This window comes from Hyella patelloides LEGE 07179, from assembly GCF_900659865.1.
GTDB lineage: Bacteria > Cyanobacteriota > Cyanobacteriia > Cyanobacteriales > Xenococcaceae > Hyella > Hyella patelloides.
This window is the reverse complement of the sequence record NZ_LR213783.1, coordinates 1-52,196: the sequence shown is the minus strand read 5'-3', so window position 1 is coordinate 52,196 and position 52,196 is coordinate 1. Positions and strand designations below refer to the sequence as shown.

54 protein-coding genes, 1 tRNA gene and 2 pseudogenes are annotated in these 52,196 nt (G+C 36.9%); 33 read left to right on the top strand and 24 right to left on the bottom strand.

Annotated features, from left to right (window positions below; all coding sequences use genetic code 11):
• Positions 1–306 precede the first annotated feature (306 nt).
• The 5 genes from H1P_RS04920 to H1P_RS04900 form a co-directional block, all read right to left on the bottom strand.
• A complete protein-coding gene (locus tag H1P_RS04920; RefSeq protein WP_144864722.1) occupies positions 307–2,016 on the bottom strand; it encodes a hypothetical protein in 1,710 nt (569 codons plus the stop codon).
• Positions 2,017–2,732: 716 nt separating this feature from the next.
• Positions 2,733–3,161, bottom strand: a complete 429-nt coding sequence (gene ccmS, locus H1P_RS04915; protein ID WP_144864719.1) for a beta-carboxysome assembly chaperone CcmS — start codon at positions 3,159–3,161, stop codon at positions 2,733–2,735.
• A gap of 337 nt (positions 3,162–3,498) precedes the next feature.
• Positions 3,499–3,819, bottom strand: a complete 321-nt coding sequence (locus tag H1P_RS04910) for a slr1957 family protein (RefSeq protein ID WP_144864717.1) — start codon at positions 3,817–3,819, stop codon at positions 3,499–3,501.
• A 356-nt stretch (positions 3,820–4,175) separates the two neighbouring features.
• On the bottom strand, positions 4,176–4,727 hold the full coding sequence (locus H1P_RS04905) for a 5-formyltetrahydrofolate cyclo-ligase (RefSeq protein WP_144864715.1): 552 nt from the start codon (positions 4,725–4,727) through the stop codon (positions 4,176–4,178).
• A gap of 158 nt (positions 4,728–4,885) precedes the next feature.
• Positions 4,886–5,698, bottom strand: a complete 813-nt coding sequence (locus tag H1P_RS04900; protein WP_246141473.1) for an ABC transporter ATP-binding protein — start codon at positions 5,696–5,698, stop codon at positions 4,886–4,888.
• 22 nt (positions 5,699–5,720) lie between these two features.
• Between H1P_RS04900 and H1P_RS04895 the strand changes: the two genes are divergently transcribed.
• Positions 5,721–7,046 carry a PhoH family protein gene (locus H1P_RS04895; protein WP_144864728.1) on the top strand — a complete coding sequence of 442 codons (1,326 nt, stop codon included), beginning with the start codon at positions 5,721–5,723 and terminating at the stop codon, positions 7,044–7,046.
• 26 nt (positions 7,047–7,072) lie between these two features.
• Here H1P_RS04895 and H1P_RS04890 read toward each other — a convergent pair whose 3' ends face one another.
• Entirely contained in the window at positions 7,073–7,357 is a 285-nt protein-coding gene (locus H1P_RS04890; RefSeq protein ID WP_186375840.1) for a (2Fe-2S) ferredoxin domain-containing protein, read from the bottom strand.
• A 297-nt stretch (positions 7,358–7,654) separates the two neighbouring features.
• Here H1P_RS04890 and H1P_RS04885 point away from each other — a divergent pair, with 297 nt between their 5' ends.
• From H1P_RS04885 to H1P_RS35775, 7 genes are all read left to right on the top strand, one after another.
• A complete protein-coding gene (locus H1P_RS04885) occupies positions 7,655–8,611 on the top strand; it encodes a glycosyltransferase family 10 domain-containing protein (RefSeq protein WP_144864713.1) in 957 nt (318 codons plus the stop codon).
• Positions 8,612–8,659: 48 nt separating this feature from the next.
• Positions 8,660–9,643: an Npun_R2821/Npun_R2822 family protein gene (locus tag H1P_RS04880; protein ID WP_144864711.1), complete on the top strand. Its 984-nt coding sequence runs from the start codon at positions 8,660–8,662 to the stop codon at positions 9,641–9,643.
• Positions 9,644–9,737: 94 nt separating this feature from the next.
• The gene (locus H1P_RS04875) at positions 9,738–10,673 is read left to right on the top strand and encodes an Npun_R2821/Npun_R2822 family protein (RefSeq protein ID WP_144864709.1); all 936 of its coding nucleotides are present in this window, start codon (positions 9,738–9,740) and stop codon (positions 10,671–10,673) included.
• Positions 10,674–10,737: 64 nt separating this feature from the next.
• A complete protein-coding gene (locus tag H1P_RS04870; RefSeq protein ID WP_144864707.1) occupies positions 10,738–11,106 on the top strand; it encodes a single-stranded DNA-binding protein in 369 nt (122 codons plus the stop codon).
• Positions 11,107–11,176: 70 nt separating this feature from the next.
• Positions 11,177–11,854 (top strand): ArnT family glycosyltransferase, encoded by a 678-nt coding sequence (locus H1P_RS04865; RefSeq protein WP_144864705.1) that lies wholly within the window; start codon positions 11,177–11,179, stop codon positions 11,852–11,854.
• Positions 11,827–12,765, top strand: a complete 939-nt coding sequence (locus H1P_RS04860; RefSeq protein WP_144864703.1) for a hypothetical protein — start codon at positions 11,827–11,829, stop codon at positions 12,763–12,765. The genes H1P_RS04865 and H1P_RS04860 overlap by 28 nt, the downstream gene beginning before the upstream one ends.
• A gap of 238 nt (positions 12,766–13,003) precedes the next feature.
• Entirely contained in the window at positions 13,004–13,147 is a 144-nt protein-coding gene (locus tag H1P_RS35775; RefSeq protein WP_186375839.1) for a hypothetical protein, read from the top strand.
• A 147-nt stretch (positions 13,148–13,294) separates the two neighbouring features.
• Here H1P_RS35775 and H1P_RS04855 read toward each other — a convergent pair whose 3' ends face one another.
• Together H1P_RS04855 and H1P_RS04850 are read right to left on the bottom strand one after the other, a co-directional pair.
• Positions 13,295–13,759 carry a thiol-disulfide oxidoreductase DCC family protein gene (locus tag H1P_RS04855; RefSeq protein WP_144864701.1) on the bottom strand — a complete coding sequence of 155 codons (465 nt, stop codon included), beginning with the start codon at positions 13,757–13,759 and terminating at the stop codon, positions 13,295–13,297.
• 307 nt (positions 13,760–14,066) lie between these two features.
• Positions 14,067–14,600 carry a pentapeptide repeat-containing protein gene (locus tag H1P_RS04850; protein WP_144864700.1) on the bottom strand — a complete coding sequence of 178 codons (534 nt, stop codon included), beginning with the start codon at positions 14,598–14,600 and terminating at the stop codon, positions 14,067–14,069.
• Between the two features lie 325 nt (positions 14,601–14,925).
• Here H1P_RS04850 and H1P_RS04845 point away from each other — a divergent pair, with 325 nt between their 5' ends.
• The 3 genes from H1P_RS04845 (at position 14,926) to H1P_RS04835 (ending at position 17,020) form a co-directional block, all read left to right on the top strand.
• A complete protein-coding gene (locus H1P_RS04845) occupies positions 14,926–15,312 on the top strand; it encodes an alpha/beta hydrolase (RefSeq protein WP_144864698.1) in 387 nt (128 codons plus the stop codon).
• Positions 15,313–15,590: 278 nt separating this feature from the next.
• Entirely contained in the window at positions 15,591–15,971 is a 381-nt protein-coding gene (locus H1P_RS04840; RefSeq protein WP_144864696.1) for a hypothetical protein, read from the top strand.
• 311 nt (positions 15,972–16,282) lie between these two features.
• A complete protein-coding gene (locus tag H1P_RS04835) occupies positions 16,283–17,020 on the top strand; it encodes a succinate dehydrogenase/fumarate reductase iron-sulfur subunit (RefSeq protein ID WP_144864694.1) in 738 nt (245 codons plus the stop codon).
• On the opposite strand, the gene H1P_RS35770 is transcribed toward H1P_RS04835, so the two are convergent.
• The 4 genes and pseudogenes from H1P_RS35770 to H1P_RS04830 form a co-directional block, all read right to left on the bottom strand.
• Positions 17,017–17,154, bottom strand: a complete 138-nt coding sequence (locus tag H1P_RS35770) for a hypothetical protein (RefSeq protein WP_186375837.1) — start codon at positions 17,152–17,154, stop codon at positions 17,017–17,019. The genes H1P_RS04835 and H1P_RS35770 overlap by 4 nt on opposite strands.
• An 18-nt stretch (positions 17,155–17,172) precedes the next feature.
• Positions 17,173–17,244: pseudogene (locus H1P_RS40100) on the bottom strand (hypothetical protein); the annotation flags it as partial.
• A 12-nt stretch (positions 17,245–17,256) separates the two neighbouring features.
• The gene (locus tag H1P_RS40095; protein WP_484133484.1) at positions 17,257–17,358 is read right to left on the bottom strand and encodes a helix-turn-helix domain-containing protein; all 102 of its coding nucleotides are present in this window, start codon (positions 17,356–17,358) and stop codon (positions 17,257–17,259) included.
• 104 nt (positions 17,359–17,462) lie between these two features.
• Positions 17,463–18,026 (bottom strand): transposase, encoded by a 564-nt coding sequence (locus H1P_RS04830; protein ID WP_144864692.1) that lies wholly within the window; start codon positions 18,024–18,026, stop codon positions 17,463–17,465.
• Between the two features lie 163 nt (positions 18,027–18,189).
• Here H1P_RS04830 and H1P_RS04825 point away from each other — a divergent pair, with 163 nt between their 5' ends.
• The 3 genes from H1P_RS04825 to H1P_RS35765 all read left to right on the top strand — a co-directional run bounded on the left by H1P_RS04825 (position 18,190) and on the right by H1P_RS35765 (position 19,204).
• Positions 18,190–18,390, top strand: coding sequence for a type II toxin-antitoxin system VapB family antitoxin (locus H1P_RS04825; RefSeq protein ID WP_144864690.1), 201 nt, complete (start codon positions 18,190–18,192; stop codon positions 18,388–18,390).
• On the top strand, positions 18,387–18,785 hold the full coding sequence (locus H1P_RS04820; RefSeq protein WP_144864688.1) for a PIN domain-containing protein: 399 nt from the start codon (positions 18,387–18,389) through the stop codon (positions 18,783–18,785). Before H1P_RS04825 ends, H1P_RS04820 begins: the two co-directional genes overlap by 4 nt.
• Positions 18,786–19,039: 254 nt before the next feature.
• Complete coding sequence (locus tag H1P_RS35765) at positions 19,040–19,204, top strand: hypothetical protein (RefSeq protein ID WP_186375836.1); 165 nt, start codon at positions 19,040–19,042, stop codon at positions 19,202–19,204.
• Positions 19,205–19,251: 47 nt separating this feature from the next.
• On the opposite strand, the gene H1P_RS04815 is transcribed toward H1P_RS35765, so the two are convergent.
• Positions 19,252–20,217: a hypothetical protein gene (locus tag H1P_RS04815; protein ID WP_144864686.1), complete on the bottom strand. Its 966-nt coding sequence runs from the start codon at positions 20,215–20,217 to the stop codon at positions 19,252–19,254.
• A 326-nt stretch (positions 20,218–20,543) separates the two neighbouring features.
• Between H1P_RS04815 and H1P_RS04810 the strand changes: the two genes are divergently transcribed.
• From H1P_RS04810 to metK, 12 genes are all read left to right on the top strand, one after another.
• Positions 20,544–20,747 (top strand): hypothetical protein, encoded by a 204-nt coding sequence (locus H1P_RS04810; protein ID WP_144864684.1) that lies wholly within the window; start codon positions 20,544–20,546, stop codon positions 20,745–20,747.
• A gap of 15 nt (positions 20,748–20,762) precedes the next feature.
• Positions 20,763–21,401, top strand: coding sequence for an ATP phosphoribosyltransferase (hisG, locus tag H1P_RS04805; RefSeq protein WP_144864682.1), 639 nt, complete (start codon positions 20,763–20,765; stop codon positions 21,399–21,401).
• Between the two features lie 131 nt (positions 21,402–21,532).
• Complete coding sequence (locus tag H1P_RS04800) at positions 21,533–22,528, top strand: DNA-methyltransferase (protein ID WP_144864680.1); 996 nt, start codon at positions 21,533–21,535, stop codon at positions 22,526–22,528.
• Positions 22,525–22,986, top strand: a complete 462-nt coding sequence (locus tag H1P_RS04795; protein ID WP_222426934.1) for a BglII/BstYI family type II restriction endonuclease — start codon at positions 22,525–22,527, stop codon at positions 22,984–22,986. Before H1P_RS04800 ends, H1P_RS04795 begins: the two co-directional genes overlap by 4 nt.
• 170 nt (positions 22,987–23,156) lie before the next feature.
• A complete protein-coding gene (locus tag H1P_RS04790) occupies positions 23,157–24,116 on the top strand; it encodes an aldo/keto reductase (protein ID WP_144864678.1) in 960 nt (319 codons plus the stop codon).
• 95 nt (positions 24,117–24,211) lie between these two features.
• Positions 24,212–24,517 carry a hypothetical protein gene (locus H1P_RS04785; RefSeq protein WP_144864676.1) on the top strand — a complete coding sequence of 102 codons (306 nt, stop codon included), beginning with the start codon at positions 24,212–24,214 and terminating at the stop codon, positions 24,515–24,517.
• Between the two features lie 405 nt (positions 24,518–24,922).
• Positions 24,923–26,455 carry a photosystem II chlorophyll-binding protein CP47 gene (gene psbB / locus H1P_RS04780; RefSeq protein WP_144864674.1) on the top strand — a complete coding sequence of 511 codons (1,533 nt, stop codon included), beginning with the start codon at positions 24,923–24,925 and terminating at the stop codon, positions 26,453–26,455.
• Positions 26,456–26,588: 133 nt separating this feature from the next.
• On the top strand, positions 26,589–26,684 hold the full coding sequence (locus tag H1P_RS04775; RefSeq protein ID WP_144864672.1) for a photosystem II reaction center protein T: 96 nt from the start codon (positions 26,589–26,591) through the stop codon (positions 26,682–26,684).
• 211 nt (positions 26,685–26,895) lie between these two features.
• Positions 26,896–27,426, top strand: coding sequence for a transcriptional regulator NrdR (gene nrdR, locus H1P_RS04770; protein WP_144864670.1), 531 nt, complete (start codon positions 26,896–26,898; stop codon positions 27,424–27,426).
• 533 nt (positions 27,427–27,959) lie between these two features.
• Positions 27,960–29,099, top strand: a complete 1,140-nt coding sequence (locus tag H1P_RS04765; RefSeq protein WP_144864668.1) for a 30S ribosomal protein S1 — start codon at positions 27,960–27,962, stop codon at positions 29,097–29,099.
• Positions 29,100–29,619: 520 nt separating this feature from the next.
• Positions 29,620–30,357 (top strand): HAD family hydrolase, encoded by a 738-nt coding sequence (locus tag H1P_RS04760; protein WP_144864666.1) that lies wholly within the window; start codon positions 29,620–29,622, stop codon positions 30,355–30,357.
• Positions 30,358–30,594: 237 nt separating this feature from the next.
• The gene (metK, locus tag H1P_RS04755) at positions 30,595–31,848 is read left to right on the top strand and encodes a methionine adenosyltransferase (RefSeq protein WP_144864664.1); all 1,254 of its coding nucleotides are present in this window, start codon (positions 30,595–30,597) and stop codon (positions 31,846–31,848) included.
• Between the two features lie 524 nt (positions 31,849–32,372).
• On the opposite strand, the gene H1P_RS04750 is transcribed toward metK, so the two are convergent.
• The 4 genes from H1P_RS04750 to H1P_RS04735 all read right to left on the bottom strand — a co-directional run bounded on the left by H1P_RS04750 (position 32,373) and on the right by H1P_RS04735 (position 35,120).
• On the bottom strand, positions 32,373–33,005 hold the full coding sequence (locus tag H1P_RS04750; protein ID WP_144864662.1) for a LysE family translocator: 633 nt from the start codon (positions 33,003–33,005) through the stop codon (positions 32,373–32,375).
• Positions 33,006–33,513: 508 nt separating this feature from the next.
• Positions 33,514–33,987 (bottom strand): host attachment protein, encoded by a 474-nt coding sequence (locus H1P_RS04745; RefSeq protein ID WP_144864660.1) that lies wholly within the window; start codon positions 33,985–33,987, stop codon positions 33,514–33,516.
• Positions 33,988–34,189: 202 nt separating this feature from the next.
• On the bottom strand, positions 34,190–34,987 hold the full coding sequence (locus H1P_RS04740; RefSeq protein WP_222426933.1) for a TrmH family RNA methyltransferase: 798 nt from the start codon (positions 34,985–34,987) through the stop codon (positions 34,190–34,192).
• 48 nt (positions 34,988–35,035) lie between these two features.
• Positions 35,036–35,120, bottom strand: a tRNA-Leu gene (locus tag H1P_RS04735).
• Between the two features lie 225 nt (positions 35,121–35,345).
• Between H1P_RS04735 and murA the strand changes: the two genes are divergently transcribed.
• Positions 35,346–36,680 (top strand): UDP-N-acetylglucosamine 1-carboxyvinyltransferase, encoded by a 1,335-nt coding sequence (gene murA / locus H1P_RS04730; protein ID WP_186375842.1) that lies wholly within the window; start codon positions 35,346–35,348, stop codon positions 36,678–36,680.
• On the opposite strand, the gene H1P_RS04725 is transcribed toward murA, so the two are convergent.
• Positions 36,681–37,073 carry an SMI1/KNR4 family protein gene (locus H1P_RS04725; protein WP_144864656.1) on the bottom strand — a complete coding sequence of 131 codons (393 nt, stop codon included), beginning with the start codon at positions 37,071–37,073 and terminating at the stop codon, positions 36,681–36,683.
• A gap of 13 nt (positions 37,074–37,086) precedes the next feature.
• Positions 37,087–37,239, bottom strand: a complete 153-nt coding sequence (locus H1P_RS35760; protein WP_186375835.1) for a hypothetical protein — start codon at positions 37,237–37,239, stop codon at positions 37,087–37,089.
• Positions 37,240–37,341: 102 nt separating this feature from the next.
• Here H1P_RS35760 and H1P_RS04720 point away from each other — a divergent pair, with 102 nt between their 5' ends.
• On the top strand, positions 37,342–38,832 hold the full coding sequence (locus H1P_RS04720) for an AAA family ATPase (protein WP_144864655.1): 1,491 nt from the start codon (positions 37,342–37,344) through the stop codon (positions 38,830–38,832).
• Positions 38,833–39,038: 206 nt separating this feature from the next.
• A complete protein-coding gene (locus H1P_RS04715) occupies positions 39,039–39,602 on the top strand; it encodes an SH3 domain-containing protein (protein WP_144864653.1) in 564 nt (187 codons plus the stop codon).
• 63 nt (positions 39,603–39,665) lie between these two features.
• On the opposite strand, the gene H1P_RS04710 is transcribed toward H1P_RS04715, so the two are convergent.
• A complete protein-coding gene (locus H1P_RS04710) occupies positions 39,666–43,358 on the bottom strand; it encodes a serine hydrolase (protein WP_144864651.1) in 3,693 nt (1,230 codons plus the stop codon).
• Positions 43,359–43,538: 180 nt separating this feature from the next.
• Between H1P_RS04710 and H1P_RS04705 the strand changes: the two genes are divergently transcribed.
• On the top strand, positions 43,539–44,756 hold the full coding sequence (locus H1P_RS04705) for a sensor histidine kinase (RefSeq protein ID WP_186375834.1): 1,218 nt from the start codon (positions 43,539–43,541) through the stop codon (positions 44,754–44,756).
• Positions 44,757–44,809: 53 nt separating this feature from the next.
• A complete protein-coding gene (locus H1P_RS04700; protein ID WP_144864646.1) occupies positions 44,810–45,442 on the top strand; it encodes a response regulator in 633 nt (210 codons plus the stop codon).
• A 332-nt stretch (positions 45,443–45,774) separates the two neighbouring features.
• Here the strand turns inward: H1P_RS04700 and H1P_RS04695 are convergent, their stop codons facing one another.
• Positions 45,775–46,689, bottom strand: coding sequence for an ion channel (locus tag H1P_RS04695; RefSeq protein WP_144864644.1), 915 nt, complete (start codon positions 46,687–46,689; stop codon positions 45,775–45,777).
• A gap of 88 nt (positions 46,690–46,777) precedes the next feature.
• Positions 46,778–47,842 (bottom strand): 3-deoxy-7-phosphoheptulonate synthase, encoded by a 1,065-nt coding sequence (gene aroF / locus H1P_RS04690; protein WP_144864641.1) that lies wholly within the window; start codon positions 47,840–47,842, stop codon positions 46,778–46,780.
• 253 nt (positions 47,843–48,095) lie between these two features.
• Between aroF and trxA the strand changes: the two are divergent.
• Positions 48,096–48,412 (top strand): annotated as a pseudogene (gene trxA / locus H1P_RS04685) (thioredoxin).
• Between the two features lie 277 nt (positions 48,413–48,689).
• On the opposite strand, the gene H1P_RS04680 reads toward trxA, so the two are convergent.
• Entirely contained in the window at positions 48,690–49,334 is a 645-nt protein-coding gene (locus H1P_RS04680; RefSeq protein ID WP_144864639.1) for a cofactor assembly of complex C subunit B, read from the bottom strand.
• 197 nt (positions 49,335–49,531) lie between these two features.
• The gene (rpaB, locus tag H1P_RS04675; RefSeq protein ID WP_144864637.1) at positions 49,532–50,260 is read right to left on the bottom strand and encodes a response regulator transcription factor RpaB; all 729 of its coding nucleotides are present in this window, start codon (positions 50,258–50,260) and stop codon (positions 49,532–49,534) included.
• A 241-nt stretch (positions 50,261–50,501) separates the two neighbouring features.
• Here rpaB and radA point away from each other — a divergent pair, with 241 nt between their 5' ends.
• Entirely contained in the window at positions 50,502–52,010 is a 1,509-nt protein-coding gene (radA, locus tag H1P_RS04670) for a DNA repair protein RadA (RefSeq protein WP_144864635.1), read from the top strand.
• Positions 52,011–52,196: the final 186 nt, after the last annotated feature.

The following is a 52,196-nucleotide window of genomic DNA, read 5'->3' as shown; positions in this document are numbered from 1 at the left end:
CTGTGTCAGCTATCGATGTATACGTCAGTCCTATGATGCATAGTGTCGCAGACTGTATGTGTCACTCTGTATGTACTGCAATCCCCTTAGTTCCTGTCCTTGGCATCTGGCACGCCTCCCTTCTACTGGTCGTCAGGGCGGCAGTTCATTGAACGTTTCTCAAAAGTTTTCGTCTTCCGGATATTTTGTTGCGTTACGTTGTTGTACGTAGCTCATGAATCAAATGTTCAGTTATTCCTGACGGATCGTCAGTTATTTAGAAATGACGGAAAATACTGAAGTTTCAGCTAGATTAATCATACGTAGTCAGGTTCGGGTTCGGTTCTGGATCGGATTCAGGTTAGGTTCGGGTTCGGGTTCGGGTTCGGGTTCGGGTTCGGGTTCGGGTTCGGGTTCGGGTTCGGGTTCGGGTTCAGGCTCTTCTCCTGAATTATCAGTAGCAAAACTTAAATCACTATCGCCAAATAAAATAGCAGCACTAGAAATGGTGTTATCTTCTTCATTGGGAGTGGCGTTAAAAATAATTTCATCTGCACCATCACCATTCATATCAAATAGTCCAAATCCCACACCATTATCTGTTCCTAATATTTCAAGAGCGTTGGTATTGGGGTCATTAAGGTCTACAGTTGCAGGAAATGCTTCTTGACTACCTAACAGAATGTAATAATCAACTTCTTCGTTATCAGCTCCAGTACTGTTGTTCAAAAATAAATCATCAATGCCATCCCCATTAATATCTCCTCCCTCAGTAGCATTTAAATTGCTGTCATCAAAGACAAAGCCATTCGTTCCATCAAGGCTATTAAGATCGAGATTGGTAGGAATGCTATCGCTACCAAAAATGACATAGGTTGAGTTATCAACAAAACTTTGAACTATTAAATCTTGTCGGCTATCTCCATTAAGATCGATAGTTGAGCTAAACTGTACCGCAGAATCTATAGTAAAGCCATTGCTTCCATCGATATTAGCTACATCAAAAGTAGTAGCTGTATTGTCGCTACTACCATAGATGACAAAAAGTTCCCCTGACTGCTCATTTTCCGAGTTAGAATCGGGTATTTTGTCAAAAATAATATCTCCAATACCGTCCCCATTAATGTCTTCTACAAGAGTTCCCGTCACTAACTCATTGACATCATCATCGGTATTAGCTGCTTGTTGAGTAATAGTGAAACCTTCGTCACTAGCTAAAGAGTCTAAGTCTAATTCCGCAGGAAATTCGCTACGACCAAAAACAACATAGTTAGTAAAATTTTCATCATAAGAACTAAAAATTAAGTCATCTAAATCATCTCCGTTAACATCAACTGTCCCTATTCCAGCAGTAAGGAATGTATTATTTGTATTGCTAGTAGTAACATCAAAGCCATTGCTACCATCTATATTGGAGATGTCCAACTCAGCAGGATAATCACTCCGACCAAAGATAACTGTGTTGACAGGAGGAGAATTGTTCTCTGGAGTTGCAGTAGTCAGTAAGAGAAAGTCGTTAATATTATCATTATTGATATCGCCGTCAATAGAAGGGAAAGCGACGACAGGATTTCCACCATCAGAAATAGTAAAACCATTACTGCCATCTAGAGTAGTGGCATCGACTGTTGCGGGAAATTCACTTCTACCAAATAAAACTCTTGTGATGCTGATTGTATCTTGATCTGTTCCCTCAAACCTAATAGATGTGGCATCGGGAAAACCGTCTCCATTAATGTCAGACAAATCAAATACAGAAGATAATCCATTAATAGAAAAACCGTTACTACCATCAAGATCGGCTAAATTTAAAGTATCAGGAAGCGATTCATTGCCTAAAACAAAAAAAGTTGTTTCATCAACAAAGGGTGATAGTGAAGGGTGTATATAAATATCGTCATTACCATCTCCATTTAAATCTCCTAGACTCAAAAGAATTAATTCTCTGTCTAGTGGATTTTCTGCAACGGGAATACCTTCAATTATTAAGCTATTTTCACTATTAAGCTCGTCAGAGTTAAAAGAATACCTTGCCATATTAAAACTCCCCTAGGCTAATAGCAAATAGCCTTTTAAGAATGTTCTATTCTAAATATAGCCTTACCTTTAGAAAATTCTAGATAAGATAAAAAATTTGTTATAAAAAATAAAAAGAAGTTTAGTTCTACAGGTACAAACTAAAGTAGTTGATAGAAGAGCCGAAAGGAAAACGGGGAAACGCACCAAGACAAGAAAAAGGTCTATTTTTCGAGATTGCTTATTGTAGGCTTTATTTTTTTATTGACTTCAGGACAATCTTTTGTCGAAGTCACGGAAAAAATAGGAATCAAATTAAGAGTTAATAATTAGAAGTATTCAAAATTTTAAGCTGCTCAATTGATTTTTTTTGGCGTTGCCGATCGAGTAATTTTAGTAAATAGTTGTCATAGCTTTTTAGCAATACTAAACTCTTACTTATTCATTATTTTTGATAAATAATTGAATTTAAATCATTATGGATTTAGAAATGCTGATTTTTTTAACTACTAAACTATACGTACTAGCTCTCAATGTTTCGTTAAAGAAAAAACCAAACTTAAAAAAAATATTCTTAAATTGTAGAATTAGTAATTTAAGGGATCAAATCATTAACATCTTTTATTTTGATCACTTTACCAATAATGAAGAACCTAAACAAAATTATTGACAGATAATGATCTTTATCTCTCAGAGGCTTTGAGCTTTTTTATGAGTAATTTGTTTTGTATACTTGCTTATTGAAAATATTGTTTAAGTTTAGCTTCTAATATTTCTATTAGTTGTTCAGCATTGTTCTCTTCTGATTTTGCACAGTCAGGAGGAGGTGTTTGGGGTTGATAATGAATCAATTTGACTTGACCTTCCCCAATAACTAGATTTAATACTTCTATTTCTGATTTATAACCATCTATTAAACCAAGAATTTCTTGGAGATGTCCTTTTGTACTTTGGCTTAGCTTTTCAATTTGCTCTCTACTACAAGCTACAAAATGAGGTTGCGGTTTAAGATCGATACCTAAAATTGTATTATTATTGTCGTTCCATTCTTGCTGTAAATTCCAAGTTAAAGCTGCTAGTTGAGTTTCATTGTCATCGACAAAGTTATCAATTTGCCATCGCCATTTTTCTTGGGTTTGATTATTTTTGCTACTACCAAATTGCATTCTGATTTTTTTATCAACTAACCAGATTGATTATAAGATAAACTTCGTCCAGATAGAGAAATGGAATTTTTTATGTAGAAATAGTTGATGGCTTATGTCCAGTTTTGATGTGAGTTTCCATTTCCTAATTACCAGCAGTGCGCGTTCGGTGACTCCACGTATGCACCAGGTTTCCTCAAAAGTTTGTCCTAAAGGATACATCTTCGCATCGCGCGACCGAAGGAAGTCCTTTAGGGCATATGACAGACGTTTACTGGGAAAATCTTAGATCGCACCGCAATAACTAATCCCCCAAAATATTGTCTTAAAACATTCCTGATTTTCCGATAGATGCAGTTTAAACTTCTTCAACTTCTAGTTGGGCGACAGTAATGGCATCAAATGCAAAAGCCAACACTACTGGCATAGGATTGGCTAAAAAGTAACATAAAATAGCTGAAGTTGCACTAATAGCAATAGCAATAGTCAACCATGATTGTTCTTCAGAGCTAAATCCTTTTTCTGATTTAATAACTCTTAATACTTTATGAGGAATAGGTTCGGGCATAACTGCATTAGGAGGGAAAGCCCAATAGTGATTGTAGCGTTCTTTAACAAGGTCAGTCCAACCATTATTATCACACCATTCTTGTATCCAAGAGTCTTGAAAATGATTCATATTCTTTGTGATTATAAAACTTGCGAAAATTTAATAAAAATAAAGATTCTAAACAACAGTAGAGATCTGTTTTTGCTTTGGTTGAATCAATCTAACAAATTTGCTCAGTTTTTTAAATATGAATTGCTGCTTACTTAATAAAGCTTAAATGAAATTGCCGATTTACTAAGTAATATGAGTATTTTTACTCATCATTAATAATAGTTTGCTTAATTTATCTTTAAGTAGCTAGTTTTTTGATTATTAAATAAATATAAAGAGTTTCTGGTTATTAAAATTAAATACAAATTTTTATTTTGAGTCTATTTTAGAGAAACTTACTTAAATAAGAGCTTTAGCTATCAGTATTTGAAATTTCAATGCTCAACGAGCGATGATTCAGTACAGATATAATTCAATTTTATATCCCAAGGCTCGATTGGTAACTGAATTAAATAAGCAAAGTTAAAGACGATGCCAATAGTTGGAATATTTTGCCATAAAGAATTATTTAAGAAGCGATCGTAGTAGCCTCCACCATAACCCAAACGATACCCAGAATTATCACAAGCAAGTGTGGGAACAAGGATTAAATCAACTTGCTGAGGTTGAATTTTAGGGGAGGTTGTGAGGGGTTCTAAGATATTGTACTGATTAGCCTCTAAAAGCTGTGGCGGTTGCCAGAAATGCCAATTTAAAGAATTATTAAGACATCGGGGAAACCCCCATTGTTTTTCTTTAAATAAAGAACTTAAATCTGGTTCTTGACGATAGCTAAAATAAGCTAATATTGTTTTCGCTTCAATGAATAAAGGATGTTTTTTGAGGTTGTAACAAATTTGACTATTTTTAGTTTGCCACTCAGTAACAGATAAGGCTTGTCTTTGTTTTAGTATTTGTTTGCGTAGTTTTATTTTGTGATTTTTCAAGATCTTTTAAAATTTCCAATGTAAAATAAAAAAATATATTGTTTTTTAGATAAAAAAGCACAGTCTAAGATTTATTTTTTAAGTTGTTATTGATTGATGATTTACTAAAAAAAATACTAAGGAGCTTGACTCTTTTTTCCTTAATCCTTAATTGCCAATTACCATTCTTGTGCTAAAGTTTGATTCTCTTGTATTAGTAGCTGGTTGACTTGATGCCAATTTTCTGGAGAAGATTTTACATCTTTCAAGATTTTTCCTGAGTTTAAATATAAAATACGATCGCTGATTTTTTGAACTATTTCTAATTGATGATTTACCATTAAAATAGTTGTTTGACGGCTAATATTAAGCTGATTGAGAACGGCTAAAAGGCGATCGCTAGCTCCACGATCTAATGCCGAAGTAGGCTCATCTAGCAGTAGTATTTTGGGTTCTAACATCAAAGCACGGGCAATTGTAATTAACTGTCTTTGACCTAGAGAAAGCTGTAATTCGTTGCGTTCTAGCCATGCTTGGGGTATCTGTAGAGTATCACACCATTGAGAAAGGCGATCGCTTATTTCGGTAGAAGGTAATTGTTGTAATTGCAACGGATAAGTTAAAGCATCTTTTCCTGTCATTCCCAATAACTTTGGTTCTTGAGGAACTAACATAATCTGTTGTCTTAAGGTAATAATATTATGAGCTTGATAAGGCTTTTCTAGAAAATATATTTCTCCTTCTACGGGACTACTTAGGCGGTTTAAAAGACGTAATAAAGAAGTTTTACCACTACCTGAAGCACCTATAATCGCTATTTTTTCTCCTTCATTAACAGTAAAAGAAATATCTCGCAACAGATAATCTACACCCACAGAAGCAGCTAAACTAACTTGTGATAATCGTAAAATAGGGGAATTCATAGGCTGATTTTCATGGCACTTAACTAATAAAGTACCCCAAACAGGATAGACTCCAGTAAAGTAGAACACAACCACTGATTGCTTTTAAATGATGAAAAAAACTTTTGTCCTCGATACTAATGTCTTGCTCCATGATGCTCAAGCAATTTTTCGTTTTGAGGACAATGATATCGTTTTACCTATTGCTATTATCGAGGAGTTAGACCGTTTTAAAAAGCAATCAGATAGTATTGGTCGTAACGCAAGGGAAGTATCCCGAACTCTCGATAAATTAAGGAAATTAGGCAATATAACCAAAGGGATTACTCTGGATAGTGGTGGTACATTATCAGTGGATTTTTGCGATCGCCAAACCTTAACAACCTTACCCCAAGAGTTGGGAGTACATTTAGCAGACAATGTAATTTTGGCAATTGCTCTGGAGTATCAGCAACAGTGTCAATGTCCTGTAGTGGTAGTGAGTAAAGATACTAACCTGAGAATTAAAGCGGACGTTTTAGGACTCAAAGCTGAAGATTACACCACCGATAAAGTCAATGTGGATAAACTCTACAGCGACATTTCTGAGATGGTCGTCAGTCGCAACGAAATCGATCGCTTTTTTAATGAAGGATTTCTCGATTTAGAGCAACCATTACTAGCTAATCAAGCAGTTACCTTAATTGATTCGGCTAATTCTTCCCACACGGCTTTAGCAATGGTACAGGGTAAAAATAATCGCCTAGTACCTTTAATTAAAGTACCCCCTTCAGGTATTTCTCGCATTAAACCCCGCAACCGCGAACAACATTTTGCTTTTAACTTACTCTTAGAAGATGCAATTCCTTTTGTAACTTTAATGGGTAAAGCAGGAACAGGAAAAACTCTTTTGGCGATCTCTGCTGGCTTGCAAAAAGTCGCTGATGAAAAGCTTTACAGCAGACTGTTAATCTCTCGCCCAATCATTCCTATGGGGAGAGATATCGGCTATCTACCAGGAGATGTGGATGAAAAGTTAACCCCTTGGATGCAGCCCATTTACGACAACTTTGATCTCATTTTCGGTACAGAAAATCCCGAAGGAAAACCCGCACATTGGCGACGGGGACACGAAGAACTTTTAGAACAGGGTATCCTACAAATTGAACCACTTACTTATATTCGTGGTCGTACCATTCCCAGACAATTCTTAATTGTTGATGAAGCGCAAAACTTGACTCCCCATGAAGTTAAAACCATTCTTACCCGCGCAGGAGAAGGAACAAAAATTGTTTTAACAGGGGATCCCGAACAAATTGATAATCCCTATGTAGATGCAGCTAGTAACGGTTTAACTTATGCAGCCGAACGTTTGAAAAATGAACCTTTAGCGGGTCATATTACCCTATACAAAGGAGAGCGTTCACCTTTATCTGAGAAAGCAGCAGCTTTGCTTTAGAGTAGCTCAAAATCAATGTTTATTATTTACTGTAAGTTAGGATGCTTCACTCGATAAAGCATTGATTTTACTGGTTGTCCTTTAAGTAAATGTTGTTCGACTAAAATTTTGACTTCATCAGGAGAAACTTTGTTATACCAAATTTCTTGGGGAAGAATTAACACCATTGGGCCATTACCACATTGACCCAAACAGCCAGAACCAACTATTGTTGTATCAGAAATTGAGTAGGCTTGAAAAGCTTTTAAAACCTGTGCCGAACCACAAGACTGACAGCTAAGATTCTGACACACTAAAACTGTATTATTCAAAGTTGAGAATCTCTCTATAAAATTTTTTGTAGTGTTTAATTTTGACGGGACGAATGGGGACTCCTGTGTTGACCATAACAAAATCTACCTTGTTGTTTAAGCTTATTTCTGATGAACAAAGGTTTATTGTCAATTAATGCTTGTGACGACTAAAAGATTACGTACAGTGATACTTGTCACAAAGAGAATCAGCCAGGTAAAAGAGATGAGCTTTCTCAGTTATTTCTACATCAGAAAACAAAATGTTAACTTGGAGTGGATAAAAACCGACCGCAGATGTAAAGGGAAAGGGAAAGCGTGAGTCAAAAAGTTGTGGCAATGCTTAGTAGCTATAAAGGTCTAGATCGCCGAGATTGGTTATGGAAGCAAACGCCGAATCATTTTGGAATTTGGGAAAATGTTCAAATGTTAGCCACGGCGCAGCAACCAGATTATTTATTGTTATATCAGTATGACTTTCCGAAACCGCAATCACCTCAACCTTGGTGGAAAAAGTTAGGCAAAAAAGCTACTACGACACCGCAAAAGACTGATTTAATCCAAAATTACCGTATACCCAAAGAGAAAATAATTTTTCTGTTGCGTGAACCTCCTTTAGAGGAAGTGGTAGAACGTAATAAATTAAACTATCAAGCAGCTAGTCATTATTGTAGCTATATATCGGGTCCCGATAATGATGCACCTACTCCTGATTATATGCCAGCGATTTGGTATGTGGGTCATTCTTTTGATGAGTTAGCATCGGGTAAGATTCCTGAAAAGGTCAAGCCCTGTAGTTGGATTACTTCTGGTATCTCGCGGACAGAAAATCATCGACGCAGGCTAGCTTTTTTAGAGATGTTACAAGAAAGTACTGTGGAATTCGACCTTTATGGTCGTCGTTTACCTCAATGGGCGGATAGTTGTGGAGTGGTGGAGAATAAATGGAATGCGATGGCACCTTATTACTATAACTTGGCGATCGAAAACTACGCCGATAACAATCTTTATGTGAGTGAGAAGTTATGGGATTCTATTTTAAGTTGGTGTCTCCCTATTTATTATGGCGGTTCGGCTGCGGATAAGTTATTGCCAGAGGGGAGTTTTTTGCGTTTACCTAGTATGGATGAGAAGGGGATTGCTTATATTCAAGAGGTGACATCTAGTCTTGACGCTTGGCATGAAGCAAAGGATAAGATTGCAGAGGCTAGACAAATTATTTTACATGAGTTGAATTTATTAAACTGGCTTTCGGATTTTGTAACTCAATACTAAAAAATAATTGGATGAGGGCGCAAGCCTTGCGCCCCTACAGGAAAAAACATGAATGGAATTTGTACGTTAGGAAACGATCGCGTTTACGATCAGATTATTGCGTTACTTAATAGTATTGAAGTGATGATGGGTGATATTCCTGTTTGTATTTATCCCTATGATGATAATACAGCTAAGTTAGCCCAAGAGGTCGCAACTAGACCTAATGTTCAGTTATACAGCAATACTGAGTCGATAGCAAAATGGGATAAGTTTGTACGTCGAGTTTGGGATACTCATCCCACTGCTAAGGAAAGATGGCAATCGGCTGGAAGTACTGGTTATCATCGGGTGGGTACTCATCGTCGCTACGGTGCTTTTGACGCGCCTTTCGATCGTTATCTCTACATGGATGCGGATACTTTATTAATGAGTCGGGTGGATCGTATTTTTGATTTACTGGATAGTCATGATTGTATTGTTTATGATTTTCAGTATAAAGACCCTACCCATGTTTATGAGGTGGATTCGCCAAAGTTGGCTCAGGTTTTTGATGCTGATAGGGTAGCTAACGAAATTTTTTGTTCGGGTTTTTATGCTTCTAAAAAGGATTTATTTTCGGATACTGATTTGGAACAGTTAATTGGTCATCTAAAAGAGGGTGATGCAGAGATTCTTTATCCAATGGCACCAGACCAAACTATTGTTAATTATATGATGATGCGTTCTGGTAAATCGGTTTATAATTTAGCGTTAAATCTAGAGCAAAGTGATAAGACGGGGTGTTGTATTACTTCTCCTCATTTTGAAGAACAAGACCATGTTTTATATGATAAAGGTCAGCGTTTAACTTATTTGCATTATATTGGTTTATCTTCTTCTGTAATTGCTAAGGTGTGTCAGGGAGAAAATATTGATTTTCCTTATCGAGATTTGTTTTTATATTATCGGTTTTTAAAAAATCCAGAAGCAAAACCAAAGTTTACTGGGAAACCACAACCTTTAAAGCCAAAAGTTACTTTATGGCAAAAAATAGTTAGTAAGATTAGGTAATAGAGACGTTCCTTTGGAACGTTTGTAAAATTGACGAAATCTCTGTATACATTAGGGAATGTCTGTACAGTAATAATTTTTATTTTTTAATATTATGAATGATAAGAAACAAGGTGTTTATATTGTTGCTAATGATAAGGTTATAGAACAAGCGATCGCTCTTCTAAATAGCATTCGTAAATACGATCCCGATATTCCTGTGGTGTTAATTCCGTTTGATGATAACTATCAGCAAGTAGCGCAAGTTTTAGGAGATAAGCACGGGGTAACTTTATATAAGGATTTAGATTTTATAAAAGATTTATCACAGCAGCTTTTTGCTATTTTTGGCGAAAACTTTTTTGATAAACCGAATAAATTAAGTAAGCAAGCTTGTTGGTTTGGTGAGTTTGATGAATTTATTTACATTGATACTGATATTGTGGTTTTTGAGCCTTTAAGCAATAACTTTAAATACTTTGATAACTATGATTTTATCTGTTGTGATTATCAGCATAAATCGCAGCTAAAAAATATCTTTACTCCCAAAATTTTAGAAGCAGGAGTTATTAAAGAAGCCGATATACAGGATACCTTTAATAGTGGCTTTTGGGGTTCAAAAAAAAGCATGATTTCTAAGACTGAATTAGCTAAAATATTTACCGAATGCGCTCATAATCCTGAATACTTTGATTTCTCCCAAAAAGTATCCGATCAGCCTATTTTCAACTATATGGTACTAACTCGTATCGATCGCCGATTTAATATGATTCGTCGTGAAGGAGGTGCGCCAGGAAATTGGGGAGGAAGCACCCATTTTGAAAGACAAGGAGATATTTTAGTCGATACGAAAATTAATCAACCGCTACAGTTTATCCATTGGGCAGGGATTAAAATTAAACCAGGTTGTCCTTATTGGGATATTTGGAAACACTATCGCTATTTAGACGATCCTAACCCTCCCGCCGATCCTCCACTTGAAACACCACCTACTATAGTTCAACGCGCGCTAAATAAATTTAAAAATAAACTAAAAACTCTTAATAATTAGCGATCAGTTTAAACACAATCTGCTAAACTAAGGTGATTAATTGGGTACTAGAGTACTAAAAAATATGAAAAGTCTTAATGTAGTTAATTTAGTTGGTCGTGCTGGCGCAAATCCTGATGTGGTACATTTTCCTTCGGGAAGTGTGGTTTGTAAACTACCCCTAGCGGTTAACCGTCGCAGTCGTGATAGTCAACCAGATTGGTTTAATTTAGAAATGTGGGGAAAAACTGCGGATGTAGCAGGAAATTATGTTACCAAAGGTAGTTTAATTGGTATTAAAGGTTCTTTAAAAATAGAAACTTGGACAGATAGAAATACAGGGAAAGAACGTTCTAAGCCAGTCATTAAAGTGGATCGTTTAGATTTATTAGGTTCAAAAAGAGATGTCGATCCTGGTGCTGTTAGCGGTTATGGTGGAGATAGTGAATTTTAATTATTAGTAGAGACGTTTCGGTGAAACGTCTCTACAATAAATTTCTGTACGATAAATCATTTACACAATAATGAAAAATATTTGGTGGCTGTGGATATTATTTCTGACAGCTATTTTTTTGTATACATTTAATTTAGGAGAATTTCCCTTACGAGATTGGGATGAGGGAATTGTTGCAACAGTAGCTAGAGAAATTTATCGTGCAAATCCAGGGGGTTATACTTGGTTATATCCACAAAATATTGATGGTTCTCCCTATTGGAATAAACCTCCTTTAATTCATGGTTTAATTGCGTTGAATTACAAGCTTTTTAGTGTTAGCGAATTAACGACTAGATGTCTTCCTGCAATTATTTCGGCATTATGTGTTCCTTCACTTTATTTTATAGGTAGAGAAATTTTTATTACTCAGAAAGTGGCGTTGTTTTCTGCAATAGTTTATCTAACATTGATTCCTGTGGTTCGCCACAATCGATTAGCGATGTTAGACGGTGTGATTACTTTTGAGTTTTGTTTGGTTATTTGGTGCTTATTAAGATTACGTACTTGTTTTCTAAACAAATCCAATAATCTTATTTATCGGCGATTATATTTATTTATTATTGGTATTAGTTTAGGGTTATTGTGTTTAACAAAAGGAATAGCGATCGCTATTCTTTTATTTCTGATTACTCTATTATTTATTATCTCAGAAATTAAGACTTTTTTACCTTTATTTTCTTGGCAAACTATTTTTATTTTTTTTTAGGTATTAGCCCTGCAATTATTTGGTACATTTTACAGTATATTCATTACGGACAAGAATTTATTAATTATAATCTGGGTACACAAACTTTTAATCGTGTTATTAATCCCGTTGAAAATAACTCACAGCCTGTTTGGTATTATTTTCTAGAATTAATTGAATATAGTTTACCTTGGCTAATATTTCTCCCTGGAGGAATTAAATTAGCTGTTAAGCAATGGGATAAAACTTGGGCAAAGTTAGCATTAATTTGGTTTAGTGGTTATCTATTAGCAATTTCTTTAATGACTACCAAATTACCTTGGTATATTATGCCAATTTATCCAGCTTTTGCTTTGCTGGTAGGAGCAAACTTAAATCAGATAGTTGAGTTACAAAAAAGAAGAAAATTTAAGAAAAATATTTATCAGCTATGGTTACTATTGCTATCTATCATCTTTTGCTTAGCAGCTATTTATTACGCCTTCTTTAATAATCCACGAGATGTTGATTTACTGCTCATTGCTATAACTTTAGCTGTAGCTTTTATCCTCACAACAATCCTAATTAATCAACAATCATCTCATTTCATTATTTCTCTTGCTGTAGGCTTATATTTAGCATTATTAATTCTTTTTAATACTTCTCATAGTATTTGGGAATTAGCAGAAGCTTATCCCGTAAAACCAGTAGCAAAATTAATTAGAGAAACAACATCACCAGAAACCACTATTTACACATCATATCCCTATCATCGTCCTTCATTAAATTTTTACAGCGATCGCTTAGTGATTCCTGTATCTGAAGCAAAATTACAGGAAATGTTATTAAAGCCCAAAAAAATTTACTTACTGTTATCAAATGACACTCCACTCATACCCGATAGTAGAGTAATTGGTGCAACAGAAGAATGGCGTATTGTAGTGAAAGATTAATTTCGCTGAAAATTTCAGGTAATTTTTTAGACAAAATACTGAATTAATATTTGTTGTATTTAGTTTTGTCTGAGTACTTATTCTTAGGGAAATTTGATAACTCAGATTTAAAATTCATATCTATCTAAAAATGTCAAATAATATATTGCGGTTAGTTACATAAATTGTTAATCTTTATTAAAAGAAGCATCTTTGGCTCTCCCAAAGCATCAATATAGTAAAGCTATAGCTCAATATTATGAATGTAAAGTGGCGTAAACTATTATTCAAAGGAAGTCTCTGGTTAACACTGGAACTCACTCTTAACTACATCGGTATAGATGATATTGCAGATTACAGCGAATACGTTTTTGAACGCAACCAAACCGCTTTATTAGGTTAGTACCAGAGACTATTAAGTAGCTCCACGCTTTTTAAACAGAAAACATCTTGTAGGTTGGGTGTAAGAATAGAACCCAACAGCTATAAGTAATAGATGGGTTTCGCACTACCAATCCTACGAAATAATTTAGGTTTACTTATTTACCAGTTACTTATCTAGGCGACATCTAGCAGTTTCAGTCTTAGCATTTTGCTCTCGCTTCGCTACGATTACAGCTAAATCTGGTCTTCCTGTAAGTTTTAAACGCCAGTCTGCCCAAATATCATACAGCCAATCGGCAATCGCTCCCAATATGGGCAATTTGGTAACCGCATAAATCCACCCCATACCCAACTCTTCGTATACGCGACGAAACACTGCTACATCCTGAATAACAGTACCGTCATTAGTAATAGCATGAATGCGACCCATTGCCGTTTCAAAGTCGATACCAGCATTATCTTCAGGATTATAATTGCGATCGGCTATATCGATAAAGTTAATTATTCCACGACCAGCATCTTTTTTTTGTAAAAAATTAACTTCTCGCACACACAAAGGACATTCCCCGTCGTATAGTAGTTTAGTTTTCCAAGCAGGTTTTATATTTGATTTCGTTTCAGCAGCAGTCATGAACAGTTTTTAATTAATTATCTGTTTATTATTGTATCTTTATTACAGTTTAGTAATTAAAGCTCTCATGGCAAAACTATCTTATTGAAGATAATACTTAAGGTTGATTGACTCAAAAATATTAAATGCTAATCTACCCAATGTATAAACGCATCGATTCTGTTGTTAAAAAGGGGTTTCTTGGTAAATACTGAGTCGATTAATTAAATTTCAAACCCTAACAAAGTGTAGATTTATATCATTAAAGAAAAAAGTGAAGTCAATTAAAGAAAAACTCCACTAATATTAATAATTATTTAATTTTAATCTATTGACCAGACCAACTGACCCAATGATGAGAAGTATTACTTTGAGTTCTCACGCCTTTATCTAAAGAAGTTTTGCTGATTTTTGCTCCTTTGGTGTCAGCGACAGTAATGTCTGTTCCTGCTAATTTAGCATTGGTAAGATCGGCATTAGTTAAATCAGCACCACTAAGATCGACATCTGTTAAGTCAGCGTTACTTAGATTAGCTTGGTGTAAGTTAGCACAACGTAAATCAGCACCACTAAGATTAGCACCACTTAAGTCAATCCCGATTAATTCTGCACCTATTAAATTAATTTCTGTGAGATTTGCGCCGACAAGACTAGCATGATTGAGATCGGCATTGGTTAAATTTGCTTGTTTCAGACAAGCACCGCTAAGATCGGCATTGTTTAAATCAGCATCACTTAAATCGGCTCTGGTTAAGTTAATACGGGTTAAATTAGCCTTTTTCAGATTAGCAGAATGCAAGTTGATACCAGAAAAGTCCAATTCTTGCTTTTTATAACGTCTCAAAAGTTCTTGAGTTTTCATAACGCCTTTTCCTCTAACGAATAGCATTGATGGTTAATTTGGACAAAAGGCAGAATACTCAGTCATAATTAACGATTGGTTGTTACGAAAAAATTACTTCAATAATGCCTAAAACATATCCGCCTTTTGCACTGCATATTTTAATTGTGCCAAAACTATCTGTTAACTAAGCTACAAAAGTAGTAAAAATTAATGAAGTTAGAGGAGGCGTTGTAATTTTACGACAAAGTCTCTTTAACTAAAATAAGCTTCTTAGTGTTAATTAAGTTTTGTAATGTTGTTTTTGTGCCAAAAGTTGTTATTTAGACTACGTAAAAGCAGTTTATTGATTGCAATTACTACTTTAATTAGTGTTTTAATTCTTCAAAGTTCCACCTATCCCGCAGAAAGAATTAAGTTTAACTATAGCTTGTTGGGGTTTATAGACTTTGACTTAGAAAATTGGGGTCTTTTTGGTTATTCTATTAGAGGAACAACGTCTCTTTCTTTAGCAGTTGCAGAACTTAATTACTCTCAGTTACAACAAGATTACAATGAGACTCTTAATTTAACTAATATCTCTATTTTGGATCGATGTCGAGCTTTAGAAATAGAAGAAAGAAATCTATCTTTGCAGGAGGAACGTATCGCAGCAGCTTTTTTATTTGTGCCTTTTGGTAAAAGTTTATTTGGAGAGACAGAATTAAATAAAGTTACAATTCCTATACTATGACAAGTTGTAGATCGAGACTTTTTAACCTCTTTAACTGAAAAATAATTTCCTCGGCTTAATACTTTAGCAAATAGCGATCGCTATTTGTTAGTATCAGAAAATTTACCTCATTCTACTGCTACTTTATCAAAACAGAGATCGGCTTCGCAACATAATAAATCGCTTATTGCCAGAAAGTAGCAAAATATTCTTTCATTGGTATTTTTTAAAAAGTACTGAACTAAAAATAAAAAAATTAATCACTTAGTAGCTAAAAAAACTAAAAAAATTAACAATCAATGAATAAGATGACTATTTGTATTGTGTGTGAATCCATCTTAAAAAGTATAGCCCAAAAACTTAAAAAAAAATTAGAGATAAAATACCAGATTACAATTTATACTAAAGCTTATTTTCCTACAGGAGATGCAATGCTTCCTTTTTTATATACTTTATCCGAAAAATTTGATATCGCATTTATTTTAATTTCTAACAGTGTAAATTCTTCTGTTTGGATATCTAAAGAACTTAAAGTACAGCACCACTCTTTAAACAGCTGTAAAAATATTTATCCTGTATTTTTAACTAAGGCTGATGTTCCTTCTTGGTGGAATGATGATAGGCTAAATTTTTTTACTTTTGATTCCTGGGAAAAAGATGATATTGAGCAATTACTATAATTACATACATTTGGTTAAAAAAATTACATCAGTAAACAGTAGAAAGTCCATAGATGATAATTTTAAGTGTGAGATTATTAAAAAACAAGAAAAAATTTTTATTTTAGCTTGACCCCAGAATACTTATTAGCAAGAAATTGGTTAGTCTCTAGCTCCTGGCAAAACATCGTCAAAAACGCTATCAATAAATTAAGTACAGAAACTTCTTTTGTTTTACTCCCATCGATCGAAACCTGCTCCGTTGTCTCTACACAGCGAGCAGATTTATTAGATACTAAATGTATTAGCAATCAATCTTAACTATCCCCACTATGCAAATTACTCTCAAAATATGGCGACAAGCTGACGCTCAAAGCACTGGTAACTTCGTTGAATATCAACTGGAAAATCTCAACCCTGAAATGTCCTTTCTAGAAATGCTAGATGTTTTAAACGAGCAACTATGCAAAAGCGATCGAGAACCAGTAGAATTTGATAGCGACTGTCGCGAAGGTATTTGTGGCTCTTGTGGCATGATGGTTAATGGTATTGCTCACGGAAATCAAAAGCTTACCGCCGTTTGTCAACTACATCTACGCTCCTTTAAAGATGGTGACACCATTGTAGTAGAGCCTTGGCGTGCTAAAGCCTTTCCTGTAATCAAAGATTTAGTAGTAGATCGTTCGGCACTCGATCGCATTATCGCAGCAGGGGGATATATCTCTGTGAATACGGGTGCTGCTCCCGATGCTAACACGTTACCCGTATCTCAAGAAAATAGCGATCGCTCATTTGACTATGCAGCCTGTATTGGTTGTGGTGCTTGTGTTGCAGCTTGTCCTAACGCCTCCGTTTCTCTGTTTACAGCAGCTAAAATATCCCATTTAGCACTGCTTCCTCAAGGACATCCTGAAAGAAAACTACGAGTTGCTAAAATGACCGAACAAATGAGCGCAGAAGGCTTTGGAGATTGCTCTAACCACGGAGAATGTGAAGCAGTTTGTCCCAAAGGAATCTCTATCGATGCAATTAGTATGATGCGTCGTGAATATATCAAAGCACAGTTTTAGTCAGTAACAGTAATTAGTTTCGAGGATAAACGATAGCCTTCTGCTTTATTTTTGGGCTTAACTGCATCTTGTTCTTGTTGCCATTTTCTAGCTAAAGCAGCTTGCAAACTCTTTTTACTAACGGGTTCTCCCAAAGCCTGACTGAGAATTTTTCACAGTTTGGGGCCAATATCCCGCCTCAAATAGCTATCGGAATATCCCGAAACCTCTGCGATCTTATCGTAGGTTTGATTTTCCTAAGACCCTTTTACAATCGCCGTTTCTACATCGCTTAATCCGCGATCAAATTGAGCTAACATAGCTTGATTGGCAACTGTCAAAGCTTGAGATAAATCCATATTGAGATCAATTTTAGCTAAGGTTAGGAGATTGGGTTGCTTGCGATCGCTCTGATTTGAAACATTCTTTTGATTCTTTATTCTTTGAAAATTTCAATGTATCGCTATTCTAAACTCACATAATTTTGATCTTCTATCCATTTTGCAGGATTATTAATAATGTATTTACGAATATTATTTAACGCTATTTCATCGCGAATAATATTTTCATAAAACCTTGGTTGCCAGCGAAAAATATCATCATCATTTTGACGACACCACCTAGTAACAGATGATTTGTATGAACGAATAATTGCCCCCAATGAACCAGGTTTTGGGGATAATTTTGACATTGTTTGGTTTATATCATCATTGTCGGTAGAGACGTAGCATGCTACGTCTCTACGGGGTTTATCGGGTTTGTTAATTACAATAATTCCGTGAACGTGATTTGGCATAATGATATATTCATCAATATCAACATCATTAAAATGATTTGGTATGTCTTGCCCATGTTTTTGGGCGATTTTTCCTACCTGAGATAACTGCATTTGGGCATTAACAATCTTGCCGAAATAACAATGTTTTTTGTGGGTGCAAATGGTCACAAAATAGTAACCATTGGCGGAATAATCGTAATTAGGCAATCGTATTGATTCGATACGATATTTGTTTTTATACAATGTCATAATGTTTTACCCACAAATACGGGTGACACTATTAATTTGCCCAGATTACTCCAAACATCAATCGATACTAGGCATTGAGAATGCGATCGCCCAAAACTATAAACTCAATTAATTTTGTGCGTTATATTGTAGAAAAACTCGCACAAAGCCAAAATAAACACAGATGGCGACTAATTTAGAAATTGACAATGAATTAATCCAAGAAGCCTTAAAACTAGGCGGGCATCGCACCAAACGTGCTGTGGTAGAAGCAGCTTTACAAGAATACGTTCAACGGCGCAAGCAACTCAAAATTACTGAATTATTTGGGACAATCGAATACGAAGATGACTATGACTATCAAGAACAACGTCGCCAGTCATGAAGGTCATAGTTGATACTTCTGTTTGGTCATTAGCATTAAGACGACAGCAGCAAAATAATTCAATAGCCAATAAACTTCGCGATTTCATTGGTGATGGAAGGATAATTCTTCTTGGTGCAGTTAGACAGGAAATTTTGTCTGGTATCAAGCACCAAGTACAGTTTGACAAACTAAAAGATAATCTTCGAGCCTTCCCCGATTTATTGTTAGACATTGAAGATCGTGAATTAGCAGCAGACTATTTTAATATTTGTTGTCGCAATGGTATTCAAGGAGCAAATGCTGACTTTCTAATTTGTGCAACTGCAAACCGCAGAAATTACGAAATTTTTACTACAGATAAGGACTTTATTGGTTTTAGCCAATATCTACCGATAGTTTTGACAAAATTTTAGCGATCGCCTGCGTCCCATCCTTACCACTAGCTTAACTACGTTCACGAAGTCAGAAATCTGAAGTCTGCCCTAAAGGATTCCCTTCGGTCAAGTCTGAAGTTTTACCTCTGAGGCGAAGGAGCGAGGATTCAATACTTGAATATATTTTGTTTCTCTTCGCCTAAAATGGCGAGGCGCATACTCCAACTTCGGGCTTTATCTAACTCCTGACTCCTGACTCTATCCTCCTGACTCCTGACTTCAGCCCGAAGGGCGTGGTAATCGGCTTATTACCCCTGGCATTTAGCGATCCTAAATGGTTTCCCTTCTGTATGGCAATTATCTTCGGCTTAATTTCTTCAACTCTGATTGCCTTTTTTGTAGTCCCAGGTTTGTATCTACAGTTGACTTCTAATAAGACAGTTGGGCAAGAAGAATAGGTAAGTAAATGGGAAGAGAGTAATTGCTTTAGTAATATTCTAGTTATTCAAAACGGAATGTCTTCATTTTTCTGAATACCCTCTTTCGCCAACTGTTCAATAATTTGAGGTGAGGTATTTGAATTATTAGCTACTTGTTGACGAATATCTCTATTTTTATCAACAGCTAATTTTGTCAAAACAACTTCTGTCGCACTAGAGTTGCCAGCAATAAAATAACGCAATCTATTATCATCACTAGCTGCACATATCTCCATCAACTCATTAGGAATGTTTCGATTTCTAGCGACAGATTCGACAATGGTTTTGTTTTCACTTTCAAATAGCCTCCTTAACACTGTTTCAGGCGTTTGGCGATTTCTTGCCACTGCCTCACGAACCTGCCAATCCGAATCAAATGATAGCTGTTCGAGAATATGAATCGGAGTGCCAGAGTTGTTTGCTACTACATAACGAACATTCATATTTTTATCTTGAGCCAATTGACCTATAATTCTCAAAGCCGCATCAGGATGATTATTTACGGTTCGATTTATTGCTTTTTTTCCATATAGCCATTCAAAGTTTGGATCGGACATACAAACAGTTCCAGCCACAGAGACTCTAACATTCTTATCTATATCTTTAGCTAACTTATTTAAGAAATTAAGAGGAATATAATGGTTGCCAGCAATCTCGGAGCGTATCGATGCCTGAGAATGATTAACTGCCCACTCTATGAAAAATTGTGGAAATTTAGAGAGTGAATTCAAATAAAAAGAAGGTTCATTGCCTAATTTCTCTAAAAAATCAGGATTGCCCAAGAGAATTAGGCTTAAATTAGGGTGGTTTAAAACTTGTTCGGAATAATTTCTAAATAATTTAACTAATGTTTCTAGAGATGTATTTGGATGTGAGGCGATCGCTTTTTTGACTTCTTTATTTCCAGTTTTCATCAATTCATCTAGTTCTGCTGATGTAGCATCAGGTTTGATTATTAACTCATCAGAATATAGCGAACGATCATTGTCCATTGATTAATTTGTCGATTTTCTAGTCTCATATCAAAAATAGTACTACAGGAGAAGTTATATTATTGGATAATCTCTTGTAATATCCAATAACTAGCAAATGCGATGGCATCTACTAGCAACAGTTAATTCAGCATAAAGTTTGTTTGACTTTTGGTAATTGTAGATTATCTCAAAATAAAAAAGCGATCGCGACTTACTCAAGAATTGAATCGAATCCAAGAGAATAGCGATCGCCATTGTTTCATAGTTATTACCTATACTGCTTAACAGTAAATAAGGCTAGATATTGATTCTTAAATAGCTTAATGCTTTTTGGGAATCCGATTTTGTCATCACTGGTTTTTAACTTAACCGAGTCTCTAACATCACCTGAAATAATATATTTTCCTAGTCCTTTGGCAGCGATCAAACAAATTGAAGAATGGAAAATAAAACAAGTTGAATTCAAACCAAATCCAGAAATCAGACAATTATTTTATTTATTGGACTTGTGTCAGAATTCTAATCTACAATCTTGTGGTTACAGATAAATCTCATTCACCTAAATGATTACTATCGCTTTGCCTAAAGGCGCGTTACTTAAAGACAGTATCGAACTCTTTAAACAAGTAGGCTTAGATTTCAGCCTCTTTCTTGATAAAAGTAACCGTCAGCTACAAATTACTGACTCCACTAAAACAGCCCAGGCTTTACTTGTCAGGGCGCAAGATGTCCCTATCTACGTTGAATATGGTCAAGCGCAATTAGGTATTGTTGGTTATGATGTGTTGCGAGAAAAACAAGCTAATGTGGCAAATCTCACTGATTTACAATTTGGTTACTGTCGTCTATCTGTAGCTGTACCAAAATCTAGTACATATAGGCGATCGCAAGAATTACCCCCTCATGGTAGAGTAGCATCAAAATTCGTTAACTCTGCTTTAGAGCATTTTCACAACATTGACTTACCTATAGAAATTGTACCCTTATCAGGTTCGGTAGAATTAGGCCCCATTACAGGAATGTCCGAAGCAATTGTCGATTTAGTTTCTACTGGTAAAACTTTAAAAGAAAACGGCTTAATTGAAATTGATGTTTTATACGAAAGCACCGCAAGATTAGTTGCTCATCCCCTTAGTTATCGTTTAAATAGAGATAATTTAGACCAGTTAGTAGCCAAAGTAAATAAGATAATTAATGACTAAAATTAGATTGTTTTAAATGTCTGATTTATGGATATGCGATCGCTGTAATTAACAAAAAAAATTATAACATTTTTAACTCTCTTAATTAGCTCAATATGCTAGTCTTTGTAAGATATTTTGATACGGATTGAATGAATAACCCATCTCTTTTTCCGAAATACACATCTATTGAAACGGAATTCAATACTGATGCCAACTTAGTATTAAAATTAGGAGATGTTGAAGATTTTCTCTCAACTATTCCTGATAATTCTATAACTCTAATAGTTACTTCTCCACCATATAATCTAGGCAAAAAATATGAAAAGCGTATTGCTATAGAAACTTATTTAGAACAGCAAAAACCAATTATAAAACAACTCTATCGAATACTCAAAGAAGATGGAAGTATCTGTTGGCAAGTAGGAAATTATGTAGATAAAGGAGAAGTTTTTCCTTTAGATATTTTTTATTACCAAATTTTTAAAGAATATAACTTATTTCTCAGAAATCGCATTATTTGGCATTTTGGCCATGGTCTTCACGCTTCTAAAAAGTTTTCTGGGCGTTATGAAACAATTTTATGGTTTACAAAAAGCAAAGAGTACTTATTTAATTTAGATGCGGTCAGAGTACCTTCTAAATACCCTGGAAAACGCCACTATAAAGGTAAAAATAAAGGTAAGCCTTCAGGTAATCCTAAAGGTAAAAATCCCTCTGATTTTTGGGAAATAGCGATTAATGAATGGGCAAAAGAAGTTTGGGAAATTCCTAATGTGAAATCCAATCATCCAGAAAAAACGCTTCATCCGTGTCAATATCCTGTAGAGCTAGTAGAAAGATGTGTTTTAGCTTTAACTAATGAACATGATTGGGTATTCGATCCTTTTGCTGGCGTTGGTTCATCTTTAATTGCAGCTATCAAACACAATCGTAAAGCTATTGGATGTGAAAAAGAAAGTCAGTATATAGAAATAGCCCATCAAAGAATTAATTCTTACTTTGAAGGAACACTTCGTACCCGACCAATGGGAAAACCTGTTCACAAACCCGTAGGAAAAGATAAAGTAAGTCAAGTCCCTCAAGAGTGGCAAAAAGCCGAATCAGAACAAATGAAGTTATTTGAAAAAAAGGGTACATCTAAGTGATTATTGGCGGACTTTATTCCTTCAAAAATGGAAAAGAAATCATAGAGCAAAAATTTCCTAACGAATTACAAGAAGTACAAATAATTATTCAAAGTATTGATGCTCAACAACTAAAAAATAAAACAAGCAAAGAGAAAACAATGCAAGGCAGAATGTTATACAGCCCTCCAGGTTTAAACAAAGCCTTTAAATCAGAATTTGATCGAAGAAATTGGTATAAAGAAAAAATATATTGTGATTATCAAGATTACAACTATTACGCTCCTGGTTTTAATCCTTATGTCCCTTCTGGAAGACAAAAACTCTATCGAGAAATGGACTTTCTCAAAAATCGCGTCGGAGTAGAAGTTCAATTTGGTAAATACGCATTTATGGCTTATAACGTGTGTGCCAAGATGACTATTTTTCACAATCTTGATTTTATTGATGTCGGAATTGAAATTGTTCCTCTAAAATAATTAGCTGATGAAATGTCTACAGGTGTTTCTTACTCTGAGCAAATAGTTTGGGACTTGGAACAAAGAGGCGTTGCGGATATTGATATTCCTGTTTTGGTAATGGGTATTGCTCCCTGAATCGCTATCATTCTTGGTAAGCACTCATCATATTTTATTCTCAATAAATAACAATGCAAACCAGACAATTAGGACAATCCGATCTGCAAATTACCCCCATTATTATGGGAACATGGCAAGCAGGTAAAAAGATGTGGGCAGGAATTGAAGACAAGGAAACTACCAAAGCTATTCGTACCGCTTACGAAGCAGGAATTACCACCATTGACACTGCTATAGTTTACGGTGCAGGTCATTCTGAAAGGATCGTAGCCAAAGCTCTATCTGATGTTCGAGATAAAGTAGTTTACGCTTCTAAAGTATTTGCCGATCGCCTTAAATATGACAAAGTAATAGCATCTTGCGAAGAATCTCTAACCAATCTCAATACCGATTACATAGACTTATATCAGATTCATTGGCCCTCTGGTTCATTTAAATCAGAAGTTGTACCCATCTCAGAAACGATGGAGGCTTTAAATAAGCTTAAAGAGCAAGGCAAAATCAGAGCTATTGGTGTATCTAATTTCTCTGCTGTTCAGCTAGAAGAAGCATCACAATACGGCAGAATAGACAGTCTACAACCGCCCTATTCTCTATTTTGGCGACAAGTAGAAAGCGATGCTATGCCCTACTGTATTGACAACAATATTTCTATCTTGGCTTACTCTTCTTTGGCACAGGGAATATTAACAGGAAAATTTGGCGATCATCCTCAATTTGCTGAAGGGGATCATAGAGCAAAACACAAACTATTTCAACCAGAAAATTTTCAACGAGTGCAACAAGCTTTAAGAGAACTTAAACCTATTGCAGAGCAACATAACTGCACTTTGGCACAACTAGCTCTGGCTTGGCTGATTGCTCAACCTCAAACAAATGCGATCGCTGGAGCTCGCAATGCTCAACAAGTCGCTGACAATGCTCAGACTGTCAAAGTTACCCTTTCTCAAGAAGAAATTGCCAAAATAGACCAAATTGGTAAACAAGTTACCGACCACCTTGATAATAATCCTGTAATGTGGGACTGGTAATCAGGAATGAGGAACTAGGAATGAAGAAACCAACTACTGATTACTTCATCCTTAATCCTTAATCCTTCATCCTTGTAAAGAGTGGAGCTTTTGATGTGAAGTATTTTTTTCTTGCAGAAGGATGGACTTATGGAAGAGTCTGGGAATTTGGCGGATTGTGGAATCAATCCCTTTGGATGCGATCGCCAGAAATTACTAAGCTTGATTGCGCCATAATGCAAAAAGAAGAAATACTTTGGCTTTATCAAGTAGAAGATGCTGTAATCATGATCGAAGTTTACCCAGAATCTCCCGAATCTCAACCCACTATTGGGCAGGTAGTCTTAAAGCGTCTAATCTCGGCAGAGCAAGCCATAGAGATGCTTCATCAAGCCGAAAAATTGCTAAAATACCTCCCATAACTTTTAGTTTTAAGCTGGCATTACCTACGAGTAAATTTTTGACTTGCTACTCTTTCAATACATCACGACATCACGACTTCGTCTGTTACTTAATTTTCTATCTCCCACTCCCCATGAAATACTTTTTATTTTGTTACAAAACTTAATTTTTACCAATAACAATCGTTATTTCTTGCAATAGGTTCTAACAATAGTTACACTTCTTTAAATAATAGGAAAAAAAGACATCCTAGAATAAGTCGATCTTTCTTCTGCTTTAGGTCATTTTTACTGACCGAGCCAGAGCATAAGACAAAAAAATACAAATTAGAACATAAAGCTGAACGGTACTCCGCTTTTTCTAAGTAGAAACTTCGGTTCACTTAATCTAACTAAATAAATTACTCAACAGGAGGAGTGTAGTCAATGGGACTACCTTGGTATAGGGTTCACACAGTCGTCCTGAATGATCCAGGTCGTCTAATTTCGGTTCACTTAATGCACACTGCTTTAGTAGCAGGTTGGGCTGGTTCAATGGCTCTTTTTGAGCTAGCAACTTTCGATCCTAGTGACGCTGTTCTCAATCCCATGTGGCGACAAGGGATGTTCGTGTTACCTTTCATGGCACGTTTGGGCGTAACTGGTTCTTGGGGTGGCTGGAGTGTCACTGGAGAAACCGGTGTTAACCCTGGTTTCTGGTCATTTGAAGGAGTTGCGATCGCTCATATCGTACTCTCTGGTTTATTATTCCTAGCTGCTGTATGGCACTGGGTATATTGGGATTTAGAATTATTCGTCGATCCTCGTACTGGTAAGCCCGCTTTGGACTTACCCAAAATGTTTGGCATCCATTTATTTTTATCTGGTTTACTTTGCTTTGGTTTTGGTGCATTCCACCTAACTGGTCTTTGGGGGCCTGGAATGTGGATAAGTGATGGTTATGGTCTAATAGGTCATGCCCAGGGAGTAGCCCCAGAATGGGGACCTGCTGGGTTTAACCCCTTTAACCCTGGTGGCGTAGTAGCTCACCATATTGCTGCTGGTGTTGTTGGTATTATTGCTGGTTTATTCCACCTCAGTGTTCGACCTCCCGAAAGGCTCTACAAAGCCTTACGTATGGGGAACATTGAAACTGTACTTTCTAGCTCTATCGCAGCAGTATTTTTCGCAGCTTTCATCGTTACAGGTACTATGTGGTACGGTAACGCAACTACTCCCATCGAATTATTCGGTCCTACTCGTTATCAATGGGATCAAGGCTACTTCCAGCAAGAAATTGCTCGTCGTGTAGATACTGCAATCGCTGATGGCGCAACTGAATCTGAAGCTTGGTCGGCAATTCCTGAAAAACTAGCTTTCTACGACTATGTAGGTAATAGCCCCGCAAAAGGTGGTTTATTCCGTACTGGTGCAATGGATGGTGGTGATGGTATTGCTCAAGAATGGTTGGGACACGCAGTCTTCACTGACAGCGAAGGACGTGAACTATTTGTACGTCGTATGCCTAACTTTTTTGAAACTTTCCCCGTTGTGTTAGCTGATGCTGATGGTATTATTCGTGCGGATATTCCTTTCCGTCGTGCAGAATCTAAATACAGCATGGAACAAAGTGGCGTTAGCGTTTCCTTTTACGGTGGTGCTTTAGGTGGGCAAACTTTTACCGAGCCTCGACAGGTTAAGAAATATGCTCGTAAAGCTCAGTTGGGAGAATCATTTGCTTTTGACACCGAAACTCTAGCCTCTGATGGTGTATTCCGTACCAGTCCCCGTGGTTGGTTTACATTTGGTCATGCTGTATTTGCGCTTCTCTTCTTCTTTGGTCATATTTGGCATGGTTCTCGTACTTTATATCGAGACGTATTTGCTGGTGTTGACCCCGAATTAGAAGAACAACAAGTAGAATGGGGATTCTATGCGAAAGTTGGTGACAAATCATCTCGTCGCCAAGAGCCTATCTAGGCTGAGTTTAGTGAACAATCACACAAACTAATCTATCGGAGAAGAGCGATCGAGTAATTTGAAGTATTGTTAAGTTCCTCGATACTCTTCTTTTCTTGATAAAATATAAAGTAACAAACAACTAGGAGCAGACATGGAAAGCGTCGCTTACATATTAGTCCTGACTATGATGATTTCTGTTTTATTTTTCGCAGTGGCATTTCGTGAACCACCCCGTATTGAAAAATAAACAGCAAACAAAAGTTAAATATTTTTAATTTTTCTTGCGATTCTGAGTCAATTGCCATTCTAATCTGTATTACAAAGATTAAGATGTGGTAAGAGGCTCAGATTTTTGCAATTTAGTTATTTTATCTTTATAAATTAAATCTGACTAGAAAATAATCGACAATCTCCCTTGCTGGAATTTCTCGATCTAGCTACTATTCTTAAACATAATTATGTTGTGTCCTAATTGTCAGCATACAGAAAGTCGAGTTTTAGAATCTCGCTCTACAGAAGGTAAGCAAAGTATTCGCCGTCGCCGAGAATGCCTTCAGTGCAAGCAACGTTTTACAACTTACGAAAGAATTGAATTAGTACCAATTACAGTGATTAAAAGAGATGGTAGCAGAGAATCTTTTGATCGCTTTAAATTAATTAGAGGTATTATGAGAGCTTGTGAGAAAACTGGTATCACCCATCAAAAAATTGAAAGCATAGTGGATGAGATAGAAGCCAAGTTGCAGCAAAGCACAGAACGAGAATTTTCGAGCAACGAAATAGGAGAATTGGTATTAAAGTATTTACGTCGGGAAAATGAAGTAGCTTATATTAGGTTTGCTTCAGTATATCGTCAGTTTCAAGGTATTAAAGATTTTATTGAGACTTTACATGATTTGCAACAAGAAACTTGGGAAAAAGATCGTCCTAAATGGCAAAAATCCGACAATTCTAGAGATCGCAATGCGATACTAGACTGTTACTCATAATCTCATAATAGGCTTAATTCTCAAAAAATCCGTCAACACTCGCTCTCGGAATATGCGTTTTCTTAAAGAAGAGTATCGAGAAGCATTTGGTAAGTTCGCGAATGTGCGAGGTCTCCAAGGGAAGTTTAAGTCGGACGCTTGTACCCAAAACGACGGGCATAAACCCCCAAATGCGATGGGATAAACACCGAATACGACGGGTGTAAACACGAAGATGCGATGGGTGTAAACACCGAATACGAAGGAAATAAAAGGCTTACAGCAACGCGGGGTCTTTCCTCATTTCCTCCAGTCAAAAAAAGCACAAAAACATTTGTGTAGCTTCCAAAAAAAGCTACAATGTCATAATGGGTAATCGCAGCCAAAAAATGAAGGCACTATTATTATCTATCATACAAGTAGTTAGTAAAAACCCTATATTGCGATTACTAACAGACAAATGTGGGTGTAGGCTACACGATCTTATAGAGAGTGTACATCGGCAGGAGGCACGTTAACCAAGGAGATACAAAAACAAGGAATTACAAAAGCACATGGTCAATCAGCAATTAACAAGTAAGAAAGATATCGGTTTTACTCACGAAGATTTCGCAGCCCTTCTCGATAAGTATGACTACCACTTTAGTCCTGGGGATGTGGTAGCAGGTACAGTATTCAACATGGAACCAAGAGGGGCCCTGATTGACATCGGTGCCAAAACAGCAGCCTACATCCCCATTCAGGAAATGTCTATCAACCGAGTTGATGACCCTTCTGAAGTTCTCCAAGCTGATGAGACTAGAGAGTTTTTCATTCTTACCGATGAAAACGAAGACGGACAATTAACCCTTTCCATCAGACGTATTGAGTATATGCGTGCTTGGGAAAGAGTCAGACAGCTACAACAAGAAGACGCGACAGTCCGTTCTAACGTATTTGCCACTAACCGTGGTGGTGCATTAGTCAGAATTGAAGGACTTAGAGGTTTTATTCCTGGCTCTCATATTAGTGCAAGAGAAGCTAAAGAAGATTTAGTAGGAGAAGATTTACCCCTCAAATTCCTCGAAGTTGACGAAGAACGTAATCGCCTGGTATTAAGCCATCGTCGTGCATTGGTAGAGCGCAAGATGAATGGTTTAGAAGTAGGTCAGGTAGTAGTTGGTTCAGTCAGAGGAATCAAACCTTATGGTGCATTTATCGACATCGGTGGCGTCAGCGGACTGCTTCACATCTCTGAAATTTCTCATGACCACATTGACACACCTCATAGTGTATTTAATGTTAATGATGAGTTAAAAGTGATGATTATTGACTTAGATGCTGAAAGAGGACGTATTTCTCTCTCAACTAAGCAGCTAGAACCAGAACCAGGTGATATGCTCAAAAATCGCGATCTAGTATTTGAAAAAGCTGACGAGATGGCCGAAAAATATCGTCGTAAATTACTCGCAGAAGCAGAAGGAGTAACCCTAGAAGAAGAAGAAATCCCTACTGCTAGTGAAGAAGAAGAAGTTGTCGTAGAGGAAGAAACTACTGCTAGTGAAGAAGAAGAAGTTGTCGTAGAGGAAGAAACTACTGCTAGTGAAGAAGAAGAAGTTGTCGTAGAGGAAGAAACTACTGCAACTGAATCAACAGAAGCAGTAGCAGTAGAAACTACTCTCACTGAAGAAGTAGATGCCACAGAAGAAGAGTAAATTACTAATTCATAATTAATTAGATTTAAACTAAAGTAGAGGGTAATACCCTCTATTTTTTTGATGAGGTAGTTTTTTAACCCCAATACCAGCAAGAATCATCTTAAGTTCTGTTTAAATATGATGTTGAAAACAGATTCTGCGTGAGCACCTCATCCCTCTTTTATTATTATGGAGCAATAAACCCAGAGGAATAGGGAAAACTAGCAAAAAACAAAGTCCTTCAAATGGTTATTAATTCTTACTTTATTCCCTATAGTTACAAAAACCTCAGCATCCCTCACGCTCAAAAGACAAGGGACTGTCACCTGAATTTAGTTCAGGTGAATGACAACGTCCCGCAGCCCCTCATATATCGAGTCTCTACAAGGTTTAACAGCTTTACTAATAAGTGATTTATGAGAACAGGATTTGGAATCATCCATTATTGCACCAACAAAGCAAAGCACCTACTCGTAAATACAGAGTTATCAATCTTCTTGTCCCAGTTCATCAATTCCAACCTACTAATTAATAACATATGGCAGAAATAGCCTGTAATGACGTAATATTTTCGGATATCAAAGCTATTTTTTTTGATAAAGATGGCACATTAGAAGATTCTCGTCTTTTTCTACAGGAATTAGCCCAAGAAAGAGTTAATCAAATTGCCATTTCAATGCCCCAAATTGCCGATAGCTTGCTAATTGCTTTAGGAGTTACAGACAATGGTTTAGATCCCAAGGGGTTAATGGCAGTGGGCAGCAGGGAAGAAAATGAATTAGCTGCTGCTGCTTATATTGCTAGTAGTGGTTGTGGTTGGTTTGCAGCCAAAGAGCTTGCTCATAGAGCCTTTGATAAAGTAGCAAACAAAGTAATGCCAAACAGAAAATCTTCTCCGATGTTTCCTGGTAGTTTGGAGGTACTTAAATCTTTAGCAGCGACTAATTTAAAACTAGGTATTATTTCTGCTGATTCTACGGTTGGAATCAAAACTTTTGTGGAGAGAGAACAGATTAATTCTTACTTTCAGTTGCTCTTAGGTAGCGATCGCATTTTAAGCAAACCCAGTCCTTTATTATATTTGAAAGCTTGCCAAATGTTAAATGTGCAACCCTATAATACTCTCATGGTAGGAGATTCTTTAGGAGATATTTTAATGGCACAACAAGCTAATGCTAGAGGTACAATTGGTATTTCTTGGGATAATCCAACCGCAAAACATTTGGACTCAGCTACAGTAATAATTGATAATTTAGACGTAATAAAAGTTTTTTAAGCTTCAAATACTCAAAAACCCAAAATATTAGCCGATTACAGACGGCAGTCACAATATTCTGAGGAAACCTTAGCATCCCTCACCTTCAAATCAAATGCAGTTTATCCTTAAATGTATTCAATTGTTCAAATAAGGTTATTATCTTAATACAATACACATAATTATTCGTCTTGTATGATGTAAACTTGACCTTAACATTCGATACTAGTTCCAGAATCAAGGGAGGACTCGATCAAATTGTCTAAACGTTATTTATTTACATCAGAATCCGTCACAGAGGGTCATCCCGATAAAATTTGCGATCAGATTTCTGATACTATCCTAGATGCCTTACTAAACCAAGATAGCATGAGTCGTGTGGCTGCGGAAGTAGTAGTTAATACAGGCTTAGTTTTAATCACAGGCGAAATCACTTCTAAAGCGCAAGTTAACTTTGTGGATTTAGCTCGTCAAAAAATTGCTGAAATTGGCTATGTTCACGGAGAAAATGGCTTTTCTGCCGATAGTTGCTCTATTTTAGTCGCTTTAGATGAACAATCTCCTGATATATCTCAGGGTGTTACAGCAGCCCAAGAACAAAGGGATCGATTAAGCGATGATGAATTAGATAAGATTGGTGCTGGCGATCAAGGTATTATGTTTGGTTATGCTTGTAATGAAACACCTGAATTAATGCCTTTACCTATTAGTTTGGCACATCGGATGTCTCGCCGTTTAGCAACAGTGCGAAAGAGTGGCGAATTATCTTATCTTCGTCCTGATGGTAAAACTCAGGTATCAGTAATTTACGAAGATGGTAAACCAGTAGGCATTGACACGATTTTAATTTCTACTCAGCACACTGAATCTATTGGAGATATCACCGAAGGTAATGCAGTCCAGCAGAAAATCAGTGGTGACCTTTGGAAAATAGTCGTACAACCTGTTTTTGCTGATTTAACAATCAAACCTGATAATAACACCCGCTTCTTGGTTAACCCTACTGGAAAGTTTGTCATTGGTGGCCCTCAAGGAGATTCTGGTCTAACAGGAAGAAAAATTATTATTGATACCTATGGCGGTTATTCTCGTCATGGTGGTGGTGCTTTTTCTGGTAAAGACCCCACAAAAGTAGATCGTAGTGCTTCTTATGCTTGTCGTTATGCAGCAAAAAATCTTGTAGCTGCGGGTTTGGCAGATAAGTGTGAGGTACAGGTTAGTTATGCTATTGGTGTGGCTAGACCCGTTAGTATTTTCTTAGAAACTTTTGGTACGGCAAAAATTGATGAAGATCAATTACTAGAAATAGTTAAAGAACATTTTGAATTGCGTCCTGCGGGAATTATCCAAACTTTCGATCTCAGAAATTTACCAGCAGAGAGAAATGGTCGTTTTTATCAAGATGTAGCTGCTTACGGACATTTTGGTAGAACGGATTTAGATTTACCTTGGGAAAGAACAGATAAAGCAGCTTTGTTGAAAGAATATGCCTTATCTAAGTCTGCTGTTTAGTAAAAAAAATCAAATTAAAAATTACATATTAAGGTATTAGGTTGAACTTAGTACCTGTTTTTTTTCAGGGTGGCAAAATACCAGTGAAGCAGTTAATGAATATTTTCTAGCTAGGTGTTCGTGGTGTTTTGAGTGATGATAGTCATTCCCTCTTAGAGCTTGGATGATCTTTATTTATATCCTTGTAATACCAAATTCTGTTCTCATAAAACACTTAGTCAGTAAAACCGTTAAACCTTGTAGAGACGAGATATATGAGGGGCTGTCTCTTGAAATGAATTCAAGAGCAAGTATCGCCCCGTCATGTCTCTACACAAATATTATATGAGGAGTTTGACAATCGGATTTAGTATAAGGGGGCTGAGAGAGAGTTCAATAGTTTATTTGATAATTTAAGCCTCTTAATCCATAAACCTGGCGGAAAAAAATTTTTCACTTAGGGGATTAACCCAGTATTTTAGTCTAGACACGCTAGTAGGTTAGGTAGCACAAAGTAATACCTAACACAAGATAACCTTCACCGTTTATGAAGAATTTTCAGTAAGTGCAGCGCGTAATCCAAGACCAATAAAAATACTTCCCGTAACCCAACGTATCTTACTGGCAATAGCTTGACGAGTTTGAATCCATCTACCTATAACTCCAGAAAAGTAAGCAACTGGAAAATAGACTAACATCCCAAGTAACATAAAAACCACTCCCAAAATGAGCATCTGCAACTGAACTTTCCCAGCATTTACATCAACAAACTGTGGTAAAAATGCCAGAAAAAATAGTGTTGTTTTGGGATTGAGGATGCTAGATATGATGCTTTGTCTCAAAATTGTAGCTGTTGCAATTCTTTCATTTTTAGAAACAATTCTAAATTGGCGTTTATTTTGAATTGCTTGAATGCCAAGGTAGATCAGATATAACGCACCAAAATACTTTACTATCTGAAATGCAATTGCTGAGGACTGAATTAATGCAGAGAGTCCAACTACAGCAAATATAGTATGAGTAACATCACCAAGTGCATAACCCACAACTGTTACTATCGCTGCTTGCCGACCTTGGCTGATTCCGCGCCCCAGCATTGCCAGTAAGTCAGGTCCAGGTGTTGCTAATAGTAGCAGAGAAGCTACAGCGAATCTGCTAATTAGGTCGAAATTTATCATTGTATGAAGAGAAATTTCCGAAAAAACTGCTTGAACAATTTAGCAATGCCAATTGTCTTCGACATTATCTCTCAAAAACAGAACAAAGTTTGTGTATGGAATTACGCTTTTTGGTATCGGTAATTTGTTGCTGTTGTAAAAATTCTTTATTTACTACTAGAATATTCTTTTTTACAATCGCCCTCATTCCCACTTCAATGTTATTCGGGCTACCTATTTTCTAAGCCAGACAAATACCTAAAGGTAACGGAAGTTTTTGAGCAATTACTGATGCTACTAGTATTCCTCTACGAGGTAAATTTAAGACAATTCCCTTGAGAAGATTGCTGACAGTCTAAAAGCTTTTGTACTATTTTTTGCCCTGCATCCTGACAATTTAGCAGTATGGTATACACAGTAACAATTACCTTCAAATTGCTGATAAACTTGGAAGATATTTTTTTACTGCTTTAATCGTAACTATCAAACTTAAGACATTTATGAGTAATTCAGTTATGAAATCAATAATTTATCGTGGATAAAATACCTTTTGATAAGCTGGTATTAAATGTTTCTGAGCAAGATATTGATGAATTTGATTAGCACTAAAATGACTAATATCTTTAGATAATTCTTGAATCTGTAAATTTTTAAATAAAGTAGGAGTAAAAGATTTACGAATTAAATTAAGTATTTGAGGTTGGGCTATCAAAATTAGTTTTTGTCCTTGATGAATACGGACTAGATTAATTATTTCACTTGTAACTTTTTGAGCAAACTTACGTTCAAACTGATGTTGAGTATATTTTGTGTTTTTTAATTTTCGATAATGCCTATTGGTTATTTTAAACCAAAATCCTTGACAGTAGTCAGATGTACAGTAGGACAAATTTTCTTGTTCTACCAAATTGGGGCCAGACTCATACTCTGGCCATTCTGCCTCTTCAAGCGTAAAAAAACGAGCTTCACTGTTGTTGATTGCAACAACTATAAATTTATCCATGATTCAGATTATAACTATGGATTTATCACAATCAACATCTTATCAAGATTTTATTAATCTATTTATCTATTTATTAAATAAAGTTAAAATTTTATGATAATTTCTTAAAAACTACTTCTCAAAAAAGCATTATGTGAATTGAGTTACTGGGTTAAACTATAGCTCGATAATAAAATATTAGATTGACTAAAATCTTCTGACATCAAGACTTTTGACGTTGTCTTTTTGCTTCATAAAGCACTAGGGAAGTTGCGATCGCCACATTTAAAGATTCTACCTGGTTAGCTAAAGGAATAGTAATTTCTTCATCTGCTAGTGCTTTCAATTCTGGGGATAATCCCGCGCCTTCATTTCCTATCAATAATAGACTGGGACGAGTTAGATCGAGTTCCCAATAAGTTTTTTTTTCTTGGGGTACAGTAGCAATAATTTGGATACCTTGCTGTTGATGTTGTTTAACTATAGAAACTAAATCTAAAGTTACCGCTATTGGTACACGAAACCATTCTCCTACAGAAGCTCTTAATACTTTAGGGTTATCAAAATCTACACTATCTTGACTCAACCATAAACCATCAACTCCAGTAGCTACGGCAGTACGGATCATTGTTCCCAGATTACCAGGGTCTTGTAGTCTTTCAATCGCTAATCCTAGCTTTGTCTGGGAAATTACAGGGTTTTGAGCAGTCTTTCTGTCAGCAATAGCCACAATTCCATCAGGACTAACCGTAGTAGCAATAGCAGATAATACTTCTGGACTAACTAACTGTACTTTAGATCCTCTCATTACTATTTTTCGCCACAATTGCTGATGACGTTCCTGCCATTTTAGAGTACAAAATACAGTAACAAGAGGATAATTCTGATTTATGGCAGTGGTAATAATATTGTTACCTTCCAGCAATAACAGATTTTGCTTTTGTCTTTCTTTGGTGCGATGAAGCTTACGAACCTGCTTGATCAGAGGATTTTTGATGCTGGTTAATATTTGATTTGTCACTAGCTATTGACGGACAGCACAATCTTAAGTTAACACTTACTTGCTGAGTGCGGAACTCGGGACTTGAACCCGAATGTTCTAAGCGAACACTAGAATCTGAATCTAGCGCGTCTACCAATTCCGCCAGTTCCGCCCTGATAAAGTATTGGCACACAAACTTTTATTATCATTGGTTCTAAAATTATTGTCAAGCCAAAAAACTATCTCAAGACAGTGTTAAATATTTTTTGAGCAACATACAATTTTGACCACTTTCTTAAATCTACTCGATAGCACAAACTTAATTGATACCTTGTAGCCGAACAGCGATCGATAATTACGAATTAACAACCTGATTCATCACAAAATAAGCAAAAAACTGGAGGACAAGACCATTAACTCTATCTCTAACCTAACACAACCCTCTACTAAGGAAAGAAGTCAATCAGTGCTAGAAATTTGGGGGCGTAATCCTCTCCAGGGAAATGTCAAAATTAGCGGAGCTAAAAATTCTGCTTTAGTTTTGATGGCTGGCTCTCTACTGTGTCCTAAAGACTGTAGATTACGTAATGTGCCTTCTTTGGTTGATATTAGCCGTATGAGTCAAATTTTGACTTCTTTAGGCGTTAAATTAACTAAAAATGGTGATGTTTTAGATATCGATGCTAGAGATATTAATCCCACAGCAGCCCCCTACGATATCGTATCTCAACTGAGAGCTAGCTTTTTTGCAGTAGGGCCTTTGTTAGCAAGATTCGGCACAGTCAAAATTCCTCTTCCTGGAGGCTGTGATATTGGAGCAAGACCTGTTAAGCTTCATATTCAGGGTTTACAAGCGATGGGAGCAAGCGTTCTGATTGAGTCAGGAATCGTCCATGCTGATGTTAAAGGAAGCAACCGCAGACTCCAAGGAGCAAAAATCTATTTAGACTATCCTAGCGTTGGCGCGACAGAAACCCTGTTAATGGCAGCAACTCTGGCAGAAGGAGAAACTACCATCGAAAATGCTGCCCAAGAGCCAGAAATTGTTGATTTAGCTAATTTCTGTATTGCGATGGGGGCAAAAATTTATGGTGCTGGTACGAATAAAATTACCATTGTGGGAGTAGATCGCTTACACTCCGTAGACTATGCTGTGATTCCAGATCGCATTGAAGCAGGGACATTCTTAGTTGCGGGAGCAATTACCCATTCAGAGATTACTGTGTCTTCGGCGATCGCCGATCATTTAGTACCCGTAATCGCTAAATTAGAAGCAATAGGTTGTCGAATAATTAACGAGGGGGAAAATTGTTTACGCCTGATTCCTGGGGAATTAAAAGCTACAGACATTGAAACCTTACCCTATCCTGGCTTTCCTACGGATATGCAAGCTCAATTTATGGCATTGCTTTGTTTTAGTGAAGGTAATAGTGTTATTAGTGAAACTGTTTTTGAAAACCGCTTGCGTCATGTAGCAGAATTGCAACGTATGGGAGCAAATATCCGTCTTAAAGGCAATCATGCTTTAATTCAAGGTGTACCTTTCCTTTCTGGCGCGCCAGTAATGTCCACAGACTTAAGAGCCTCTGCTGCTCTAATTTTGGCAGGTTTAGCAGCCCAAGGGAAAACCATTGTTAGAGGTTTACATCACTTAGATCGAGGTTATGAAGATATAGAAAATAAATTAAGAAAATTAGGCGCAAGAATTGAACGTGTTACGGAAAGTAATTAGTTATTTATTTGTTTGTAGGGGCTGATGGTTATTCGCTCCTACAAAGTTGATTAATGATGAATAAATAATAAATATATTTTCTGGTATTTTCAGTAAATCGTCATCTACTTCATCGTTTTCAATAGTTTCTTTTTTATATTCTAAAAAATCTTCATTTTCCAAGATTATTTGGTCTATATTAGCCTTGGTAGACACATAAAGTGAACTATCACCTGCCAAAAAACCTGCACTATGACCAATTAAGCCAATAATTTTTCTATAACTTAACGGTAATTTTCCATATTCAGCCTCAATTTCCAAGATTTCTCTTTCACTACAACCATTGATTTCATCTTCACGGGCAATATTACGGACAATTAATTCGGCTTTTAATTGATCTATATTTTCTATCATTTTTTGTTCTTATCTAATCTATACGTTTTCCTTGAACAACATCCAGAGTGATTTCTGGTCTTCTTCTATAAAATTCTCTAATTGCTGAATCCGCACATGATGTACAAGAAGTTCTATCAACCACTAAGCGTATATTACCCGTAGATGAATCGGTTGTATCTCGCAAAATTTGTTCTAGTATTGTTATTGATTATTAGGGGTTTGAAATTGTCAAGCCCTTCTCCTTTAGAATAAATTCCAATAACAAAGTAAGTATTATAATTGCTCAATGAACTTTAGTAACGAACTTTCCTTACTCATGCGGGCTTGCTACCCCCTGATATATATACCCACTACAGAAGAAGAAAGACTAGAAAAAGCGATCGCCGAAACCCTAAAAACTATGAGCAATCGCAATGTCTACATCTGGGATTTTGTGGAAGGTTATGAAAATAATCCTAACAATCAAGGCTTTGGTAAACGCAATCCCTTACAAGCTTTAGAATTTATTGAAAAGTTACCTGAAAAAGTCGGTGGGGTATTTATCCTGCGTGATTTCCCGCGTTTTCTAGACGATGTTTCCATTTCTCGTAAACTACGTAACCTATCTCGTAGTTTAAAATCGCAACCAAAAAACATTGTGATTATCGCGCCTCAAGTGAGCATTCCCGAAGAATTAACCGAAATTTTCACCGTTTTAGACTTTCCTTTACCCAGTAGGGAAGAAATCAAACAAGAAATTAGCAGATTAATTTCCGCTACAGGACAACTACTGGCAGATAAACTACTAAACGATCTAGTACTCTCGGCCCAAGGGTTATCAATGGAAAGAATTAGAAGAGTTTTAACAAGAGCGATCGCTGCTCATGGTAAACTAGAAACCCCAGATGTCGAACTAATCCTCGAAGAAAAAAGACAATCGATTCGTCAAACGCAAATCCTCGACTTTTACCCCGCTACTGAAGAAATATCAGACATTGGAGGCTTAGATAATCTTAAAGACTGGTTACTCCGCAGAGGAGGCGCATTTAGCGAACAAGCCAGAGCCTACGGTTTACCCAATCCCAGAGGATTATTACTGGTGGGAATTCAAGGTACGGGAAAATCTCTCACCGCAAAAGCGATCGCTCATACTTGGCATTTACCCCTGCTACGCTTAGATGTGGGACGTTTATTTGCTGGTTTAGTAGGAGAATCAGAATCTCGTACCAGACAGATGATTAACCTTGCAGAAGCCCTTGCACCCTGTATACTTTGGATTGATGAGATTGATAAAGCCTTTGCTGGAGCAACAGGAAAAGGAGACGGCGGTACTACCAGTAGGGTTTTTGGCACGTTTATCACTTGGTTAGCAGAAAAACAATCCCCTGTATTTGTAGTTGCTACGGCTAATAATATCCAATCTTTACCTCCAGAAATACTGCGTAAAGGCAGATTTGACGAAATATTTTTTGTGGGCTTACCCTCTCAAACAGAAAGAGCAGCCATCTTTGAAGTACATTTAAGCAGATTACGCCCTCACAACCTGCAAAACTACGATCTCAAACGTCTTGCTTATGAAACCCCAGAATTTTCTGGTGCAGAAATCGAACAAACTCTAGTTGAAGCGATGCACATTGGTTTTAGTCAAAATCGCGACTTCACTAATGAAGATATCCTGGAAGCTGCAAGTCAAATAGTACCCCTAGCCAAAACCGCTCAAGAACAAATACAATTTTTACAAAATTGGGCAGCAGCAGGAAAAGCTCGTTTAGCTTCTCGCAACGATCGACTTCAATAAAAAAGAATTCAGAATATATGGAGTCAAGAAAATAATAAGATGGAAATTGTAACCATAAAGTATTACTATTTCACAGTGTATCGAGTAGGTTATAACTACTATCCAAAGAAAATGAAAGTTAAATTAATTGATAGATGTTTTCCATAGTGTAAAAATGTGCATTCTGACTTTTTCGGAGCGAACGGAAAACTTTAAACCACAAACTGATGATGAATGAATCAAAAACAAATGAACAAACTTGGTTGAGTGCAATCTCAAGTACGTCTCAGTTTATTTTAGGTTTCCTGTTGGGTGTTACTATGATTGCAGGAAGCGCAGTAGGAGCAGCCTATTATTATTTTAGACAAGTATCTTCTAACGCTCCCGAAAAACCTGTTTATACTGAAGAATCTCAAACTGCTGAAGCACCTAATAACCAAATAACAGAAGCTGGGGAAAATGAGTCACAATCTGATATCGAATCTACTTCTAATATCGAATCTACTTCCGATCTTGAAGCAGAATTAGAACTAGAGCCTTTGCCAGAAGAAGAAGAAGAAGAAGAAAACATTCCCCCTGGTGCTTATTATGCTAATGTAACTTGGCCCCAAGGTTTAAGTTTAAGAGCCGAACCAGATACTAACTCTGCCAGAATTGGTGGTGTTGGTTACGATGCCAGAATTTTGATTTTAGAAGAAAGCACCGATAAAAGATGGCAAAAAATAAGAATTCCCTGGAGTAAACAAGAAGGTTGGGTTAAAGCGGGTAATATCAAAAAAGCTTCTGATTAAGAAAATATGACTGCATCTTCAACAAATGAATCTTTACTCTTACGTGCAAATATCAAATCATCATCAAGCAAAAACAAAATTATCCGCACCTAAGTTATCGGTAGTAACTCCTTGGAAGATAGCTAAATCTCTACCATTGGCTTGAATTAAGACATCATCTTCTTGCTGAGTAAGATTAAGTTCCTCAAATCCAATACCTAATCCAGAAATACCAATGATATCTTCGGTTGGATTATAGTCAGTAACAATATTGGGTGAACTGGGAATTTTGGCTACAGCAATCCAAAATTGGTCTGCACCAGTCCCACCAGTGAGAGTATTATCACCACCTTTTCCTACAAACAAAAGATCTGCACCTGCGTCAGCAACAATGCGATCTCCACGAGATCCGCGAAGCGGATCGCCTGTACCTAAAATCAACGTATCATCGCCATCACCACCATAGAGACGATTATTACTGTTACTCGTAGTAGCATCAATTAAATCATTCCCCTCACCTGCAAAAACTAATTGGTCAGTAGAATCTATTTCTAAAACATCTGCATTGACTGTGCCGAATTGAGGCTCAGGCGAATTAACATTGTAAGATTGAAACATTACTTCTGAATAAGGTGATGTTTCGCCAGCAAGTAGAGGACTTTCTCGATCGTTAAGATGCTGTTCAAAGAAAGCCGTAGTATAGTCATTAATTATCCGCGCTGTTAGCTCAGGATCGGTCGGTTCAAAATCCTCACTGTTATTAGCATTCGCATCTAATATTGTTCCTAAAGCACCTAATTCAATGCCAGAATTTGCCAAAAAAGAAGATAAAAAGGGTATATCGTTAAAATCGGAGTGAGTTGTTCCCGAAATGGTAACTTCATAACCCTCATTTTGTAGATTCTCCACAAAAGATTGTTGTATTTGATTGAAATCTTTGTCTAAAGGATCGGAACTATTTCCCGTACTAAAAGCCTCATTATTAAAAGTCAGAAATGGTTGAGAAAGGCTAGCACTAGCCACATCACCAAATAAACCGCCATCTAAGTTAATTCCTGCTTTAAAACGAGAATCTTCGGCTAAAACTTTAGCAGCAGTTGCACCACCCAAAGAATATCCCAATATACCCACTCGATCTAAATCTAATTTTTCGCCAAATAAGTCTGTAGAGTTTTCTTCTGTATCAATTTCCTCAAGCTCATCTAAAACAAACTGAGCATCCTTGGCTCTAATATCTATACTCTCAGCGAAAAGTTCGGGATTTTCTGATGCACCCAAAAATCCGCCAAATGTGGGAGATTGGGTAATAACTCGCCCATCGGGAAATAGATTAACTGTGGAGTCGTAAGTGTGGTTAAGAGCAATTACTACATAACCTTGACTGGCTAATTCTTCTGCCTTAATAGTGTTCAGTTCTGGTAAACCGCCAAAACCATGAGACAAAAATAATACTGGATATTCTGATTTTGTCTTAGCAATGGGAGCATTAGCAATACTGTTAGTTGGGATAGATTGGGTAATGTCAGTAAAATCTTGTGGAGGTATTCCTACCGCAGTGGCGAGCGCATTACTCAAATTTTCGCTCATGTAAGGTGCAGTAGTTGAGGATGTATTTTCGCTGGGATACCAAACTTTTGCGGTTATCTCTCGCTTATCGTCGGGATCTTCTGTGTAGGTTTCTTCTCTTTCTGGATCGATAAAATGATAAGAAGTTGTTCCTACAGCATGATCGCCTGTTGGTTTGGGAAATGAGAGAGTTTGGGTTGTATCTTCAAAGTCGGATTGAGAAATATCTTCTGAATTGATATTATTTAAAACCGCCAGAGTTTCTGAGTTGAAAGTGATTAAAGTATTATTGGCATGATCTCCACTTCCTTGACTAATATCGAGATCGCTAAAGCTGATATTTTCTGGTAATTCCAATAAATCTTTACCTTGGGTAAAGTCAGTAATAGTATTTGTTCCATCTTCAGAGAGTATAAAGCGATCGCTCCCAGCACCACCTGTTAGAGTATTACTACCAGATAACCCAATTAAAGTATCATTGCCTTCTCCTCCAATTAGGTTATCGTCACCCTTACCGCTGTTGAGATAATCATCACCCTTACCACCAAAGAGTTGGTCATTTCCTGCATTAGCAAAAGCGCGATCGCTCCCTGCATCTCCGTAAAGGCGATCGTTTCCCGAACCTGCAAATAATAAATCGTCTCCATCGTTGCCATAAAGAGAGTTATTACCTTGAGTGTCTCTTACTAAATCGTTACCCGCACCACCAGAAAGAAGATCGTCATCTTTACCTCCCTGTAGGAGATCTTGACCATCACCACCAACTAAAAAATCACTACCTTTGCCTCCTTGCAGCAAATCGTTTCCTACCCCACCATTGAGAAAGTCATCATCTTTACCGCCATAGAGATTATCATCACCTTCTTTGCCAAACAAATAGTCATTACCCGCACCAGCAGAAAGAAAATCATCGCCTTTTCCTCCATCTAAAGCATCTAAACCTTTTTTGCCGACAAGAATATCATTACCGTCTCTACCATTAATCACATCGTTGTTCGATGTCCCCGTTAAATAGTTATCAGTTTCCGTACCATTAATTGCTAAATTATCATTAAGCCCTAATGTATTAGCAATACTCGCTTTATAAGCTTCAATAACTAAAATTGTTTGAGGATTACCTAGAATACCTCGATTTGCCAAAATGGAAATCGTCGTATCGCTACTAGAAAAATAATCTACCTGAGATCGATATCCAAATTGGCTTCCATCCATACTTCGGGTTTCGCCCCAAGGTAATTGACTGGGATATACACCAAGTCCAAATTTATCTAATTGAGTTCTACTTCTGTTGAAACCCGTGTCAACATAGTTGAATATTTCCGCAGTAGATTCTGGAGATAGTAAAGCTCCTGACGCTAAAGAATCAAAAAATTTTGCTACATCTTCTGCACTAGAAACTATCGAACCACTACCATAACTAATTTCTGTATTAACGGCAGTATAGTCCTCTAGGTTTCCATCTTGTCCGATATTGCCATTTCCTGTAAGAATATCGTCATAACCTTTGGCAAGCTTTTCCAAACTTACGTCTTCGGTAGTAAAAAAAGTATTATCAAGCCCTAAAGGTTCGAGAATTTCTTCGTCTAGAATTTGCTTAAAAGGTTCACCTGTTGCTTTTTCGGCAATCAATGCAGCAATAAGATTACCTGTATTGGTATAAGTCCATTTTTCTGTAGAATCCGATCCAGAAAAAGCAGGTTTGTCAAAAGCATAAGTCACTAACTCTTCTGGTTGCCAATCTCTATTTGACCCCGATAAATAGTCGGCTATAAAGTCAGGTAAAAACTCACCATCAAGATTAAAATAATCCCACACTCCTCCCGTACCGTCTAAGAGTTGACGGATAGTGAGATTTTCACCATTAGTAATTTTCTCAGCAATTTCTGGTAGCCATTTATCTATGGTGTCGTCTAAACGGGGTTTTCCTTGCTCTTGTAGCTTGAGAATAACAGTCGAGGTATAGGCTTTGCTGATACTAGCTATTTTAAAAAGATCGTCTGGTTGTGTTGCTTCCTGGGTTTCAAGATTAGAAAGACCTGTTGCTCCATTCCACTTACCCTCTGGTGTAACTACGCCAACACTGACACCAATATCAGGAGTATTAATATCTTGCGCTGTTTGTAATAATGCTGTCTCTAATTTTTGTTCTAAGTTTTCTGGTAGTTCTGGTGTTTGATTTTCGGCAGAATCTATTTGGTTTTGGTTAGTCACGATCGTAGACCTCTCAATAGTAGCTATTTTCAAGGTATGCAAAATCAGACGAATATACTACTACTCAGGATCATATGAATTTCACAAAAATATATGACAGGGATCATATTGCTAATTGGGCAAAAATACTCTAGCTTAAAAATATTTCTCTTCACAAACCCTTATACTGCAACAGTTAACATGAAACCAGCTATCCGCTCTTCCCTATCTGTTCAAAAAATGTTCCGTTATGTGGAATGGATACTGATAGTTGGATTTATTTTTTATTATTCCTTACTAATAGCAAACAATATTCTTGTTTTGACGGCAGAACAGTTTTGGCAACTGAGTTTTTTCTATGTTGCGATCGCAGCACTAAGTTGCATATTTCCAATGGGTCGCTCATTGTGGATTAAATACGCATATATTTGTCTGGAAATTTTCCTAGTTTTAGCAACCAGGTATTTTAGTGGGCTTCAAGTAGAACATTTAATGTTTGTGTATATTGCTAAAAGCTGTTTTTTTCTCAGGCGCAAAAGTGTCATGATCCTTACTGTTATAGTAGGGATTTTGTATGTAGTAATTCTCGTTGGGTCTTTACCTCAATCTATTGAAACATTTCCTTATGCTACAGCCGACATCGATCCTAGCGACCCGAAGCTGATCAAGGATTTTCTGATAAGTGGCATAGCTAGCTACGTAATGTTTAGCAGTTTTATGATTGTACTTGGTAATACTCTGCTTGCAGAGCAAAGAAGCCGTCAACGGGCTGAAGAATTAACACGACAAGTCGAAGGTTTGGCTACTAAACTGGAGCGTGTTCGTATTGCCCGCGATATCCATGATTCTTTGGGACACACACTAACGAACCTTCAGATTCAACTAGCACTAGCTCAGGAATTTCGAGAACATAAACCTGATCGCGCATTTAAAGCAATCGATCTGGCTAAGTTCTTAGCCGACCAGTGCGTTGAAGATGTTAGCCTAAAATTACAAGCTATACACCAGTCTGACTTTAATCTTGATCGAGCCTTACAAAGCTTACTGTCACAATTGCAGCATCATCCAGGGTTAAAAGTATCTTCAGAGATTAATTTGCCACAGTTGCCCTTACAGGTAAGCCATCATTTGTACTACATTATCAAAGAAGGACTGACCAATATTCAAAAACACAGCAATGCGGATCGCATATATCTACAGTGTCAAGCAACGAGCGATCGCATTACAGTAAGACTAGAAGATAATGGTCGAGGATTCGATCCAGCCCTATCTTATCCTGGATTTGGGCTACAGGGAATAAAAGAACGAGTAAATATTTTAAACGGCGAATTAAAGATTTGTACTACCCCAGAGGTAGGAACTCGAATAATGGTTATGATTCCCAAAGAGATGGAAATCGATCGCAAAAAAATCTCATAATAGACTGATTAAGGAAAAATTTTTCCTCAATTTATTCAACATTTTTAATTCTCATGATTCGACTCTTACTTGTTGATGACCAAGAGATTTTTCGAGAAGGTTTGGGGGAATTGCTTTCTCTCAGAGAAGGGATAAAAGTAGTCGGAAAAGCTAGTAATGGAGAAGAGGCAATTTCTCTGACAGCTAAATTACAACCAGATGTGATTTTAATGGATGTGCGAATGCCTATATGTAATGGTGTCGAAGCAACTCGCACTATTCATAACTCGTACCCTTGGATTCAAATTGTAGTACTCACCGTGTTTGACGATGACGAATACATCGGGCAATCTTTACAAGCTGGTGCAATAGGATATTTGCTCAAACGCACTCCTGCTCAACAGATTGTTACAGCTATCCGTTCGGCACATTTAGGATATAGCCAACTAAGTCCCACGATCGCATCTAAAGTATTTGCCCATCTCTCAGCTAAATCCTCGACATCAACAGTACAACATAAAAACCGATTGAGCAAACGAGAATTAGAAGTTCTCCAACTGATTGCTCAAGGTAAAAATAATCAGGAAATTTCTCAGCAACTCTACATCACAGAAGGTACTGTGAGAAACTATGTGACCCGTATTCTTAGAGAATTAGAATTACGCGATCGCATTTCTGCCGTACTTTGGGCGAATGAACATTTATGATTTTCAATAAAATTAAGACAAAATAATTTTGACAGAAATGCTCTTTTATTAGGCAAAAAAATGGATTATAAATTATTTACATTATCATAAATTATGTCGATAAAAATAATTTGAAAATTATGCTAAATTTTATAAATTTACTATTGAATGATAAGTAGGTAGACATAAATAACCTCAACTATGTATCTGAATGTAAACTCATCTCAATTTGATACCAATCAAATGATTTAATCTGCTTTATAAAAGCAAATATAGTTGAGCTTAATTAGCCCGATCTACTTAATTAAGGAAAGATTTTTGTTAAATCAAGAAATTTAATGATATTAATTTTTTTATTGGGGATCGGAAATCACGTCATGAAAGTTTTTGTAATCAATATAGTAATTACCATCATCTGTTTTATGGAGAATATCGGTAAAGCGCATCGACCATAAAAGATCGCTTACTTTGTAAATATAACGAGCATGAATAGTAGAGGAAAAAGTTTCGTCTAAACCAGTTAAAATAATTAGAATTGAAGCATCACATTGAGCTAAAGATTCTGGAGTTTCTCCCCACAAAGGACTGGATTGATCTATGGGGTGCATTACTAACCAGCTAAGGGCAAAACTAGGAGATTCTGAACGCAACAAAGGAAGGTTATAAAACCGTCTTAATTCTATTCCTTCGGGACTAACTTCATTTGCCAAAAAACTAACTTGAATACGAGCTTCTATAATGCGATTATCTCTTTGATTTGCGACTCGAAACATTAAAGTAGGAACACGGTTAAAAGGGTAAATTACCGCTACTTCACTAAAGAGAACTCGCGCCCTTGGTTGAGCAAAGCGGGCAAACATTAAGCCTGTCGCCATAGCTACCAATAATAGCCCTACCAAAACTTCAAAAGTAACTAATATTTGTGCGTAAATAGTTTGGGGATACATCGCCCCATAACCAATAGTAGAAAGACTCTGAACGCTAAAAAAGAAAGCATCAATAAAAGAATTGGGTTCGGCGTTAGCAATACCACCTCTAGTAGTTAAATAAGCTAAAGCAAAAGCAACATTAATTGCAAAATAAAATAAGCTCAACAATCCTAAAAATTGCCACCAGCTAATGACCAGCAACCAGTGATAAAGATCGCTGAAAGGGTGTTCTAATAATTGCAGAAGTTTATTTTTAGAACCCTTAACTTTTGTCAGCAGTGGCTTTGATGGAGGAGAAGATTTTTTAAATTGAGCTTGATAACGCCTACGCCGAGTCATTAAATTAGGCTTTTTGCATAAGTTGTATATCTATAATCTCAGTTCATGAACCATTAATCACCAAAAACCAATCGATAAATGATCGATATTAAATGCTTAATGATACAGGAGTCTCTTGCCATCTTCCCATAGCTTGACCCACAACTGCTAATTCTTGAGTCATCAATTGTTGAAATCTTTCTGGTGTCAGAGATTGTGGCCCATCAGAGAGAGCTTTTGCTGGATTGGGATGTACCTCTATCATCAGAGAATCTGCATTACAGGCGATCGCTGCTTTTGCCATATCGGGAACATATTCTGCTTTTCCTGTACCATGGCTAGGATCGATCGCAATAGGTAAATGAGTTAAAGAGCGTAATACGGGAATTACACTTAAATCTAAAACATTACGACAATATTTGCGATCAAAGGTTCTAATTCCTCGTTCACAAAGAATTACGTTAGGATTTCCTGCTGCTAAAATATATTCTGCTGCCATTAACCACTCATCTATAGTTGCGGACATTCCCCTTTTTAAAAATACAGGCTTATCCTGTGCGCCGACTTTTTTCAACAGAGCGAAGTTTTGCATATTTCTAGCACCTATTTGCAGAATATCCGCTACCTCAGCAATTTTTTCGACATCCGCAGTATCCATAACCTCAGTAATAATCCCTAAACCACTAGCATCTCTAGCTGCTGCGAGTAGTTCTAAAGCACTTTCGCCATGTCCTTGGAAAGCATAGGGAGAGGTACGAGGTTTGTAAGCACCACCTCTGAGAAATTTCGCTCCTGCATTTTTTACTTTGACCGCAGTTTCCACGATCATTTCTTTATTTTCTACCGAACAAGGTCCAGCAATTATTACTACAGGCTGATCTTGACCAAATGCTACATTACCATTGGGAGTAGGTACAATCACTTTAGAGCGATCGCCATGACGAAATTCTAAACTAGCTCTTTTGAAAGGTTTCTCCACTCTTAATACTTGCTCAATCCAAGGGCTAGTTTCCTGTATTTGTAACGGGTCAAGGGAAGCTGTATCACCTACTAAACCTACTACTACTTTGTGTTTACCAACAATTTTTTCTGGTGTAAGTCCCCAGGTTTCTAGCTCGCTACAAACGCGTTCAATTTCAATTTCTGGAGAACCAACTTTCATTACTACAATCATGTATATCTCTTTTCTATAAGACAATTAAGGACTATGTAGCTATGGTAGTAATTTTTCACAGTTGTTGCATCAAAGTAGGGAAGTAGGTATTATTACACAAAGATAGATTTTTGAGATTGCAGAAAAACTAAGATCTCGCTCTATCGTTACTTTCTGCTTCAGATGATTAAGAAAGTGAAATAAATTTATCAATCGCAAATTGCTTTAGTTACCATAGCGATGGATTGTAGATGAGCAAAATAAAGCGATCGCTATGGTAGTTAAAAAACAATTTTCTTCTTTTAAAGACCTTCTGGAAAATTCTTCCAAACCTGTCTTAGTAGATTTTTATGCGACTTGGTGTGGTCCTTGTCAATGATGAGTCCTATTTTAGAGCAGGTAGGTTCTCAATTACGCGATCGCCTTCAGGTAGTGAAAATAGATACAGATCGTTATCCTAATATTGCTTCGCAGTACGACATTCATGCTTTACCCACTTTAGTTTTATTTAAAAGTGGTCAACCTGTAGAAAAAATTGAAGGGGTACATCAAGCTAATCAATTAATTAAGCATCTTAAAGGGTTCGTTTAATTGTGTTAGTTAGTGGTTGCTGGTTGTTACCTATCACTTAATTAATTAGGTAGGCAAATTTATTTGTATATTTTCTGATTGTAGTTATCTTTTCTCCCGCTCCCGAAGCACCCAAAGTTTCCCTGCTCCCCTGCTAGAAAATACACAGGTTTATTTTGTTATTGTGCATCGGGTACTTAACTTATTCTCTATTACCTCCTCATTCCTTATGCGCGACGCGCGCTCCGAAGGAAGTCCTAAGGCGGAAGCGGTATCCGTGATAGACATCCCTCATCACTCATCCCTCATAAGATAAGGTTATGGCTAATTTGTCTGCAATGCCTTCGATCCATGTTTCATCTTGTTTAGTGTAGCTTCTGGAGGTATCTGCACCCAAGATTAAAACCCCCCGCTCTCCTATGGGTTGACAGATAACTCCTTGGGTATTTTCTGGTAAATAATCAAATTCGATTTTCCCTGGATAGAGAGCGAGTTTTACTAAATAAATTGGTTTTTGTTGAGCTAAAACTTTACTGACAATTACACCAGGTTTTACTCGATCGTTTTTGCCTAAAATACCCCGACGTAAAATAGTTTTACCATCATAATAAACAACAAGCGATCGCGTTACGGTATTGGTTAAAATCAAATGAGAAGCCCAAGCAAGCTCAGTTTGTATTGCTTCTGATAATCCTTGAGATAATTTAAAACCTTGTTCTCCAATCAAAGTAACAGTTTCAGGCGATCGTGGCTGAATTTGTTGCCACAAAAAGCCAATTAAAAGTAAAGTTGCACCTTCAATAATACCCAAAGCGTCAGAACGAGCTTGAGAAACTGTCAAGTCTGCGGTCAATAAGCGATTTAGCAACAGCAAAGTACCCGCCAAACCGCCAATAACTAGGGGTAGTAAACGCAATACCCCATTAGAATCTGATTTTGCCATATTTAATGGTTGGTTCTTAGTCAATGTATCCGCGCAAGGCTTGCGCTTTTTTAGTAGTTAGTATCCAGTTGCTTGTTGCTTGTTGCTGGTTACTTGTTGTTTAATACGACATCTTACTTATTACTTCTTACTCACTATTTATTACTTAAAAAATTCCTCGTTCCTAATTCCTCATTTTTCCTTCCTTAATTTAGAATTTAGTCTTCTCCTGCTTCTAATATGCGTTGAAAGAGATAGCCTGTACCTCTAGCTGTTAAAATTAGTTCAGGATTACTAGGATCATCTTCTAATTTGGCACGGAGACGAGAAATATGGACATCTACCACGCGGGTATCTACATGGCGTTCGGGAGTATAACCCCAAACTTCTTGCAGAATTTCCGAACGGGAAAAGGGTTCCCCTGAACGACTAACTAACAATTCTAGGAGGCTAAATTCCATCCCAGTAAGTCTAATACGTTCGTCTCCCTTATATACTTGGCGTTTGTTGGTATCAATTTTGATTGAACTGACATGAATCACTCCTGAACTGGGAATTCCTGGTGCGCCATTTTTATCAACGCGACGCAATACAGAACGGATTCTCGCTTCTAATTCTTTAGGAGAGAAGGGTTTTACGACATAATCATCTGCCCCTAATTCCAAGCCTGTGATGCGGTCTGCCACATCTCCTAAAGCAGTTAGCATGATAATAGGGATATCTGATTCTTTACGTAATTCTTGACATACGCCATAGCCATCTAGTTTAGGCATCATGACATCTAAAACTACCAAATCTGGTTCGGAAACCCGAAAAGTTTCCAAAGCTTCTTCTCCATCCGCAGCCGTTACGACATCGTAACCAATCATAGAGAGACGGGTTTCTAAGATGCGACGAATGCTTGCTTCATCATCCACTACTAAAATTTTTTCTTTATGTGTTTCCAAGTTTCTCTACACTCCTTACTTAAGTTAGATTACTGAATTTTAAGTAAAATTTTGCTACCGTTCTTTCTAGAATATCCTTTTCCGTTATCTAATTAGTCTGAGTCTCCATTTAATTGGGCAAATTACGGACTTTTTTCAGATTTACTTTATGATTTGGATTTTCTTAAAAACTTTAAGATTTGTACGCATTAATTAACTATATTTATTGATTTTCTTAATATTTTTTCAAAAAAATAAACAAATGGCTAAACCAAAACAAATATATGTATGTAGCAACTGTGGGGGGGAATACAACCAATGGTTTGGGCTGTGTAAGAACTGTAATGAGTTTGGTACTATCTCCGAAGAACCCATTGATGCAAATAATAAAGGATTTAGCCGTGGGGGTTGGCAAAACGCGAAGCATAATAATGGCGGAAGTGTACCTGGAAAGCCTAGAGTTTCAGTTAAGTTTGCTGAGATTAATAATGATGAGCAAGCACGCTTCCCTTCGGGTTATGGGGAGTTAGACAGGGTTTTGGGGGGTGGTGTTGTTCCTGGTTCTTTGGTCTTGATTGGGGGCGATCCTGGTATCGGAAAATCTACTTTATTGTTGCAGGTGGCAAATCAGTTATCGGTGCGTTTACCCCGTATTTTATATGTGACAGCAGAAGAATCAGGACAGCAGGTTAAATTAAGGGCTTCTCGTTTGGGCGTGGAAGGTACGGGTAAAACAGTAGTGCCAAATAGTAAGAATAATGGTAACGGTAAAAAAGCAGAACAGGTAGAAAATAATCTCTATGTAATGCCTGAGACAGATTTAGAAGAAATTTTGCGGGAATTAGAGTCTTTAAAGCCCCAAGTAGCAGTAATTGATAGTATTCAGACTTTACACTTTGCTGCTTTGACTTCTGCACCTGGTTCAGTAGCCCAAGTTAGAGAATGTACTTCAGCATTAATGCAGGTAGGAAAACGAGAGAATATTACATTACTAATTGTTGGTCATGTTACCAAAGATGGTGCGATCGCAGGGCCTAGGGTATTAGAACACTTAGTAGATACGGTACTTTATTTTGAAGGCGATCGCTATGCTTCCCATAGATTACTGCGCTCTGTTAAAAATCGTTTTGGTGCAACCCACGAAATTGGTATTTTTGAAATGGCTGACAAGGGGTTAGTAGAAGTTGATAACCCTTCGGAATTGTTTTTAGGTAACCGAGATGAATTATCTCCTGGTACAGCAACAGTAGTCGCCTGTGAAGGAACACGTCCCATTGTAGTAGAGTTACAGGCTTTAGTTAGTCCTACTAGCTATACTTCCCCCAGACGTTCGGCGACAGGAATCGATCACAATCGCTTACAACAAATCCTAGCTGTTTTAGAAAAAAGAGTCGGTATTCCTCTATCTAAACTAGATGCTTATATGGCTTCTGCTGGTGGTTTAACCGTTACCGAACCCGCAGCCGATTTGGGAATTGCCATTTCTTTAGTAGCTAGTTTTCGCGATCGCACTTTGGATCCCCGCACTGTCTTAATTGGGGAGGTGGGTTTAGGGGGACAGGTACGCTTAGTATCTCAAATGGAGTTGAGGTTGAAAGAAGCAGCTAAATTGGGCTTTAAACGGGCGATCGTCCCTAAAGGACAGAGTTTACCCGATGATATCGGCTTGGAAGTGATTTATATCTCTAAAGTAATCGATGCGATTATTGCAGCTATTCCTTCAGATCGCAATATTGCTAATGAAGATTTTTCGATGACAGATGAAGAGTAATTTTAATATTTAAAAGTAGGGTGGGCATTGCCCAACCTACTACTAACAATCTGTCCGCACCCCTAGAGAAAACATAGACAAAGTAGGACAGGCTTCCCTCAGCTAAGGGCGCGAAGGGGGCTTCAATAGACAATAAATTTAGTGGGTAAACAGATTAATAAAAATACAAGCCCCCTTGCGCTGAGG

What these genes read in the sequence shown, in the direction of transcription:
- H1P_RS04880 (WP_144864711.1), top strand. Translation starts at nt 8,660, where the DNA reads ATGAATGGAATTTGTACGTTAGGAAACGATCGCGTTTACGATCAGATT.
- H1P_RS04775 (WP_144864672.1), top strand. Translation starts at nt 26,589, where the DNA reads ATGGAAAGCGTCGCTTACATATTAGTCCTGACTATGATGATTTCTGTT.
- H1P_RS04745 (WP_144864660.1), bottom strand. Translation starts at nt 33,987, where the DNA reads ATGGATAAATTTATAGTTGTTGCAATCAACAACAGTGAAGCTCGTTTT.
- H1P_RS04910 (WP_144864717.1), bottom strand. Translation starts at nt 3,819, where the DNA reads ATGAATCATTTTCAAGACTCTTGGATACAAGAATGGTGTGATAATAAT.
- ccmS (WP_144864719.1), bottom strand. Translation starts at nt 3,161, where the DNA reads ATGCAATTTGGTAGTAGCAAAAATAATCAAACCCAAGAAAAATGGCGA.
- H1P_RS04715 (WP_144864653.1), top strand. Translation starts at nt 39,039, where the DNA reads ATGATGAATGAATCAAAAACAAATGAACAAACTTGGTTGAGTGCAATC.
- H1P_RS04865 (WP_144864705.1), top strand. Translation starts at nt 11,177, where the DNA reads ATGAAAAATATTTGGTGGCTGTGGATATTATTTCTGACAGCTATTTTT.
- H1P_RS04790 (WP_144864678.1), top strand. Translation starts at nt 23,157, where the DNA reads ATGCAAACCAGACAATTAGGACAATCCGATCTGCAAATTACCCCCATT.
- H1P_RS04760 (WP_144864666.1), top strand. Translation starts at nt 29,620, where the DNA reads ATGGCAGAAATAGCCTGTAATGACGTAATATTTTCGGATATCAAAGCT.
- H1P_RS04725 (WP_144864656.1), bottom strand. Translation starts at nt 37,073, where the DNA reads ATGATAGAAAATATAGATCAATTAAAAGCCGAATTAATTGTCCGTAAT.
- H1P_RS04765 (WP_144864668.1), top strand. Translation starts at nt 27,960, where the DNA reads ATGGTCAATCAGCAATTAACAAGTAAGAAAGATATCGGTTTTACTCAC.
- H1P_RS04920 (WP_144864722.1), bottom strand. Translation starts at nt 2,016, where the DNA reads ATGGCAAGGTATTCTTTTAACTCTGACGAGCTTAATAGTGAAAATAGC.
- H1P_RS04870 (WP_144864707.1), top strand. Translation starts at nt 10,738, where the DNA reads ATGAAAAGTCTTAATGTAGTTAATTTAGTTGGTCGTGCTGGCGCAAAT.
- H1P_RS04720 (WP_144864655.1), top strand. Translation starts at nt 37,342, where the DNA reads ATGAACTTTAGTAACGAACTTTCCTTACTCATGCGGGCTTGCTACCCC.
- H1P_RS04680 (WP_144864639.1), bottom strand. Translation starts at nt 49,334, where the DNA reads ATGGCAAAATCAGATTCTAATGGGGTATTGCGTTTACTACCCCTAGTT.
- aroF (WP_144864641.1), bottom strand. Translation starts at nt 47,842, where the DNA reads ATGATTGTAGTAATGAAAGTTGGTTCTCCAGAAATTGAAATTGAACGC.
- H1P_RS04695 (WP_144864644.1), bottom strand. Translation starts at nt 46,689, where the DNA reads ATGACTCGGCGTAGGCGTTATCAAGCTCAATTTAAAAAATCTTCTCCT.
- H1P_RS04700 (WP_144864646.1), top strand. Translation starts at nt 44,810, where the DNA reads ATGATTCGACTCTTACTTGTTGATGACCAAGAGATTTTTCGAGAAGGT.
- psbB (WP_144864674.1), top strand. Translation starts at nt 24,923, where the DNA reads ATGGGACTACCTTGGTATAGGGTTCACACAGTCGTCCTGAATGATCCA.
- H1P_RS04895 (WP_144864728.1), top strand. Translation starts at nt 5,721, where the DNA reads ATGAAAAAAACTTTTGTCCTCGATACTAATGTCTTGCTCCATGATGCT.
- H1P_RS04820 (WP_144864688.1), top strand. Translation starts at nt 18,387, where the DNA reads ATGAAGGTCATAGTTGATACTTCTGTTTGGTCATTAGCATTAAGACGA.
- H1P_RS04835 (WP_144864694.1), top strand. Translation starts at nt 16,283, where the DNA reads ATGCAAATTACTCTCAAAATATGGCGACAAGCTGACGCTCAAAGCACT.
- H1P_RS04815 (WP_144864686.1), bottom strand. Translation starts at nt 20,217, where the DNA reads ATGGACAATGATCGTTCGCTATATTCTGATGAGTTAATAATCAAACCT.
- H1P_RS04830 (WP_144864692.1), bottom strand. Translation starts at nt 18,026, where the DNA reads ATGACATTGTATAAAAACAAATATCGTATCGAATCAATACGATTGCCT.
- H1P_RS04800 (WP_144864680.1), top strand. Translation starts at nt 21,533, where the DNA reads ATGAATAACCCATCTCTTTTTCCGAAATACACATCTATTGAAACGGAA.
- H1P_RS04875 (WP_144864709.1), top strand. Translation starts at nt 9,738, where the DNA reads ATGAATGATAAGAAACAAGGTGTTTATATTGTTGCTAATGATAAGGTT.
- H1P_RS04840 (WP_144864696.1), top strand. Translation starts at nt 15,591, where the DNA reads ATGAATAAGATGACTATTTGTATTGTGTGTGAATCCATCTTAAAAAGT.
- H1P_RS04850 (WP_144864700.1), bottom strand. Translation starts at nt 14,600, where the DNA reads ATGAAAACTCAAGAACTTTTGAGACGTTATAAAAAGCAAGAATTGGAC.
- hisG (WP_144864682.1), top strand. Translation starts at nt 20,763, where the DNA reads ATGATTACTATCGCTTTGCCTAAAGGCGCGTTACTTAAAGACAGTATC.
- H1P_RS04825 (WP_144864690.1), top strand. Translation starts at nt 18,190, where the DNA reads ATGGCGACTAATTTAGAAATTGACAATGAATTAATCCAAGAAGCCTTA.
- H1P_RS40095 (WP_484133484.1), bottom strand. Translation starts at nt 17,358, where the DNA reads ATGGATTTATCTCAAGCTTTGACAGTTGCCAATCAAGCTATGTTAGCT.
- H1P_RS35775 (WP_186375839.1), top strand. Translation starts at nt 13,004, where the DNA reads ATGAATGTAAAGTGGCGTAAACTATTATTCAAAGGAAGTCTCTGGTTA.
- H1P_RS04855 (WP_144864701.1), bottom strand. Translation starts at nt 13,759, where the DNA reads ATGACTGCTGCTGAAACGAAATCAAATATAAAACCTGCTTGGAAAACT.
- radA (WP_144864635.1), top strand. Translation starts at nt 50,502, where the DNA reads ATGGCTAAACCAAAACAAATATATGTATGTAGCAACTGTGGGGGGGAA.
- nrdR (WP_144864670.1), top strand. Translation starts at nt 26,896, where the DNA reads ATGTTGTGTCCTAATTGTCAGCATACAGAAAGTCGAGTTTTAGAATCT.
- H1P_RS04705 (WP_186375834.1), top strand. Translation starts at nt 43,539, where the DNA reads ATGAAACCAGCTATCCGCTCTTCCCTATCTGTTCAAAAAATGTTCCGT.
- H1P_RS04750 (WP_144864662.1), bottom strand. Translation starts at nt 33,005, where the DNA reads ATGATAAATTTCGACCTAATTAGCAGATTCGCTGTAGCTTCTCTGCTA.